The organism is Ruegeria sp. N7, assembly GCF_056531345.1.
In genome coordinates this window covers 1-56502 of sequence record NZ_JBQFLR010000021.1, presented here as the reverse complement: position 1 = coordinate 56502, position 56502 = coordinate 1, and the positions used below count along the sequence as shown (strand labels likewise).

At 58.5% G+C, this 56502-nt stretch carries 53 protein-coding genes, 1 other RNA gene and 1 riboswitch (1 of these 55 only partly in view); of the genes, 19 read left to right on the top strand and 35 right to left on the bottom strand.

Going from position 1 to position 56502, the window contains the following annotated elements; all coding sequences use genetic code 11:
- The 5 genes from ACR0ES_RS18050 to rplJ form a co-directional block, all read right to left on the bottom strand.
- Positions 1-376: the start of a hypothetical protein gene (locus tag ACR0ES_RS18050; RefSeq protein ID WP_480508591.1), read on the bottom strand. Its footprint begins 404 nt before the window's first position; only the first 376 of its 780 coding nucleotides appear in the window; the start codon lies at positions 374-376; its stop codon lies off the left edge, out of view.
- A 211-nt stretch (positions 377-587) separates the two neighbouring features.
- On the bottom strand, positions 588-4829 hold the full coding sequence (gene rpoC, locus ACR0ES_RS18045) for a DNA-directed RNA polymerase subunit beta' (RefSeq protein ID WP_480488900.1): 4242 nt from the start codon (positions 4827-4829) through the stop codon (positions 588-590).
- Between the two features lie 106 nt (positions 4830-4935).
- The gene (gene rpoB, locus ACR0ES_RS18040; RefSeq protein WP_480871449.1) at positions 4936-9072 is read right to left on the bottom strand and encodes a DNA-directed RNA polymerase subunit beta; all 4137 of its coding nucleotides are present in this window, start codon (positions 9070-9072) and stop codon (positions 4936-4938) included.
- A gap of 250 nt (positions 9073-9322) precedes the next feature.
- Positions 9323-9700 carry a 50S ribosomal protein L7/L12 gene (gene rplL / locus ACR0ES_RS18035; protein WP_209507787.1) on the bottom strand — a complete coding sequence of 126 codons (378 nt, stop codon included), beginning with the start codon at positions 9698-9700 and terminating at the stop codon, positions 9323-9325.
- A 79-nt stretch (positions 9701-9779) separates the two neighbouring features.
- Complete coding sequence (rplJ, locus tag ACR0ES_RS18030; protein ID WP_209507785.1) at positions 9780-10298, bottom strand: 50S ribosomal protein L10; 519 nt, start codon at positions 10296-10298, stop codon at positions 9780-9782.
- A gap of 447 nt (positions 10299-10745) precedes the next feature.
- On the opposite strand from rplJ, the gene ACR0ES_RS18025 reads away from it, so the two are divergent.
- Positions 10746-11516 carry a class II glutamine amidotransferase gene (locus tag ACR0ES_RS18025; protein WP_480774322.1) on the top strand — a complete coding sequence of 257 codons (771 nt, stop codon included), beginning with the start codon at positions 10746-10748 and terminating at the stop codon, positions 11514-11516.
- Positions 11517-11573: 57 nt separating this feature from the next.
- Here ACR0ES_RS18025 and rplA read toward each other — a convergent pair whose 3' ends face one another.
- On the bottom strand, positions 11574-12272 hold the full coding sequence (rplA, locus tag ACR0ES_RS18020; protein WP_209507781.1) for a 50S ribosomal protein L1: 699 nt from the start codon (positions 12270-12272) through the stop codon (positions 11574-11576).
- A 1-nt stretch (position 12273) separates the two neighbouring features.
- Positions 12274-12723, bottom strand: a complete 450-nt coding sequence (gene rplK / locus ACR0ES_RS18015; protein WP_010440985.1) for a 50S ribosomal protein L11 — start codon at positions 12721-12723, stop codon at positions 12274-12276.
- Positions 12724-13170: 447 nt separating this feature from the next.
- Between rplK and ACR0ES_RS18010 the strand changes: the two genes are divergently transcribed.
- A complete protein-coding gene (locus ACR0ES_RS18010) occupies positions 13171-14382 on the top strand; it encodes a peptidoglycan-binding domain-containing protein (protein WP_480871448.1) in 1212 nt (403 codons plus the stop codon).
- A 281-nt stretch (positions 14383-14663) separates the two neighbouring features.
- Here the strand turns inward: ACR0ES_RS18010 and ACR0ES_RS18005 are convergent, their stop codons facing one another.
- From ACR0ES_RS18005 to ACR0ES_RS17970, 8 genes are all read right to left on the bottom strand, one after another.
- Positions 14664-15773 (bottom strand): sugar-transfer associated ATP-grasp domain-containing protein, encoded by a 1110-nt coding sequence (locus ACR0ES_RS18005; protein WP_480871447.1) that lies wholly within the window; start codon positions 15771-15773, stop codon positions 14664-14666.
- A 155-nt stretch (positions 15774-15928) separates the two neighbouring features.
- Complete coding sequence (gene nusG / locus ACR0ES_RS18000) at positions 15929-16462, bottom strand: transcription termination/antitermination protein NusG (RefSeq protein ID WP_209507773.1); 534 nt, start codon at positions 16460-16462, stop codon at positions 15929-15931.
- A gap of 195 nt (positions 16463-16657) precedes the next feature.
- On the bottom strand, positions 16658-16855 hold the full coding sequence (secE, locus tag ACR0ES_RS17995) for a preprotein translocase subunit SecE (protein WP_170427365.1): 198 nt from the start codon (positions 16853-16855) through the stop codon (positions 16658-16660).
- A gap of 99 nt (positions 16856-16954) precedes the next feature.
- The gene (ccoS, locus tag ACR0ES_RS17990) at positions 16955-17113 is read right to left on the bottom strand and encodes a cbb3-type cytochrome oxidase assembly protein CcoS (RefSeq protein WP_480547333.1); all 159 of its coding nucleotides are present in this window, start codon (positions 17111-17113) and stop codon (positions 16955-16957) included.
- A 5-nt stretch (positions 17114-17118) separates the two neighbouring features.
- Positions 17119-19296 carry a heavy metal translocating P-type ATPase gene (locus ACR0ES_RS17985; protein WP_480871446.1) on the bottom strand — a complete coding sequence of 726 codons (2178 nt, stop codon included), beginning with the start codon at positions 19294-19296 and terminating at the stop codon, positions 17119-17121.
- Between the two features lie 3 nt (positions 19297-19299).
- Positions 19300-19758: a FixH family protein gene (locus ACR0ES_RS17980; protein ID WP_209507766.1), complete on the bottom strand. Its 459-nt coding sequence runs from the start codon at positions 19756-19758 to the stop codon at positions 19300-19302.
- Between the two features lie 2 nt (positions 19759-19760).
- The gene (ccoG, locus tag ACR0ES_RS17975) at positions 19761-21188 is read right to left on the bottom strand and encodes a cytochrome c oxidase accessory protein CcoG (RefSeq protein ID WP_480871445.1); all 1428 of its coding nucleotides are present in this window, start codon (positions 21186-21188) and stop codon (positions 19761-19763) included.
- A gap of 102 nt (positions 21189-21290) precedes the next feature.
- On the bottom strand, positions 21291-22166 hold the full coding sequence (locus tag ACR0ES_RS17970; RefSeq protein WP_480547339.1) for a LysR family transcriptional regulator: 876 nt from the start codon (positions 22164-22166) through the stop codon (positions 21291-21293).
- A 100-nt stretch (positions 22167-22266) separates the two neighbouring features.
- Between ACR0ES_RS17970 and ACR0ES_RS17965 the strand changes: the two genes are divergently transcribed.
- Complete coding sequence (locus tag ACR0ES_RS17965; RefSeq protein ID WP_480488890.1) at positions 22267-22425, top strand: hypothetical protein; 159 nt, start codon at positions 22267-22269, stop codon at positions 22423-22425.
- A 152-nt stretch (positions 22426-22577) separates the two neighbouring features.
- On the opposite strand, the gene ccoP is transcribed toward ACR0ES_RS17965, so the two are convergent.
- From ccoP to ccoN, 4 genes are read right to left on the bottom strand one after another with little or no spacing between them, the layout of a single operon-like run.
- Positions 22578-23441 (bottom strand): cytochrome-c oxidase, cbb3-type subunit III, encoded by an 864-nt coding sequence (gene ccoP / locus ACR0ES_RS17960; RefSeq protein ID WP_480484689.1) that lies wholly within the window; start codon positions 23439-23441, stop codon positions 22578-22580.
- Positions 23438-23623, bottom strand: a complete 186-nt coding sequence (locus ACR0ES_RS17955; protein ID WP_267363526.1) for a cbb3-type cytochrome c oxidase subunit 3 — start codon at positions 23621-23623, stop codon at positions 23438-23440. Before ACR0ES_RS17955 ends, ccoP begins: the two co-directional genes overlap by 4 nt.
- 12 nt (positions 23624-23635) lie before the next feature.
- Positions 23636-24364 carry a cytochrome-c oxidase, cbb3-type subunit II gene (gene ccoO, locus ACR0ES_RS17950; RefSeq protein ID WP_480484688.1) on the bottom strand — a complete coding sequence of 243 codons (729 nt, stop codon included), beginning with the start codon at positions 24362-24364 and terminating at the stop codon, positions 23636-23638.
- Positions 24365-24380: 16 nt separating this feature from the next.
- Positions 24381-25988, bottom strand: coding sequence for a cytochrome-c oxidase, cbb3-type subunit I (ccoN, locus tag ACR0ES_RS17945; RefSeq protein WP_480484687.1), 1608 nt, complete (start codon positions 25986-25988; stop codon positions 24381-24383).
- Positions 25989-26189: 201 nt separating this feature from the next.
- On the opposite strand from ccoN, the gene ACR0ES_RS17940 reads away from it, so the two are divergent.
- Positions 26190-27029, top strand: coding sequence for a universal stress protein (locus ACR0ES_RS17940; protein WP_480538845.1), 840 nt, complete (start codon positions 26190-26192; stop codon positions 27027-27029).
- Positions 27030-27069: 40 nt separating this feature from the next.
- On the opposite strand, the gene ACR0ES_RS17935 is transcribed toward ACR0ES_RS17940, so the two are convergent.
- Both ACR0ES_RS17935 and fnrL read right to left on the bottom strand, forming a co-directional pair.
- The gene (locus ACR0ES_RS17935) at positions 27070-27324 is read right to left on the bottom strand and encodes a GlsB/YeaQ/YmgE family stress response membrane protein (protein ID WP_209507747.1); all 255 of its coding nucleotides are present in this window, start codon (positions 27322-27324) and stop codon (positions 27070-27072) included.
- Positions 27325-27397: 73 nt separating this feature from the next.
- A complete protein-coding gene (fnrL, locus tag ACR0ES_RS17930) occupies positions 27398-28141 on the bottom strand; it encodes a transcriptional regulator FnrL (RefSeq protein WP_267363531.1) in 744 nt (247 codons plus the stop codon).
- Between the two features lie 61 nt (positions 28142-28202).
- On the opposite strand from fnrL, the gene hemN reads away from it, so the two are divergent.
- Both hemN and ACR0ES_RS17920 read left to right on the top strand, forming a co-directional pair.
- Positions 28203-29558, top strand: a complete 1356-nt coding sequence (gene hemN / locus ACR0ES_RS17925; protein ID WP_209598280.1) for an oxygen-independent coproporphyrinogen III oxidase — start codon at positions 28203-28205, stop codon at positions 29556-29558.
- A gap of 213 nt (positions 29559-29771) precedes the next feature.
- Positions 29772-31700, top strand: a complete 1929-nt coding sequence (locus ACR0ES_RS17920) for an elongation factor G (protein ID WP_480774316.1) — start codon at positions 29772-29774, stop codon at positions 31698-31700.
- 24 nt (positions 31701-31724) lie between these two features.
- On the opposite strand, the gene ACR0ES_RS17915 is transcribed toward ACR0ES_RS17920, so the two are convergent.
- From ACR0ES_RS17915 to ACR0ES_RS17895, 5 genes are all read right to left on the bottom strand, one after another.
- Positions 31725-33302: an ABC transporter ATP-binding protein gene (locus ACR0ES_RS17915; RefSeq protein ID WP_480774315.1), complete on the bottom strand. Its 1578-nt coding sequence runs from the start codon at positions 33300-33302 to the stop codon at positions 31725-31727.
- Positions 33299-34405: an ABC transporter permease gene (locus ACR0ES_RS17910; RefSeq protein ID WP_480488877.1), complete on the bottom strand. Its 1107-nt coding sequence runs from the start codon at positions 34403-34405 to the stop codon at positions 33299-33301. The genes ACR0ES_RS17915 and ACR0ES_RS17910 overlap by 4 nt, the downstream gene beginning before the upstream one ends.
- Entirely contained in the window at positions 34406-35500 is a 1095-nt protein-coding gene (locus ACR0ES_RS17905; protein ID WP_209507735.1) for a microcin C ABC transporter permease YejB, read from the bottom strand. It lies immediately after the preceding gene.
- Position 35501: 1 nt separating this feature from the next.
- Complete coding sequence (locus ACR0ES_RS17900) at positions 35502-37406, bottom strand: extracellular solute-binding protein (protein WP_480774314.1); 1905 nt, start codon at positions 37404-37406, stop codon at positions 35502-35504.
- Positions 37407-37576: 170 nt separating this feature from the next.
- Positions 37577-38089, bottom strand: a complete 513-nt coding sequence (locus tag ACR0ES_RS17895; protein WP_480538875.1) for a c-type cytochrome — start codon at positions 38087-38089, stop codon at positions 37577-37579.
- A 120-nt stretch (positions 38090-38209) separates the two neighbouring features.
- On the opposite strand from ACR0ES_RS17895, the gene ACR0ES_RS17890 reads away from it, so the two are divergent.
- On the top strand, positions 38210-39043 hold the full coding sequence (locus ACR0ES_RS17890) for a prephenate dehydratase (protein ID WP_209507731.1): 834 nt from the start codon (positions 38210-38212) through the stop codon (positions 39041-39043).
- A gap of 117 nt (positions 39044-39160) precedes the next feature.
- Here the strand turns inward: ACR0ES_RS17890 and ACR0ES_RS17885 are convergent, their stop codons facing one another.
- The 3 genes from ACR0ES_RS17885 to nudC are packed head-to-tail and all read right to left on the bottom strand — an operon-like array spanning position 39161 to position 41155.
- A complete protein-coding gene (locus tag ACR0ES_RS17885) occupies positions 39161-39676 on the bottom strand; it encodes an N-acetyltransferase family protein (RefSeq protein ID WP_480547351.1) in 516 nt (171 codons plus the stop codon).
- On the bottom strand, positions 39666-40133 hold the full coding sequence (locus ACR0ES_RS17880) for an SRPBCC family protein (protein WP_480871444.1): 468 nt from the start codon (positions 40131-40133) through the stop codon (positions 39666-39668). Before ACR0ES_RS17880 ends, ACR0ES_RS17885 begins: the two co-directional genes overlap by 11 nt.
- Positions 40134-40171: 38 nt before the next feature.
- Positions 40172-41155 (bottom strand): NAD(+) diphosphatase, encoded by a 984-nt coding sequence (nudC, locus tag ACR0ES_RS17875; RefSeq protein WP_209598285.1) that lies wholly within the window; start codon positions 41153-41155, stop codon positions 40172-40174.
- A 183-nt stretch (positions 41156-41338) separates the two neighbouring features.
- On the opposite strand from nudC, the gene ACR0ES_RS17870 reads away from it, so the two are divergent.
- The 3 genes from ACR0ES_RS17870 (at position 41339) to rsgA (ending at position 44532) form a co-directional block, all read left to right on the top strand.
- The gene (locus ACR0ES_RS17870) at positions 41339-43207 is read left to right on the top strand and encodes a bifunctional 2',3'-cyclic-nucleotide 2'-phosphodiesterase/3'-nucleotidase (protein WP_480871443.1); all 1869 of its coding nucleotides are present in this window, start codon (positions 41339-41341) and stop codon (positions 43205-43207) included.
- Between the two features lie 39 nt (positions 43208-43246).
- Positions 43247-43345: signal recognition particle sRNA small type (ffs, locus tag ACR0ES_RS17865), an RNA gene on the top strand.
- 158 nt (positions 43346-43503) lie between these two features.
- Positions 43504-44532, top strand: a complete 1029-nt coding sequence (gene rsgA, locus ACR0ES_RS17860) for a ribosome small subunit-dependent GTPase A (protein ID WP_480871442.1) — start codon at positions 43504-43506, stop codon at positions 44530-44532.
- Positions 44533-44568: 36 nt separating this feature from the next.
- Here rsgA and ACR0ES_RS17855 read toward each other — a convergent pair whose 3' ends face one another.
- Entirely contained in the window at positions 44569-45426 is an 858-nt protein-coding gene (locus ACR0ES_RS17855) for an alpha/beta hydrolase family protein (RefSeq protein WP_480871441.1), read from the bottom strand.
- 133 nt (positions 45427-45559) lie between these two features.
- Positions 45560-45778, top strand: a riboswitch (cobalamin riboswitch).
- 90 nt (positions 45779-45868) lie between these two features.
- On the opposite strand from ACR0ES_RS17855, the gene ACR0ES_RS17850 reads away from it, so the two are divergent.
- A complete protein-coding gene (locus ACR0ES_RS17850; RefSeq protein WP_480484675.1) occupies positions 45869-46276 on the top strand; it encodes a hypothetical protein in 408 nt (135 codons plus the stop codon).
- Here the strand turns inward: ACR0ES_RS17850 and ACR0ES_RS17845 are convergent.
- A complete protein-coding gene (locus ACR0ES_RS17845) occupies positions 46268-46780 on the bottom strand; it encodes a protein-tyrosine phosphatase family protein (protein WP_480488864.1) in 513 nt (170 codons plus the stop codon). The two genes, ACR0ES_RS17850 and ACR0ES_RS17845, sit on opposite strands and share 9 nt — an antisense overlap.
- A 172-nt stretch (positions 46781-46952) precedes the next feature.
- On the opposite strand from ACR0ES_RS17845, the gene ACR0ES_RS17840 reads away from it, so the two are divergent.
- The 3 genes from ACR0ES_RS17840 (at position 46953) to recR (ending at position 49915) form a co-directional block, all read left to right on the top strand.
- The gene (locus ACR0ES_RS17840; RefSeq protein WP_480871440.1) at positions 46953-48716 is read left to right on the top strand and encodes a DNA polymerase III subunit gamma/tau; all 1764 of its coding nucleotides are present in this window, start codon (positions 46953-46955) and stop codon (positions 48714-48716) included.
- Positions 48717-48906: 190 nt separating this feature from the next.
- The gene (locus ACR0ES_RS17835; protein ID WP_209507712.1) at positions 48907-49260 is read left to right on the top strand and encodes a YbaB/EbfC family nucleoid-associated protein; all 354 of its coding nucleotides are present in this window, start codon (positions 48907-48909) and stop codon (positions 49258-49260) included.
- Positions 49261-49321: 61 nt separating this feature from the next.
- Positions 49322-49915, top strand: coding sequence for a recombination mediator RecR (recR, locus tag ACR0ES_RS17830; RefSeq protein ID WP_480538862.1), 594 nt, complete (start codon positions 49322-49324; stop codon positions 49913-49915).
- Positions 49916-49936: 21 nt separating this feature from the next.
- Here recR and ACR0ES_RS17825 read toward each other — a convergent pair whose 3' ends face one another.
- Positions 49937-50605, bottom strand: a complete 669-nt coding sequence (locus ACR0ES_RS17825) for a hypothetical protein (protein ID WP_480833357.1) — start codon at positions 50603-50605, stop codon at positions 49937-49939.
- A gap of 195 nt (positions 50606-50800) precedes the next feature.
- On the opposite strand from ACR0ES_RS17825, the gene ACR0ES_RS17820 reads away from it, so the two are divergent.
- On the top strand, positions 50801-51289 hold the full coding sequence (locus ACR0ES_RS17820) for a hypothetical protein (protein ID WP_480538867.1): 489 nt from the start codon (positions 50801-50803) through the stop codon (positions 51287-51289).
- Here ACR0ES_RS17820 and ACR0ES_RS17815 read toward each other — a convergent pair.
- Complete coding sequence (locus tag ACR0ES_RS17815) at positions 51286-51915, bottom strand: ribonuclease T2 family protein (protein WP_480488860.1); 630 nt, start codon at positions 51913-51915, stop codon at positions 51286-51288. The two genes, ACR0ES_RS17820 and ACR0ES_RS17815, sit on opposite strands and share 4 nt — an antisense overlap.
- Before the next feature lie 130 nt (positions 51916-52045).
- On the opposite strand from ACR0ES_RS17815, the gene ACR0ES_RS17810 reads away from it, so the two are divergent.
- The gene (locus ACR0ES_RS17810) at positions 52046-52807 is read left to right on the top strand and encodes a DUF1013 domain-containing protein (protein WP_480871439.1); all 762 of its coding nucleotides are present in this window, start codon (positions 52046-52048) and stop codon (positions 52805-52807) included.
- 51 nt (positions 52808-52858) lie between these two features.
- A complete protein-coding gene (locus tag ACR0ES_RS17805) occupies positions 52859-53248 on the top strand; it encodes a hypothetical protein (RefSeq protein WP_267363610.1) in 390 nt (129 codons plus the stop codon).
- 54 nt (positions 53249-53302) lie between these two features.
- Here the strand turns inward: ACR0ES_RS17805 and ACR0ES_RS17800 are convergent, their stop codons facing one another.
- Together ACR0ES_RS17800 and ACR0ES_RS17795 are read right to left on the bottom strand one after the other, a co-directional pair.
- Positions 53303-54334 (bottom strand): permease, encoded by a 1032-nt coding sequence (locus ACR0ES_RS17800; RefSeq protein ID WP_480871438.1) that lies wholly within the window; start codon positions 54332-54334, stop codon positions 53303-53305.
- On the bottom strand, positions 54327-54635 hold the full coding sequence (locus ACR0ES_RS17795) for an ArsR/SmtB family transcription factor (protein WP_209507696.1): 309 nt from the start codon (positions 54633-54635) through the stop codon (positions 54327-54329). Before ACR0ES_RS17795 ends, ACR0ES_RS17800 begins: the two co-directional genes overlap by 8 nt.
- A 133-nt stretch (positions 54636-54768) precedes the next feature.
- Here ACR0ES_RS17795 and pdxR point away from each other — a divergent pair, with 133 nt between their 5' ends.
- Both pdxR and ACR0ES_RS17785 read left to right on the top strand, forming a co-directional pair.
- Positions 54769-56229: a MocR-like pyridoxine biosynthesis transcription factor PdxR gene (pdxR, locus tag ACR0ES_RS17790; protein ID WP_480871437.1), complete on the top strand. Its 1461-nt coding sequence runs from the start codon at positions 54769-54771 to the stop codon at positions 56227-56229.
- A 125-nt stretch (positions 56230-56354) separates the two neighbouring features.
- The coding region (locus tag ACR0ES_RS17785; protein ID WP_480774324.1) for a thiamine pyrophosphate-binding protein at positions 56355-56502 on the top strand (148 nt) is incomplete at its 3' end.

Below are 56502 nucleotides of genomic sequence, written 5' to 3'. Positions count from 1 at the left end.
CGAGGAACAGATGCCCGTCGCTTCCCCGAACGGCCAACCCGCATTCTTTGATGGGAAACTCGTCAGGTGTGATGCCACCGCATCCGGCCGGAACCCGCTGTGCCGCAAAGGTACGCAGGACACGGCCATTTCGGTCAAGCTCCTGTAGCTGGGTACCGGGAAGATTGCGCAGGAAGATCCGCCGTCGCGGCTCATCATATGCCAGCCCGACGATCGAGCCGGATATCGGGATCAGGCGCGTCGTGCCGTTCGGGATCACGATCTCACGCGATGGCTGGCCCGGTGGCATCCCCACATAGGCATAGTCCGTGCAGGCGGCCATCAGGCCCAGACCGAAAACCGAAAATACGCGCGACAACTTTGTGACAGCTCTCATCATCCACCCCCGTCACCTGTGTGAACTCATGGCGGATGGTAGCACAGTTTAGGCTAAACCAGAAAAACCCTACTGTTATTGCAGGTCTCATACGGCGAGCGCGATATTCCAGTGGTCTGGAACCGCCTTAAGCGTGGTGCGCGTTTCAGCCCTGCAAAAACGAAAGGCCCCGCGAAATCGCGGGGCCTTCCTAAACTTGTCAATCGGGCGATTACTCGCGGCTTTCGGGTGTTTCCACCAGAACGTCCAGCTCATCCCCGACCAGATCATCATCCATGATCGGCGCAGCCAGGGCAGCGGCCGCTTCGGCCTCTTCCCGGCGGGCTTCGATCACCACATTGTCGCGCGACTGCGCGATGTGGCGGACGGCCTGCGTGGCCCCACCGGTACCGGCGGGGATCAGGCGACCAACGATGACGTTCTCTTTCAGGCCGACCAGCTTGTCCTTTTTGCCCTGCACGGACGCTTCGGTCAGTACGCGGGTGGTTTCCTGGAACGACGCCGCCGAGATGAACGAACGCGTCTGCAACGAGGCCTTGGTGATCCCCAGAAGGATCGGCTCGCCCTGTGCCGGACGACCACCGCGGGCGATGGTCTTTTCGTTGGCTGCGTCGAACTCCTGCTTGTCGACATGTTCGCCTTTCAGCAGGGTGGTGTCGCCTGAATCCAGGATCTCCCACTTCTGCAGCATCTGGCGCACGATGACTTCGATGTGCTTGTCGTTGATCTTCACGCCTTGCAGACGATACACATCCTGCACTTCGTCGATCATGTAGTTCGCCAGCGCCTCGACACCCATGATGGACAGGATGTCATGCGGGGCCGGGTTGCCGTCCATGATGTAGTCGCCCTTCTGTACGAAGTCGCCTTCGACAACAGGGATGTGCTTGCCCTTGGGTACCATGTACTCGATGGGTTCCAGCGACTCGTCAGCCGGTTCGATGCTGATGCGGCGCTTGTTCTTGTAGTCGCGGCCAAAGCGCACGTAACCATCGGCTTCTGCGATGATCGCGTGATCTTTCGGACGGCGGGCTTCGAACAGTTCGGCCACACGCGGCAGACCACCGGTGATGTCTTTGGTCTTGGCACCTTCACGCGGAATACGCGCAACAACGTCACCGGCTTCGATCTTCTGGCCATCTTCGACCGACAGGATCGCATCCACCGACATCGGATAGTGAACCGGGTTGCCCGCATCGTTGCGGACCGGTTCGCCATCGTCACCGACCAGAATGATCTCGGGCTTGAGGTCGCTGCCACGGGGGGCGGCGCGCCAGTCGATCACGATCTTCTGGGTCATGCCGGTTGCTTCGTCGGTCTCGTCACGGACGGCAAGGCCCGAAACCAGATCGACGTATTTGGTGGTACCGGCTTTCTCGGCGATGATCGGCAGGGTGTAGGGATCCCATTCGAACAGCTTGTCGCCGCGGGCCACCTTGGTGCCTTCCTTGACGAACAGCTTGGAGCCGTAGCCCAGCTTGTGGCTGGCGCGCTCTTCGCCGTGATCGTCCTTGATCACCAGCTTCATGTTGCGGCCCATGACAAGGCTTTCGCCTGCGGCATTGACCAGGATCTGCGGGTTCTCGAAGGATACGACGCCAGCCTGGCTGGCTTCCTGGAACGACTGCTGACCACCTTGCGCAACACCACCGATGTGGAAGGTCCGCATCGTCAGCTGTGTACCGGGTTCACCGATGGACTGGGCGGCGATGATGCCGACAGCCTCACCCGTGTTCACCATGGTACCGCGAGCAAGGTCACGACCGTAGCAGGTGGCACAGACGCCTTCCTCAGACTCGCAGGTCAGAGGTGAGCGGATGCGGGTCGACTGAACGCCCGCTTCGTCGATGGTGTCTGCCATACGTTCGTCGATCAGCTGACCAGCCGCAACAAGCACCTCATCCGTACCCGGACGCAGGATATCGTCAGCCGCCACACGGCCCAGGATACGCTCGGCCAGCGAGGCGACAACCTCACCATCGTTGACCGCAGCTTCGGCAGTGATTGCGCGCTCGGTGCCACAATCGATCTCACGAACGATGCAGTCCTGCGCCACGTCCACCAGACGACGGGTCAGGTAACCCGAGTTCGCCGTCTTCAGAGCGGTATCCGACAGACCCTTACGGGCACCGTGGGTCGAGTTGAAGTATTCAAGAACGGTCAGACCTTCCTTGAAGTTCGAGATGATCGGCGTCTCGATGATGTCACCGTTCGGCTTGGCCATCAGGCCGCGCATACCGCCCAGCTGTTTCATCTGAGTGACCGAGCCCCGCGCACCGGAGTGGGCCATCATGTAGACCGAGTTCGGTTCCATGTCAGACCCGTCTTCGGCCTTGGCGACGTTCGAGATGGTGCTCATCATCGCCTCGGTGACGCGGTCGTTACACTTCGACCAGGCATCGACAACCTTGTTGTACTTTTCACCCTGAGTGATCAGGCCGTCCATGTACTGCTGTTCGAAGTCTTTCACCTGATCGCGGGTGTCATCAACGATGCCCCACTTGTCGTCTGGAATGACCATGTCGTCCTTGCCGAACGAGATGCCCGCCCTGAACGCTTCTTTGAAGCCCATCGACATGATCTGGTCACAGAAGATAACCGACTCTTTCTGGCCGCAGTAGCGGTAGACGGTGTCGATCACCTGCTGCACTTCTTTCTTCCGCAGCAGGCGGTTGACCAGATCGAACGGTGCCTTGTTGTTCATCGGCAGCAGGGCACCCAGACGCAGACGGCCCGGAGTGGTTTCATAGCGCTTCTGAACTTCGTTGCCTTCTTCGTCGATCTGCGTGATCCGCGCGGTGATTTTGGTGTGCAAATGCACCTCACCCGCATCCAGCGCGTGCTGAACTTCGTCGATCGAACCAAAGACCTTGCCTTCGCCCGGCATGCCCGCACGTTCCAGCGACACATAGTACAGACCCAGGATCATGTCCTGCGACGGAACGATGATCGGCGCGCCGTTTGCAGGCGACAGAACGTTGTTCGTCGACATCATCAGAACACGGGCTTCCAGCTGTGCCTCAAGGCTCAGCGGGACGTGAACGGCCATCTGGTCGCCGTCGAAGTCGGCGTTGAAGGCCGAACAGACCAGCGGGTGCAGCTGGATCGCTTTGCCTTCGATCAGGACCGGTTCGAACGCCTGAATGCCAAGACGGTGCAGCGTCGGCGCACGGTTCAGCATGACAGGGTGTTCACGGATCACCTCGTCGAGGATATCCCAAACTTCGGGACGCTCTTTCTCGACCAGTTTCTTCGCCTGTTTCACGGTCGAAGACAGACCTTTGGCTTCAAGGCGCGAGTAGATGAACGGCTTGAACAGCTCCAGCGCCATCTTCTTGGGCAGACCACACTGGTGCAGCTTAAGCTCCGGACCGGTCACGATGACCGAACGGCCCGAGAAGTCGACGCGTTTCCCCAGAAGGTTCTGACGGAAGCGACCCTGCTTGCCTTTCAGCATGTCCGACAGCGATTTCAGCGGACGCTTGTTGGCGCCGGTGATCACCCGGCCACGACGGCCGTTGTCAAACAGAGCATCCACGGATTCCTGCAACATCCGCTTTTCGTTGCGGACGATGATGTCAGGCGCGCGCAATTCGATCAGACGCTTCAGACGGTTGTTCCGGTTGATCACGCGGCGATAGAGATCGTTCAGATCCGACGTCGCGAAACGGCCACCATCCAGCGGAACCAGCGGACGCAGTTCCGGCGGGATGACCGGGATCACGGTCATGACCATCCATTCAGGCCGGTTGCCCGACTCGAGGAAGGATTCAACAACCTTCAGACGCTTGATGATCTTCTTGGGCTTCAACTCGCCTGTGGCTTCGGCCAGATCAGCGCGCAGCTGTTCGGCTTCGGCTTCCAGATCGATCTGGGCCAGCATCTCACGGATGGCTTCGGCACCGATATTGGCGGTGAACGCGTCCATGCCAAAGGCATCCTGCGCATCCATATACTCTTCTTCGGTCAGCATCTGGCCGTAGGTCAGGTCGGTCAGACCGGGCTCGATGACGACATAGTTTTCAAAGTACAGAACGCGTTCCAGATCGCGCAGCGTCATGTCCAGCATCAGACCGATGCGGGACGGCAGCGATTTCAGGAACCAGATATGTGCAACGGGCGCGGCCAGTTCGATGTGGCCCATACGCTCGCGGCGGACTTTCTGCAGGGTGACTTCCACACCGCATTTCTCGCAGACAACGCCGCGATACTTCATCCGCTTATATTTGCCGCACAGACATTCGTAATCTTTGATCGGGCCAAAGATACGCGCGCAGAACAGACCGTCACGTTCGGGCTTGAACGTCCGGTAGTTGATGGTTTCGGGTTTCTTGATCTCGCCATAGGACCAAGACAGAATCCGTTCGGGCGACGCCAGCGAGACTTTGATTTCGTCAAAGACCTTCGGGGGCGTCAGCGGGTTGAACGGGTTGTTGGTGATTTCCTGGTTCATCTCTTTACCTCAGAGTTAGAGGGTGCGGGGGTCACGCAGTGCCGGGCTGAAGCCCGGCCTACGCCGGATCAGATGGTAGGCCGGGCTTCAGCCCGGCATCCCTTCGTCACTCATCGACCTCCGCATCCAGGAGTTCCATATTCAGGCCGAGGCCGCGGACTTCTTTCACCAGAACGTTGAACGATTCCGGTACGCCCGCTTCAAAGTTATCCTCGCCCTTGACGATCGACTCATAGACCTTGGTCCGGCCGGCGACGTCATCCGATTTCACGGTGAGCATCTCCTGCAGAGTGTAGGCGGCGCCGTAAGCTTCCAGAGCCCAGACTTCCATCTCACCAAAGCGCTGACCACCGAACTGCGCCTTACCACCCAGCGGCTGCTGGGTAACCAGGCTGTAGGGCCCGGTCGAACGCGCGTGGATCTTGTCGTCCACCAGGTGGTGCAGTTTCAGCAGGTACTTGATGCCCACGGTCACCGGACGTGCAAATTGCTCACCCGTACGACCGTCGAACAGAACCGACTGACCGCTTTCCGAGAAGCCCGCACGCACCAGTGCGTCGTTGACGTCAGCCTCTTTGGCACCGTCAAAGACCGGGGTTGCGATCGGAACACCGCGGGTCACGTTGCCCGCTGCCTCAATCAGCGTTTCCTCGTCCATGCCAGTGATGCCTTCTTCGTAGACATCTTCGCCATAGGCCAGCTTCATCGCCTCGCGCACCGGGGTCAGGTCGCCGGAACGGCGGTATTCATCCAGAGCTTCATCGATGTTCAGACCCAGACCGCGCGCGGCCCAACCCATGTGGGTTTCAAGGATCTGACCGACGTTCATACGCGAAGGCACACCCAGCGGGTTCAGACAGAAGTCGACCGGGGTCCCATCGGCCAGGAACGGCATGTCTTCCATCGGAACAACCTTGGAGATCACACCTTTGTTCCCGTGACGACCGGCCATCTTGTCGCCCGGCTGCAGCTTGCGCTTCACGGCGATGAAGACTTTGACCATCTTCATCACACCCGGCGGCAGGTCGTCGCCACGGCGGACTTTCTCGACCTTGTCTTCAAAACGGGCATCCAGAGCGCGCTTTTGCACTTCGTATTGCTCGTTCAGGGCCTCGACGATCTGTGCGTCCTGCTCGCCTTCCAGCGCCAGCTGCCACCACTGACCACGGGTCAGGGTTTCCAGCAGTTCCTCGGTGATCACCGAGCCTGCCTTGACGCCTTTCGGGCCTTTGACTGCGGTTTTACCAAGGATCAGGCCTTGCAGACGCGCATAGATGTTGCGGTCAAGGATCGCCAGCTCGTCGTCCCGGTCACGGGCCAGACGTTCGACTTCCTCACGCTCGATCTGCAGCGCACGCTCGTCTTTCTCGACGCCGTGACGGTTGAAGACGCGGACCTCGACGACCGTACCGTAGTCGCCCGGCTTCACGCGCAGCGAGGTGTCGCGCACGTCAGATGCTTTTTCACCAAAGATGGCGCGCAGCAGCTTTTCTTCCGGGGTCATCGGGCTTTCGCCCTTCGGAGTGATCTTGCCGACCAGAATATCGCCCGGCTCCACATCCGCGCCGATGTAAACGATGCCCGCCTCGTCGAGGTTGCGCAGCGCTTCTTCACCGACGTTGGGGATGTCGCGGGTGATCTCTTCCGGGCCCAGCTTGGTGTCACGGGCGGCGACTTCGAATTCCTCGATATGGACCGAGGTAAAGACGTCATCACGCGCGATACGTTCCGAGATCAGGATCGAGTCTTCGTAGTTGTAACCGTTCCACGGCATGAACGCGACGACCACGTTCTTACCCAAGGCCAGTTCACCCATATCGGTCGACGGACCGTCGGCAATGACCTCGCCCTTCTGGACGGTGTCACCCACCTTGATCAGCGGACGCTGGTTGATGCAGGTGTTCTGGTTCGAACGCTGGAACTTACGCAGACGATAGATGTCAACGCCAGCGTCACCCAGTTCCAGATCCTCGGTGGCGCGGATAACGATACGCTGGGCATCGACCTGGTCGATGATGCCGGCGCGTTTCGCCTGAATCGCAGCACCCGAGTCGATCGCGACCTTCTCCTCGATCCCGGTACCGACCAGCGGTGCCTCGGCCCGCAGCAGCGGAACCGCCTGACGTTGCATGTTCGAGCCCATCAGAGCGCGGTTGGCGTCGTCATTTTCAAGGAACGGAATCAGCGAAGCCGCGACCGAAACCAGCTGTTTCGGCGACACGTCGATCAGGTCCACATTCTCGCGCGGGGCAAGGGTGTAGTCGCCTGCCTGACGGGTCGAAACCAGATCGTTGATGAACTTGCCGTTCTTGTCCAGCGTCGCGTTCGCCTGCGCCACGGTGTGACGCATTTCCTCGGTCGCGGACATGTAGTGAACCTCATCGGTCACCTCGGCGTCCTTGACGACGCGGTAAGGTGTTTCGATGAAGCCATACTTGTTCACGCGGGCAAAGGTGGCCAGCGAGTTGATCAGACCGATGTTCGGGCCTTCCGGCGTTTCAATCGGGCACATCCGGCCGTAGTGGGTCGGGTGCACGTCGCGTACTTCAAAGCCCGCACGCTCACGCGTCAGACCACCGGGGCCAAGCGCCGAGAGACGGCGTTTGTGGGTGACTTCCGACAGCGGGTTGGTCTGGTCCATGAACTGCGACAGCTGCGACGAGCCAAAGAATTCACGCACAGCAGCAGCAGCCGGTTTCGCGTTGATCAGGTCCTGCGGCATGACGGTGTCGATCTCGACCGACGACATACGCTCTTTGATCGCGCGCTCCATACGCAGCAGACCGACGCGGTACTGGTTTTCCATCAGTTCGCCGACCGAACGCACACGACGGTTGCCGAGGTGGTCGATATCGTCCACGTCGCCTTTGCCGTCGCGCAGTTCGACCAGAGCCTTGACGCAGGCCACGATGTCTTCGCGGCGCAGGGTACGCAGGGTATCCGGCGCGTCCAGAGCCAGGCGCATGTTCATCTTCACGCGGCCAACGGCGGACAGGTCATACCGCTCGCTGTCGAAGAACAAGGTGTCGAACAGGGCCGACGCCGCTTCGACGGTGGGTGGTTCACCCGGACGCATGACGCGGTAGATATCCATGAGCGCGCTTTCGCGGTTCATGTTCTTGTCCTGCGCCATGGTGTTGCGCATGTAGGGACCGACATTGACGTTATCGATGTCGAGAACCGGAATATCGGTGATGCCCGCGTCGATCAGTTCCTTCGCGGTACCGCCGATCAGGTCGCCATCCTTGTCATATTCCAGCGTCAGTTCGTCACCGGCTTCGACATAGATCGCGCCGTTTTCTTCGTTGATGATGTCCTTGGCGACAAACTTGCCAACGATGTGATCGAACGGAACCAGCAGTTCTGTGACGGTGCCCTCGTCGATCAGCTTCTTGACCGCGCGCGGGGTGACTTTTTTGCCTGCCTCGGCAATCACCTCACCTGATTTCGCGTCGATCAGGTCATAGGTCGGACGGGTGCCGCGAACACGCTCGGGGAAGAACGGCGTGACCCAGCCCTTCTTCTTGTCCAGCTTGTAGGACACGGTTTTGTAATACGCGTCCATGATCGCTTCCTGATCCAGACCCAGCGCATAAAGCAGGGTTGTCACAGGCAGTTTGCGGCGGCGGTCGATACGGGCGAACACGATATCCTTGGCATCAAACTCGAAGTCCAGCCAGCTGCCGCGATACGGGATGATGCGGCAGGCAAACAGCAGCTTGCCCGAGGAATGGGTTTTACCCTTGTCGTGGTCAAAGAACACACCGGGCGAGCGGTGCATCTGGGAGACGATCACACGCTCGGTGCCGTTGACGACAAAGGTGCCGTTCGGGGTCATCAGGGGCATGTCGCCCATGAAGACATCCTGTTCCTTGATGTCTTTTACCGATTTCGCGCCGGTGTCCTCATCAACATCGAACACGATCAGGCGCAGGGTAACCTTCAGCGGTGCGCTGTAGGTCATGTCGCGCTGCATGCACTCTTCGACGTCGTATTTGGGTTTCTCCAGATCGTATTTCACGAACTCCAAAACAGAGGTTTCGTTGAAATCCTTGATCGGGAAAACCGATTGGAACACGCCTTTGATGCCTTCGCCGTCTGTGGGCTGTTCTGCATCGCCGGAGCGCAGGAAAAGATCATAAGAAGATTTCTGTACCTCAATGAGGTTCGGCATCTCCAGTACTTCGCGGATTTTGCCGTAATATTTACGAAGACGTTTCTGGCCAAGGAACGTTTGAGCCATGTCAGATGTCACCTTTCGATGTTCTCAGCGGGCAAAGACACCGTCGGGCCCCGGCATCTTGCACAATCGAGACAACACGTCCGGATCAATTCGTGGCCACCGTCCCGAAGGCGGCCTCCCGATCCGAAAACCGTGTCTTAGAAAACGCCCCATTCCGTGAGGCCCTTTCTAAGACAGGTTCGGCTGGACCCGGATTTCTCCGGATCCAGCCAAAATTTTCGGCGCATCAGCGATGCGCCTGAGACCAGGCTTAGGCCAGCTCGACTTCGGCGCCAGCTGCTTCCAGCTTGGCTTTGACGTCTTCGGCTTCGTCTTTCGACACGCCTTCTTTGATCTTGCCGCCGGCTTCGACCAGTTCCTTGGCTTCTTTCAGGCCCAGACCGGTGATGCCGCGAACTTCTTTGATCACGTTGATTTTCGAAGCGCCGGCGTTCTTCAGAACGACGTCGAATTCGGTTTTTTCTTCCTCAGCTGCGCCACCGGCGTCGCCACCAGCTGCTGCGACCATTACGGCGCCGCCAGCTGCGGGCTCGATGCCGTATTCGTCTTTGAGGATGGTTTTCAGTTCTTGTGCTTCCAGCAGGGTCAGACCCACGATGCTTTCTGCGAGTGCTTTCAGATCAGCCATTTTATCAGCTCTTTCCGTTTACAATGTGTGTTCCAACGTCAGGGTAGGTACCCTACGCAGATCATTCAGTGCCAACCGCTTACGCAGCTTCCGCCTTCTCTTCGATGGTGGAAAGGATGCTTGCGATATTGCTTGCAGGTGCGCCAATCGCGCCGGCGATGTTCGAAGCAGGTGCGCCAATGCAGCCCACGATCGAAGCAATAAGCTCCTCGCGAGACGGCATTTTCGAAACGGCTTCAACGCCTTTGCGGTCCAGAGCGTTCTCGCCCATTGCACCGCCGAGGATTTCAAATTTCTTGTTATCCTTGGCGAAGTCCTCGGCCACCTTGGCTGCTGCCACGGGGTCCTCGGAATAGGTCAGAACGGTCATCCCTGTCAGCAGGTCGGCCATGCTTGCACACGGCTTACCCTCGAGGGCGATTTTGGCGAGCCTGTTCTTGGCAACACGCACGGAGCCACCCGCGTCACGGGCACGTGCGCGAAGGTCCTGCATCTCGGCAACTGTCAGACCGGCGTAGTGGGCAACCACTACGACGCCAGAGCTTTCGAAGATTTGGCCGAGTTCCTCGACCACTTTCTCTTTCTGGGCTCTATCCACAGTTCTCTCCAAGTTAGGGGTGAGTTCTCACCCCGGCTCATATTTGCCGCGGCTTGCGCCCCGGCGTTCAGGTCCGTTGTTACGGGATTGGCCAAAACTCGCCCGAGGGTGGGACCCTCAGAATTCTTTGGTCTTACCCGTCTCAGGCAGGGAATTAAGGGGCCATATGGCACCACCCACCGTCTTGGACGAAACAAAATAAAGCGCACGACGAATCGCACGCTTTATTCCGCAGGTCTACTTAGGACAGATGGCCGGGGTTTCCAAGAGGTAAATTGGGATTAATCAGACGCAACAAGGGATGACCAGAACCACAAGATTAAGTGCGGTGACGAGCAATTGATTTGGTCGAATTTCAGGGCTGAGCGCAAAATAGTTCGTGACATTGTTCCAAGTTCAAGACTATAACCCGACAATTTTTCTCAGAAACAAGAAGAATCAGAACAAATGTGCAGAATTGCCGCCTATTGCGGACCAAGTATCCCGCTTGAAAACATCGTCATCCGGCCCCAGCATTCCTTGCTGGAGCAAAGCCAGCACGCGGCCGAAGCTAAACTTGCCGTCAATGGCGATGGCTTTGGTATGGCCTGGTACGCAGACCAGGATCGCCCCGGCCTGTACAGGGATGTCCTGCCCGCGTGGTCGGATGGTAACCTGGTCGATCTTTGCAGGATGATAAAATCCTCGCTGTTTCTGGCCCATGTCCGCGCGTCGACGTTCGGCGAAGTGTCGCGCGCAAACTGCCACCCTTTCACGTTTGGCAAATGGTCCTTCATGCATAATGGCCAGATTGGCGAGTTCGGGCGTTTGCGAAGACGGCTTGAATCCTCACTGCCGGACGAACTTTATGCGGCGCGGCGCGGGTCGACGGATTCAGAGCTTCTGTTTCTGCTCCTGCTGGCAAACGGGCTGGATGATGCGCCGCAGGACGCTGTTGTCGCAACTCTGCGTCAGATCGATGCGCTTGACGGTCATCGGACGCAACCGGATCGCATGGCCGTCGCCTTTTCAGATGGGCAGAGCCTGTATGCGTTTCGATATTCCAGCGACCAGCGCAGCCCGTCCCTGTATTTCGGGGAAGGGCTGGACCACGGCGGCAGGGTCATCGCGTCCGAGCCGCTGGACAAGGGCACAGGAAATTGGACGCCCATTGAAGACCGGAGCTTCTTCACTCTGACTGGCGATACAGCCAGCCACACCGCGTTGCCGTTCAGTTAAACGAAAACGGGCGGTCCGTTTGGACCGCCCGCAACATTGCTTTGACGAAGATCAGACTTATTCGCCCGAAGCTTCTGCCACATCAACGGTCACGCCGGGGCCCATGGTCGAGCTCAGCGCGATTTTCTTCATGTAGGTGCCTTTGGCACCCGACGGCTTGGCCCGGGCAACAGCCGAGACGAAGGCGCGAATGTTTTCGACCAGCTTGGCTTCGTCAAACGACGCTTTGCCAACGCCTGCGTGCACAACGCCGCCTTTTTCCGCCTTGAACTGAACTTCGCCGCCTTTGGCTGCTTCCACGGCTGCTTTCACGTCCATGGTCACGGTGCCAACCTTGGGGTTCGGCATCAGGTTGCGGGGGCCCAGAACCTTACCCAGACGACCGACGATCGGCATCATGTCCGGGGTTGCAATGCAGCGATCGAATTCGATGGTGCCGCCCTGAATGGTTTCCATCAGGTCTTCTGCGCCAACGATATCCGCGCCTGCTTCTTTCGCTTCATCAGCCTTCGCGCCACGTGCGAAGACAGCAACGCGCATGTCTTTGCCTGTGCCGTTCGGCAGTCCGACAACGCCGCGCACCATCTGGTCTGCGTGACGGGTGTCAACGCCCAGGTTCATCGCGATTTCGATGGTCTCGTCGAATTTCGACGTTGCATTGGCTTTGACCAGGGCAACAGCTTCGTCCACCGACAGGTTTTCCTTGCCAGCGACGGCTTCGCGCGCAGCGCGGGTACGTTTACCGAGTTTTGCCATCTTACTTCACCTCGATGCCCATGGAGCGGGCCGAGCCCAGGATGATCTGCATTGCGCCTTCGACGTCGTTGGCGTTCAGATCTTTCATTTTGGCTTCGGCGATTTCACGAACCTGCTTGGAGGTCACGGTTGCCACGGTCTCGCGACCTGGGTTTTCCGCGCCGCGGGGGCGGTTACGCTTACCGACCGGCTTAAGACCAGCAGCTTTTTTCAGGTAGTAAGACGCGGGCGGCGTCTTGATGTCCATGGTGAAGGACTTGTCCTGATAGTAGGTGATCACGGTCGGGCACGGCGCGCCGGGCTCCATATCTGCGGTCTTGGCGTTGAACGCCTTGCAGAATTCCATGATGTTGATGCCGCGCTGACCCAGCGCCGGACCAACTGGCGGCGACGGGTTCGCCTGACCTGCAGGAACCTGCAGTTTCATTGTACCAGCAAGCTTCTTGGCCATTTGGTTTTCCTTTCAACTAGGGTGAAACGCGTCTCACCCGGATTTTGTTGCGTGGTCCGGCCCGGGATCGCGACCCCGGTAACCTCCCACGAGAGAATCTCGCCCGAAGACGATAGAGGCGGCGTTTACAGGGGATTATGGGGGTTGGCAAGTGGCCTGCCTTTCAATTCGGGATCACCGAATCGAGTTCCACGTCGATGAACACCGGCGTTGATGCGCCAGGGCGCGAAATTGCTCATCTTTCCGGTCAAACCCAGGAGAAACCAGCCGGCCTGTAACACAAGGTTTCGCGCCATATTAAGGGTTTAATTTGCTTGAAAAAACCGGAGCGAACCCGGCACCCGGCCGACAGACTGCTATGGCTTCGTTCCTTGCGCCGCATAAATAACCGCGCCATGCTGTGGCTGTGCTATAATCGGGGAAAACATATTTGTTCGGAGGTTCGTCATGATTATTCGTTTATTAACTATGCTGGTCGCTGCACTGTCTTTTGCAGCAGCCGTTCCCCAGACAGCGCGGGCCGATGCGGGCGACTTCATCGGTGGTGCTGTTGTAGGTGGGGTCGTCGGATATGCAATCGGCAAGGACCAGCAGAAGAAAAAGTCGCGGTCAACAACCCGGACCTACAGGTCGACCATTCCATCGACCTCGCAAGGGGCACAAACGCAAACGGCGCTCAACTATTTCGGTTATAACGCCGGGCGTGTCGATGGGCAGGTCGGGCATGGAACCCGGTCGGCGATCGAACGCTATCAGGTGTCCATGGGCTATCCTGTGAATGGCTATGACTTCCAGCCCTATCAGTATGACTTTCTGATGCAGGCCTATTACTGGGCGACAAGCGGTGGGCAGGCGGCAACCCAGCTTTCGGGTCAACCGCTCTTGATGGCCTATCGCCAACAGGTGCAAACCGGCTCTGCCTTGGCGGCGGCACCTCAGACCCAGGCACCGGCCATCCCGGTTATCACGCCTCAACAGGCCGAACCCGCAACAAGCGCCACTGAAACCACGACAGCCAGCCTGCCGAGCCTGTTTTCCGGCGGAACCGGAGGCCCGTCGCTGGCCAACCGGTGCAGCGGGGTCATGCTGCAAACGTCGACCAATGGCGGCTATACGACCCTGTCTAACATGTCCGATCCTGACTTTGCGCTTAGCGAACAATTCTGCCTTGCCCGCAGCTATGCGATGGCACAGGGCGAAGAGCTGATGCAGGGCATTCAGGGTCTTACACCCGATCAGGTCGCAGACCAGTGCGCCGCATTTGGCGACATGTTGGCACCGCAAGTTGACGCGCTGTCTATCAACTCGAAATCAGAGGCTGAAACCCAGGTGCGCAAGCTTGCCTTGGATTCGGGTCTTAGCCCTGCTGATCTTGCCGCAACCAGCAAGGTCTGCCTTGCGATGGGATATCGTCAGGACAACATGGATACCGCAGTTGGGTCTGCGCTGATGCTGGTTGCCATGGGTGAACCCGCATACGGAGAACTGGTCGGTCACCATCTGCGCGAAGGCTTTGGTGTTCAGGCGCGCCGCGATCTTGCGATGCAATGGTATGATGCAAGCCTTTCGGCGCTGGATGCCGGGTCGCAGGCGGTCTTCCTGCCGTCCCAGACCGACCGCCCGCAGCTTTTGCGCGCAGCCATGGTTCAGTCGCAGTAAGCCCAAACGCGAAACGGCGTCGAGACTCCGCGTCTTAAACTAAACCGCCGCGGTGCCAAATGCACCGCGGTGTTACGCTTCCATAATCAAAAAAGAACCCGGCTTACAAAAGGCACTGCGTTCTGGTCGTCAAAAGCTTGCTGGGCGTTCTTTGGGGCGAAACATTACTGGCTGTACGCCCCTCTGGCTTATCACAATGATCTGACACAAGAATACGAGCCCTGAAAACACGTGCGAGTGGAACTTATCCGACAACGTTGAAGGCCGCATTCGCCAATATTCTAGAATTTCACATTGTGTTTGCTAAAGAACTCTTTCATTTTTTCGTCGAGAAACCCTTTACCAGTCGCAATTTGCACAAGTTCAAAAGCGCAGCCATTGTTCACTTCAACCACAACCGGGCCATTCTCTGTAAGAGCGATATCCGTTGATCCAAAGTGATTTTCTGCGTGCAACAAAGCGATTTCTTGGTTCAGCTTTTTCAGTTCAGCCCAGAATGGCAGTTTTTCACCAATAAGAGTGCGGTCGCATTCCGGCAGAGAGCTAAGTTCAACTCGGCGACCGTCTTCAACTGAGGCTATGGCCTTAACCTCGCCGGTTTCCGGGTTCAGGTTGCAAAGAAGGTTGCCGGGCCGCCAGAAGTTGTCCGCAACATTCCCCGCAAGGGGCAGCTTTAGCATTGTAAACGGAACGGAAAGCTGATTGTCGTCGATAACATTCAAACTGCGCACGGTCGCGATAGCGTCGGTAATACCGTCAAAAAAACCATGTGGTTTCAGACAGTCCTGAAAGATGTAGGGGATTTCACCAAGTGTCGAATTGGCGAAGTCCTCGTAGGATTGAGGTTCCAGCCCGTCGAGAATGACATGCGTATCAGTATGCCCCGAAATGCGCATGGCACCTGCGCTCCACATCCCGACGATAGGTTTCGCGAAAACTGAATATGACCCGTGGGTCGAAAAGAAAGACTTCAAGTCTTCGGCGTTTGTCAGTTTTGGCGTTCCCCCGAACTGGCGAGCGCTGCGATCAAAGACAGCCAGTGTTTTCGGAACGGGCAGCCTGTTGTGTTCGAGGAAACACGCAGACAACCATTTATCTTCGGTGAGGGCCTGCCATTGACTGTTGTTGCAAGCATTTACAAGCGGCCAGTGGATATGAGATGAAACGAACTCCTCACGCTCAATATCTGACCAACGCTCCCGATCATAAAGCTCGTAAAGAAAGTACTCGTAAAACCTCAGCTTTCCGCGTTTCTTGCGAAGCTTGAAAAAATCAAAGGCCAGCGAAAATGGACTTCTCCCGGTCCGTCGAGCAACTTCGACTAGAAGACTAGAAACATTGGGTGTTTCTTTGCTTTTGACGGCCAACACATCTTGCGCAAAAGCTGTCATTTTTAGTAATCCCTCAATTGTCGCCGATCTGGAAATAATCAACAAATTGTGTCGATACTTTGGCGCAGGTAAATCGTTGTGCTTTCCGCGGCACCGATGCGAAAACGCCGCGATGCTTTGACATCGCGGCGTTTCGAATTTCTCTGGCAGAACGCTTAGCTTTGCTTGGTGACCTGCGTGAAGTCCAGCTCGACCGGGGTTTCGCGGCCAAAGATCGAGACCGATACTTTCAGCTTCTGCGCCTCGTCGTCCACGCCTTCGACCATGCCGTCGAAATCCTCGAACGGTCCGTCGTTGACCTTGACCTTCTCGCCGATCTCGAAGGTGATCATCAACTTGGGCGCTTCTTCGCCTTCCTGAACGCGGTTGAGGATCTGGTTCACCTCGGCGTCGCGCATCGGCATCGGGCGGCCCTGCGGACCCAGAAAACCGGTGACGCGGTTGATCGAGTTGATCAGGTGATAGCCCTGATCCGACATTTCCATATGCACCAGCACGTAACCCGGCATAAAGCGGCGTTCGGTGGTGACCTTCTTGCCCCGGCGCACTTCGATCACCTCTTCGGTGGGCACCAGAACTTCGTCGATATCGTTCTCAAGGCCCTGTTCAGCCACCGACGTGCGGATCTGCTCTGCGATCTTCTTTTCGAAATTCGAAAGAACGCTGACCGAGTACCACCGTTTCGCCATGAACCTGTCGTCCTTGTTTGTCTTCGGGGCATCACATATTGCGGACACACCCGTCATTTAAATCCTGTCACGTCATCCGGAATAAAAAGCGGCGCGTGACCCGAATCGCCACACGCCCATTCCGAATATGCGTCACCTACTCTGACATCGCGCGAGGTGCAAGGGGCAGTCGTATTTGCCCCCGCCTGAACCGGCTTAGCCGAAAGCGCCCAGAATCAGCTGAAGGCCGCCCCGGATACCCAGATCGACCAAAGCAAAAAACACAGCTGTCAGCGCCGCCATGATGAAGACCATGACCGTGGTCAACAGCACTTCGCGCCGGGTCGGCCAGACAACCTTGGAAACTTCGGCACGGACTTGCTGAATGAACTGGATCGGGTTGGTGGTGGCCATTTGGCGTGTTCTCTCTGCTTGCGGATGGGCCGGACATAGCCGGGCATTGCGGCAATTTCAAGGGCGCTTGGATGAACTCAGCGCTTATCGGGCGATTGGTCAGGGTTTGGGTTTGTCGTCCCACTCGTCATTCAGGATGCGGCGCGCGTCGCCATCGGGGTCTTCGTACTGATTGGAACGAACGGTATAGATAAAGGCGACCAGACCAACGCCCCCCAGAAACAGGGAAATCGGGATCAGATAGGCAAGCACTTCCATCAGGGTTACCTCAGCCGCAATGCGTTCAGCGATACGGTAATCGACGAGGTCGACATCGCCAAGGCCGCGATCAGCGGTGTCGCCAGTCCGATCACGGCCAGCGGAACGGCAATCACGTTGTAAACGGTTGCGATCTGGAAGTTCTCGCGGATGCGACGGGTGGCCTTGATGGCCGTATCGCAGGCATCCGCAATGGGCAGAAGGTCATTGCCCAGAAGCACGATGTCCGAGGCAACCCGCGCCGCATCCAGCGCCGAGGCCGGAGAGATCGACACATGTGCCGCCGCCAAAGCAGCCGTATCGTTCAGGCCATCCCCCACCATCAGAACTTTGCGGCCCTGATCCCTGAGGTCCTGAATGCGCTGTGCCTTGTCCTGCGGCAAAGCCTCGGCGACCCAATCCGTTATTCCCAGCTTCTCGGCCAATGATTGCACGGCACCCATCGAATCCCCTGAGATCAGCAGCACGTGCTTGCCTGACGCGCGCAACGCTTCCACTGCCTCGTCCGCGCCCGGACGCAGCGCGTCCGAGAAACGGAATGCTAGGGGCGCGTCGTCGCCAATTGCAAGCCAGGCAGACGTTTCCGCGCCCTGCTGTGCGCCAACCCATGCGGCCCGGCCCAAACGAACGGGTTGGCCGCGGTATTCCCCTTGGGTGCCGTATCCCGGCACTTCGGTTATGTCCCGGACGTTTGCAGGTTTGATCCCGGCCTGTCGCGCGGCTTTGGCCAATGATACCGACAAGGGATGCGCAGAGGCCTCGGCCAGGGCCAGCGCAACCTCGACCTGTGCGCGGGTGTGATCGCCAAGATTGACCAGTTCCGGCGCACCCGAGGTCAGCGTGCCCGTCTTGTCGAAAACCACGGTGTCGGTCTCGGACAACCGTTCGAGCGCGGTTGCGTGCTTGATCAGCATACCCTTGCGGAACAACCGGCCCGAGGCAGCGGTGGTCACTGCTGGAACAGCCAGACCCAAGGCGCAGGGACAGGTGATGATCAGAACCGCCGCGGCAATGTTCAGAGCGGTGCGCAAATCGCCCGAATAGATGTACCACCCCACAAAGCTGAGCGCCGAAAGGATGTGGACACCGGGCGCATAAAGCTTGGCGGCCTTGTCGGCCAGCGAGGTATAGCGGGACCGCCCCGATTCAGCGATGGCCACCAGATCCGCCATCCGGTGCAGCGACGTATCCTGACCCACTGCTGTGGCGCGCAGGGTCAGCGGTCCTGTCAGGTTGACCTCGCCCGCGCTGACCAACTGGCCGGCTTCGGCAAACACCGGCAGGGTTTCCCCCGTCAACAGCGAACGGTCCAGTTCGGACTGACCAGACACGATCTGACCGTCCACCGGCATTCGGCCACCGGGGCGCACAAGGATCAGATCACCGACCTTCAGATCGGCCACCGCAACTTCGGCCTCCACCCCGTCCACGATACGGATCGCGCGCGGCACTTCCAGAGCGGTGAGCTCTTCTGCGGCGGATCGGGCTGCGGCGCGGGTGCGGTAATCAAGATACCGGCCCGCCAGCAGGAAGAAAGTCAGGGTCAGCGCGGCATCGAAATAGGCGTGCTCTCCGCTCAGTGCGGTCTCCCACAGGGAGGTGACCAGCGCCAGCAGGATCGCCAGCGTGATCGGCACATCCATGTTCAGCCGCCGCACCCGCAGGGCGCTCCAGGCGTTGGCAAAGAACGGTTGCGCCGAGAAGGCAATGGCAGGCAGCGCGATTGCAGCGGAAATCCAGTGGAACATGTCGCGCGTCGCGTCTGTTGCACCGGACCAGACCGACACCGACAACAGCATCACGTTCATGGATGCGAACCCGGCGACGGCCAGTCGCATCAGCAGGTCACGCCCCGCCTTGTCCGCCTGTGTTGCCGACAAAGCGCCGGGGTCAAGCTCGTGCGCTTCGAAACCTGCCCGTTCAAGCACCGGGATCAGATCGGCCGCGCGGGTTTCCGGCGCGGCTTTGATCATCGCCCGTTTCAGAGTCAGGTTGACCCGCGCGTCTTCGACACCGGGATGGGCGTTCAGTTCACGTTCGACCGTCGCGATACAGGCCGAGCAGTGGATGCCCGGCAGCGACAAGGCAATCTGCACATCTTCCGGAATCGGGCGCGCGGGTTCTGCTGGTGCTGCCAGACACCCCGGACAGGCCGCCGTACCGGATGAAAGCTGCGCCGTCATCGGCTACCCTTTCACGTACAGCGGAACGCGCTGCGAAAACTCGGCGCCACTGCCATCACGCGCGACCAACCGGATATTCCAGTTGCCCTTGCCCAGCGTGGCAGGTGTGGCATAGGCCGCGCCGTCAAAGGTGAAATCCGGTGCAAAATCGTCCCGCACATGGGTTGCGCGGCCAACCACCGCCTGCAATTCGCTGACCTGAACCGGTGCACCGGTCGCGTCCGTAATATGCAGGATCAGAAGGCCACCTTTGGTTTCTGCCCGAACCGTCCAGCCCAATGCCTGCTGCTCTTTCAGGCGATCGTTGAACTCCTGGCTGGCAACGTAGGAATTCTTGACCTCCAGCCCGGGAAACGTTTTCACCGCATTATAAGCCAGCACAAGGTTCACCGCGATGATCACGCCAAAGGCACCGACAAACACCGCCAGAGCGTGCTTTCCGGTGAATTTACGTTCGGCCATGATCAGTTCCCCCGTCCGTTGAACGTGGTGTCTTTGTAAGCGCGTTCGCCGCTGCTGAGGTCTTCGACCCAGATCCGCACTGGTGTCGCTTCTGCTGCCGCCGGACCGCTGTCACGGGATGCCACGATGTATACACGGGTCAATTGTGCCGTATCCGCCGTGACATTCACAGTATCGATCTTGGTTCCCTCGATTTCCAGTCGCATCGACGGATCGCCCGCCAGAGACAATTTGAACAGGCGGTCCTCGCCGTGCTTGTTGCGCAGTCTGACATCATAGGTGTTCCGAATGGTGCCGTCTGACAGGGTGACAAAGGTCGGGTTGCGCACGGGCGCTACGGTCAGATCGATGTCAGAGCGAATGAACAGGGCGAACAACAGCGCAAACCCCACCAGTGACCACAACGAGGTGTACAGGATCGTGCGGGGCCGGAAGATATGCTTCCAGATATTCTTGGGCGGCTGGCCTGCGCGTTCGCGCGGCTCGTCGCTGAGCGCCATATAGTCGATCAGCCCGCGTGGTTTGCCGATCTTGGCCATCATGTCATCACACGCGTCGATACACAGGGCACAGGTGATACATTCAAGCTGCTGACCATCCCGGATATCGATTCCGACAGGGCAGACATTCACGCAGGCCATGCAGTCGATGCAATCCCCCAACTCTGAATCGGCTGTCCGCTTGCCTTTGCCGCGCGGCTCACCACGCCATTCGCGGTATCCTACGACCAGCGTGTCTTCATCCATCATCGCGGCCTGAATGCGCGGCCAAGGACACGCGTAGATACAAATCTGTTCGCGGGCGAACCCGCCGAAAAAGAAGGTCGTACCAGTCAGAACCAGCATCGTCGTGTAAGCGATGGGATGTGCGTTACCCGTCACAAGATCGCGGAGCAGCGTCGGCGCATCCGCAAAATAAAACACCCAGGCGCCGCCGGTGGCCAGACCGATCAGGAACCAGGTTACCCATTTCGTCACCCGGAGCCGCGCCTTGCGGAAATCCAGCTTTTCCTGACGATGCAGGCGCAGACGGGCGTTCCTGTCGCCTTCGATCCAGCGCTCGACCAGAATGAAAAGGTCAGTCCAGACCGTTTGCGGGCAGGCATAACCGCACCAGACCCGCCCAAGTGCAGATGTGAACAGAAACAGACCCAGCCCCGCCATGATCAGCAGGCCCGCCACGAAATAGAACTCGTGCGGCCAGATTTCGATCCAGAAGAAATAGAAGCGCCGGTTTGCCAGATCCAGCAGCACGGCCTGATCCGGCAGGCTGGGGCCGCGATCCCATCTGATCCAGGGCGTTACATAGTAAATGCCCAGTGTCACGATAAGGATGATCCATTTCAGGTTCCGAAATGGCCCGGAAACGCGTCTCGGAAAGATCGGTTCTCGTGCGGCGTATAGGCTGGGGGTGGGGTTGGAATCGCTCACAGGCTGGCTCCGGTACTGGCTCTTCTGAGTGTGTGTTCTTCCAGATCACGCGCATAGCAACTTTGACATGGGTCAAAACGCGCATCGTACAGACACCTTTTATCACATTTCCCGAGCCTGACGCCTCAACCACGTCACAAATGTCTTTACTGCGGGTCTAAGTGCCGAATTTGGCGTCACAATATGGTAACCGCGCGTATCCGGCTCTGCATAAAGCTCAACGATGCGACCGGCCTTAATGTCAGGCTCGACGAAATGTCGCACTGTGACAGTGACCCCCTGCCCGGCCCTCAGTCCGTCCAGTACCAGGTTTCCCGGCAGCTCGGTTCGACCCGCACCGCGTTCAGGACCGGCACCGTGTTCGGCCAGCCAGGTCGTCGCCTCGGTGGTGCCGATTTCCTCAAGCCAGGGGAGCTGGGCCAGTTCGGTCGGGGTCCATGATGTCTTTTCCCCCAGCAGTTTCGGGGCGGCGACGATGACCACGGGCGACTGCAACAGCATTTCAGATTGCACACCGGTCCAACCGCCGGGGCCGTACCGAATGGCAATATCGATCCCACCCGGTCGCAGTTCGACAATTTCCGCGGTGGGATCAAGGATCAGGTTCACCTCGGGGTGGGTATCGCGAAAGGCCGGTAGGCGCGGCATCAGCCATGAGGCTGCAAAAGAGGATGTCAGCGACACGTGGACCGGGCGATCCTGACCAGACCGCGCCAAATCCCCCACTGCCGCCTCGATCGCGCCAAACCCCAGTTGCAGGGCTCGGGCCAGGTGTTCACCATCGGCGGTCAGGGTCAGGGCTTTGCCGGTTCGATCCAGCAAGGCAGCACCCAGATGTTTCTCAAGTACGCGCAACTGTTGGCTAATCGCCGCATGGCTTACGTTTAGCGCAGCCCCAGCTTCAACCACATTGCGCTTCTCAGAAAATGCCGCAAACGCCCTCAGCGCGGCCAACGGGGGAAGCGACAACCAATTCATATGTAACCCTGACTTACACCATGGAATGGTATTTGAGTCGCATTCAGCACCTCAAAGGTCAATCTTTATTGCAGAGATACCCATGCAGAGGAGACCAACCATGCTGACTGTTTTTGCCAGATCTTTCATGACCGCAACCCGGATCAATGCACCGCATATTCGCGATGCGCCAAAGCCGGGTCGCCACAAACGCCGTTGGCTGCCGGAAGGTCATTGGTGGATTAAAAACCCGCGCGAGGTGGATCCGAGCAACTTTTGACGCAGGGAACAGTAAACCTGAATCTGGACCACAGGTTTAAGTGGCCTTATTGTTGGAAAAAAGCACCGGCTGTTCAGGAAACGCGCGAACAGATGGAACAGCCGGTGCCCCAGCCTTCGGGCGGCGAACCGCCCGAAGGTGTTCTTTATATTTTACTGACCGCCGCCCAACTGGTGGACATAGGCAGATACGGCGCGAATCTGCGCCTCGGTCAGGCGGGTATCCCAGTTCGGCATGACGCCAAAGCGGCTGTAAGTTACGGTTTCCGTCAGCGTTTCTTCGCTGCCACCGTAAAGCCAGATCGCGTCAGTCAGGTTCGGCGCACCCTGGAAGATATCACCTGTGCCATCCTCGCCGTGGCAGGCCGCGCAGTTGTCTTCGAAGACAACTTTGCCTGCCTGCGCTGCCGCATCGTCGGTCTGGGCATTGCTCAGCGACATGACGTACTGGACCACCTGCGTGATTTCGTCGTGTTCGAGGATTTCGCCAAATGCCGGCATCTCGGAATAGCGCGCATCGTCGCTTTCTTCGTTCCGGACACCGTAGCTGACGGTGTAGACGATGTCGTCCAGCGTTCCGCCCCACAGCCAGGCATCATCCAGCAGGTTCGGGAAACCCGGCGCACCCTGCGCACCCGAACCATGGCATTGTGCGCACCAGGTCCGGAACACCGCACCGCCCGAGTTCACGGCATATTGCTGAAGCTCTGCATCCTTAGAGATGTCTTCCAGCGAAGTTTCCACCAGCTTGGCGTTCCAGGGCGCGTTTGCCTCTTCGAAGGCAACCATGTCCTGCTGTACGTTTTCACGGGTTGACCATCCCAGCACACCGGCTGTCGCGCCATGGACCAGGGGCCAGGCCGGAAACATGATCGTATAGATCACGCCCCAGAAGATGGTGGCGTAGAAGGTCCATAGCCACCAGCGCGGCATGGGGTTGTCGAATTCCTCGATTCCGTCCCAGCTGTGCCCGGTTGTATTAGGATCGCCCGGCTGTTTATCAGGTGTCTTGCTCATTGCCGCGCCTCCTTGGGTGTGGCGGGTTTGTCTTGGTGCCGGAAGGGGATGTTGGCGGTGTCCTTGTATTCCTTGCTGGCACCGGGGCGGAAAACCCAGATCACGATGCCAACGAAGAAGACAAACAACACAAGCAGCATCCAGCTATCCGCGAACTGTCGAAGAAGTGTGTATTCTTCCATCACACCCTCCTGTTAACGGCTTGCATCCGGGGTAAAGGTCGAGAAATCGACCAGCGTACCCAGCATTTGCAGATAGGCGATCAGCGCATCGGCTTCGGTCAGTTCAGGCTGACCATCGAAGTTGCGCACGTTAACCTTGTCACCGTACCGCTCGAGCAGACCGTCGTAGTCACTGTCAGGATCGGCCTGCGCGCTGAAATCGGCAACCGCGTTTTCCAGCATCTCGTCGGTATAGGGGGTGCCGACAACCGCATTGGTCGCCATGATGTCACCGATATACTTGCCGTCGATCTTGCGATGTTCGAGGAAGCCGTATTTCGGCATCACCGATTCAGGCACCACAGACTGCGGGTTGCGCAGGTGGTCCATCTGCCACTGATCCGAATAGCGGCCACCGACACGCGCCAGATCAGGCCCGGTACGCTTTGATCCCCACTGGAACGGGTGGTCATACATCGATTCAGCCGCCAGCGAGTAGTGGCCATAGCGCTCGACCTCGTCCCGCATCGGGCGGATCATCTGGCTGTGACAGACATAGCAGCCTTCGCGGATGTAGATCTCACGCCCTGCCATTTCGAGAGGGGTGTAAGGGCGCATGCCCTCCACCTTCTCGATGGTGTTCTCAAGATAGAACAGCGGGGTGATCTGCACTAGGCCACCGATGGTCACGACCAGAAAGCTGAAGATCAGCAGGAGGGTCGCGTTGGTCTCGAGGATCTTATGTTTGTCGAGAATTGCCATTGCTCCGGCCCTCCCTCTATTCAGCCGGGACCGCGACGGTCAGGCTGGCCTCTTTGGCCGGCGCTTTCCGCACAGTCATCCACAGGTTGTAGCACATGATCACGGCGCCAGCGACGAACATCACGCCACCCAGAGCACGCACCACATACATCGGGAACTTGGCGGCCACGGTGTCAGCGAACGAGTTCACCAGGAAGCCGTTTGCATCCACTTCACGCCACATCAGGCCTTCCATGATACCGGTGACCCACATCGACGCGGCATAAAGCACGATGCCGATCGTGGCGAGCCAGAAGTGCCAGCTGACCATTTGCAGCGAGTACAGACGCTCGCGCTTCCACAGGACAGGCACCAGGAAGTACAGCGCACCAAAAGTGATCATGCCGTTCCAGCCCAGCGCGCCAGAATGCACGTGACCAATGGTCCAGTCGGTGTAGTGGCTGAGACTGTTCACAGCACGGATCGACATCATCGGACCTTCAAAGGTGGACATGCCGTAGAAGCCGACCGAGATGACCATCATGCGGATGATCGGATCGGTGCGCAGCTTGTCCCAGGCCCCCGACAGGGTCATCAGACCGTTGATCATACCACCCCAGGACGGCATCCACAGGATCACCGAGAACACCATGCCCAGCGTCGACGCCCAGTCAGGCAGCGCGGTATAGTGCAGGTGGTGTGGACCGGCCCAGATATACAGGAAGATCAGCGCCCAGAAGTGGATGATCGACAGCTTGTAGGAAAACACCGGACGTTCGGCCTGTTTCGGGATGAAATAGTACATCATGCCCAGGAAACCCGCGGTCAGGAAGAAGCCCACAGCGTTGTGGCCATACCACCACTGGATCATGGCATCCTGCACGCCTGACCAGACGATGACCGATTTCGAACCCCAGATGCTGACCGGGATGGTCATGTTGTTGACCAGATGCAGCATGGCGACGGTGACGATAAAGGCCAGATAGAACCAGTTGGCCACATAGATGTGGGGTTCTTTCCGCTTGATGATCGTACCCAGGTAGACAGCCAGATAGGCGACCCAAACAATGGTCAGCCACAGATCGACATACCATTCTGGTTCGGCATATTCCTTGGACTGCGTTCCGCCCAGCACATAACCGGTTGCGGCCAGCACGATGAACAGCTGATAGCCCCAGAACACGAACCACGCGAGGTTTCCGCCCCAAAGCCGCGCCGCGCTGGTACGCTGAACCACGTAGAACGAGGTTGCGATCAATGCGTTACCGCCAAAGGCAAAAATGACTGCCGAGGTGTGCAACGGACGCAAACGACCAAAGTTCAGATAACCCTGCGCCCATTCGAAGTTCAGTACCGGAAACGCCAGCTGAAACGCGATAAAGGTCCCGGCGAGGAACCCGATCACGCCCCAGAAGGCAGTTGCGATCACGCCATAGCGGATCACGCCATCCATGTATTCGCCCGAGCGGTCGATCTGATTACCTGGCTCGTCAGTGTTTCGAAGCGTCCAGATGAACAGGCCACCGGCGATGAGCATCACCAGCAGCGCATGTACCTGATACGCCAAATCGCGTGCATAATTGGTTCCGATCGCTGCAAACAGCGCGATCAGACCAAGCACGATCAGCTTGATGTAATTCGACATATTGCGTCCCTTTGCCATGCCCCGCGCGCTTTTGATTCTTATGACGCGCGAAACCCATTTGACTGGCTGCCGTTCTGAAGCACGGCCACCTTCATTGCTTTGATCTGTATCAAGACAGTCCAGCGTTTTCTATGACACGCATGGTAGTAGAAAAGGGCTAACAGGTCACATGAGACCAATTGCCCGAAACATGAGGTCAAAATGGCGTACAAATCTCTTCTCACAGTCATGACCGAAACGCAGACCGCACAGGCTGCTTTGGCGCAGATTGTGGCCCTGGCTGAGGCTCAGGATGCCCATGCCGAAGTCCTGTGTCTGGGCGTCGATCGCAGTCAGACAGGTTACTATTATGCGGGTGCCAATGCTTTGATCGTTCAGGAAACGCTGAACCGGGCCAATGCCGAGGCAAAGGATTTGCTGGCCTTTGCCAATGACTATCTCGGCAAATCCGGTGTGCGTTGGTCCGCCGAACACGGCGTTGCACAAATTGCCGATATCGGGCGCCACGTCGCGCACCGGGCCCGGTTTTCCGACCTTGTGATCCTGCCGCATCCGTATGGTGATGGTCGGGGGGCCGAGGCCGAACCCATTATCGAAGCGGCCATGTTCGAAGGACATTGCCCGGTTCTTGTAGTTCCCGACAGCGGCGCGCCATTGAAAGCGCCGGGCAACATCATGATCGCCTGGAACGAAAGCGTCGAGGCCATGTGCGCCATCCGGCGGGCCCTGCCCTTCCTCAAACAGGCCGAGATCGTCCGTATTGTGGTCATCGACCCGCCACAGCATGGGCCGGACCGGTCAGACCCGGGTGGGATGCTGTCCCAGATGCTGGCCCGTCATGGTGTCAAATGCGAGATCGACGTGCTCAGCAAGACCATGACCCGAGTCTCGGATATCCTTAATCGCCACGCGACGGATACCGAATCGGACATGATCGTGATGGGCGCTTATGGCCATTCCCGCTTTCGCGAAGCCATTCTGGGAGGGGCGACCCGGAACATGCTGGAACAATCCTCGGTTCCGGTGTTCCTGGCGCACTGATCCAATCAAGTTAAAAAGCCGCCTCGACAGGCGGCTTTTTTCACCCCCGGCGGATGAGGCCGATCAGGAACAACAGGATCACGGCCCCAATTGTCGCGAAAAGGATCGACGACAGCAGGCCCCCTCCAACGGAAAAACCAAGCGCCGGAAAGATCATGCCTGACAGGAACGCACCTACGATGCCGACGATGATGTTGCCGATCAGGCCGAACCCACGGCCTTCCATGATCTTTCCCGAAAGCCATCCGGCGATTGCGCCAATGAACAGCATTGCCAACAGACTGCTGAACCCCATGCCACACTCCTATGTTAGTACGTGCACCGACCGGATAGTCGCGGTAAGCGAATTCTGCCGAACGAAAGACTGGTCAGACCAGAAACCCGCCATCGGAATCGTCGCCTGCTTCTTCCATGAGCCGCCCAAGATCGGGGATGGTCACGTGACGTTTGCCTTCCAGTAAGATCAAACCGTCCTTTTTCAGAGCTGAAATCTGGCGGCTGACCGTCTCAAGCGTAAGTCCCAGATAATCCGCCATGGCTTCTCGGGTCAGGGGCAGATCGAACACGATCGGTCCCGACAGGCCCTTTTGACCAATCGACGCATCCCGCCGGGCAATGATCGAAATCAGGCTGGCAATCTTTTCGCGCGCTGTCTTGCGACCCAGAACCAGCATCCATTCGCGGGCGGCGTCAAGCTCGTCCAATGTCATCTGCAGCAGGCGATGCGCGATGTGAGGCGTTTCGTCCATCAGCTCTTCGAATGGTTTCTTGCGGAAACAGCACATCACGACATCCGTTGTCGCCTGCACATCGTAAGGCGCAACGTCGCGCCCCGGGCGACCGACGAAATCGCTGGGCAGAAGCAGACCGACCATCTGGGTGCGCCCGTCTTCCATGGTTTGCGTCAGCGATGCGATTCCCGATACGACCGAGCCGACGAAGTTCATCTGGTCGCCCGACCAGATGATGGTCTGACCCGCTTCGAAACTGCGGTAATATTTAATGCCGTCAAGCGCTTCCAGCTCGTCCGCGTCACAGCGGGCGCAGACCGCGCGATGTCGTATCGGGCAGTCTTCGCAATTTGAGTGATCGAACTGTGCTTTTATTGTCATCTGCGTTTCCACTTGATCTCCGTCAAAGCACCTAAGTCGCCTGCCCCCTAAGGGTATCGTCATGATAGTGAAACCACAATTGGCAAAGCTTGGACTTTTTGACGCGAAAGTACCGCGTTACACAAGCTATCCCACAGCGCCCCATTTCAACAATGACGTGGGGGCGGACATGTTTGGCGACTGGATTTCGGGAATCAAACCCGGCAGCGCCATATCCCTTTATATCCACGTCCCGTTCTGCCGCAGGCTGTGCTGGTTTTGCGCCTGCAGAACGCAAGGCACACAAACCGACAATCCGGTGATTGCCTATGTGGATGTTCTGAAAGCCGAGCTGGACCTGCTGGCGGCGCGTCTGCCCGCGGGTGTGGTCCTGTCGCGCCTGCACTGGGGCGGCGGTACGCCAACGTTGCTGAATGCCCAGCTGATGCGCGATCTGGCTCAGCACATTCTGGGGATCGTCCCCATGGGGCCGGATGCCGAATTCTCGGTTGAAATCGATCCGAACGAGATTGACGAGGCACGTCTGGATGCGCTGGCAGAGGCAGGCATGAACCGCGCCTCGATCGGGGTGCAGGATTTCGACGATGAAATCCAGAAAACCATTGGCCGCATTCAAAGCTACGATACCACGCGCGATGCAATCGACATGATCCGCGCACGTGGCATTGCCAGCCTGAATGCGGACATCCTTTACGGGCTGCCACACCAGACAAAGGCCCGGATGACGGAAAGCGTGCAGAAGCTTCTGTCGCTCAGCCCGGACCGCGTGGCGCTTTATGGGTATGCCCATGTGCCGTGGATGGCCAAACGGCAGCAGCTGATCCCGTCGGACGCACTGCCAACGCCCGAACAACGGCTGGAACTGTTCGACACCGCCCGCCGCCTGTTCCTGTGGGACAACTACGCCGAGATCGGCATCGACCATTTTGCCACGCAGGATGACGGGCTGACCCATGCCCTGCGCGCGGGTCGTCTGAAGCGGAACTTCCAGGGTTATACCGACGACCTGGCCGATGTTCTGATCGGTGTCGGGGCCAGCTCGATCTCGCGCTTTCCACAAGGCTATGCGCAGAATGCCCCGGCTACGTCTGCTCATACCAAGGCCATTCGCAACGGGCAGTTTTCGACATCCCGCGGGCACCTGTTCAAAGGTCAGGATATTCTGCGCGCCCGTCTGATCGAAGCGCTGATGTGCGATTTCCGGATCGATTCGGCTGAAATCCTGCGCGATCACGATATCTCGGTCGCAGCGCTGAACGACATGTATCGCGCTGCCAACGCCTCATTCGACGGGCTGCTGCAAATCAGCGACGAGGGGCTGTTTATCCCCCCCGAGGCGCGCGCGCTGACCCGGATGGTTGCCCGCAGCTTTGACGCATACGACCTCAGCAAAGCCGGGCACAGCTCGGCGATCTGACCTCTCTTTTTGCGGGCAACATTCAGCCCGGAAAGCACAAAACACATCGGGGGCTTGACGCACGCCTGCGGTTTTTCCCACACTCAAGCTGTGGGGTGATGTTTCGCCCTGCGGCCTGAGGCGGGCAAATTACAGACAGTCCTAGCTGACGCGACTGCGTCGGATGGCCCTTTTCGTGCAGCCATTCTGCAACCTGAAAGAGGGACAACACTCATGCGCGTATTCACCGTCCTCGGGCCCAGCCAGTCGGGCAAATCTACCCTGGTCGAGGCCATCAGCCGCCTCGACGGGCGCCCGACCACATTCGATGTTTCCGGAACCGTGCACTTGCACGGTTTTTCTTACCTGGACGAGCCCTGGTGCGCGATCGACGTGGATGGGGGTGGCGATTCCCTCGCTTATGTCGGCCCTGCCATGGCAATCTCGGATGCTGCCGTTATCGTGGTACCACCCGATCCAAATGCCGCCGTGCTGTGTGCGCCCTATCTTCGGCTGGTGGAAGAGGCGGGCATTCCCTGTTTTCTTTTCATCAACCGCATGGATAACCCCAATGGCCGCATCCGCGACATCATCGCGGCGCTGCAAACCTATTGCACGCACCACATCGCCCTGCGTCAGGTTCCGATCCGCGAGGGCGACACGATCATCGGCGCGGTCGATCTGATCTCGGAACGGGCGTGGAAGTATCAGGAGGGCCAGCCGTCGGCCCTGATTGAGCTGCCCAAATCTGTCGAGGATCGCGAGCAGGAAGCCCGGACCGAGTTGCTTGAGACGCTTTCCGATTTCGATGATCACCTGCTGGAACAGTTGATCGAAGACAAACAGCCCCCAAGCGATGAGGTTTATGAGCTGGCCGCGCAAGTTCTACAGAATCATCAGTTGATCCCCGCTTGTCTGGGCGCCGCAAGCCACGGCAACGGGCTGACGCGCCTGATGAAAGCGCTGCGTCATGAGGCCCCCGAGTTTGATATTGCTGCCGGACGGGACGAGGCCGCCGAAAGCGCCCGTGCCATTGCTGGCTTTGCGGATGTCAAAAAGCATATCGGAAAGATCATCGTTCTGCGCGGCCTTGGGGACGGGGTAAAAGCGCATGAGGCGTTGGGCGGTGAAACGGTCGGCAACCTGACAACTCTGGACGCCAAGACCCAGATCGCCACGCTGGAGGCTGGGCAGATCGGACTGGCGGTCAAATCCGATCACCTCAACCCCGGATACATTTATGACAGTTCTTCTGCGACGGAACTGCCGGAATGGGCGTCGTCTCATCCGGTTGCGCATCGTCAGGTCGTCTCGCCCGCGCATGAGCGGGACGATGTGCGCCTGTCAAACGCCCTGAGCCGTCTGGCCGAAATCGATCCGGGCCTGCACCTGCAACAGGATGAGATGAGCGGTCATTCGATTCTGGGCTCGCAGGGTCCGCAGCACATGCGCCGCGTGACCGCCAAACTGGCCGAGGATTTCGGGATCGAGATCGAGGCGGAACAGGTGGAAACCGCCTATCGTGAAACCATCCGCGCAACGGTTGAGCATCGCCATCGCCATCGCAAACAGTCCGGCGGTGCGGGGCAATTTGCAGATGTGGTGATTTCGGTCGCGCCTTTGCCGCGCGGATCGGGGTTCCAGTTCGATGAAGTGGTCAAGGGCGGTGCCGTTCCCAAGAACTACATCCCGTCGGTGGAACACGGGGCCAAGGACGCATTGGAACAAGGCCCCGAGGGCTTTCCCGTGGTTGATGTCAAAGTGACCCTGAGCGATGGCAAACACCACAATGTGGACAGTTCGGATTATGCCTTCCGGACCGCAGGCAAGAACGCCGTGCGCGAGGCATTGCCGCAAGCCAAACCTGTGGTCCTGCAACCGATCCTGAGCGCCGAGATACACTTACCCTCGGCCTTTGTGGGCGATCTCGTACCAACGATCAGCACCCTTCAGGGGCAGGTTCTGGGATTTGAGGGCAACCCGAATGCGACGGGCTGGGAGATATTCAACGCCCAGTTGCCCGCCGTTGCCGAGGACGAACTGCACCGCACCCTTGCCAGTGCCACGCGCGGGACCGGGTGGGTCAAGCTGAGCTTTGATCACTACGAGGAACTGCGCGGGCCTGTGCCCCAGTCATCTGCACGGGAAAAAGCCAGCGCCTGACGCGCGACACCGGGCGGGCTGTTCTCAGCCCGCCGCTGCGATCAATTCGCGGGTATAGTCGGTCTGGGCATTTTCGAACAAATCCTCGGCCGCGCCCATTTCGACCACATCGCCGTTGCGCATGACGACCACGTTGTGCGACATGGCCCGGACCACTTTCAGGTCATGGCTGATGAACAGATAGGCCAGCCCGTATTTCTGTTGCAGATTGCGCAGCAGATCGACGATCTGAACCTGAACGGTCATATCCAGCGCGCTGGTCGGCTCGTCCAAGACCAGCAGTTTGGGCCGCAGAACCATCGCGCGGGCAATGGCGATGCGCTGACGCTGACCGCCGGAAAACTCGTGCGGGTATCGATCCATCGTCGCCGGATCAAGCCCCACTTCGGTCATCACCTCGGCCACAAGTTCACGCGGTGCGCGGTCCGGGTCGACGTTGTGAATGGCCAGACCTTCTGCAATGATCTGCTGGCAGGTCATTCGTGGGCTGAGGCTGCCAAACGGGTCCTGAAACACAATCTGCATGTCCTTGCGCAACCGCCGCAGTTCCCGCGTGGACCATTTGCGCACGTCCTGATCGCGAAAGGTGATGCCACCCTCGGACGCGATCAGCCGCATCATGGCCAGTGCCAGTGTGGTCTTGCCCGACCCGCTTTCACCAACAATCCCCAACGTCTCACCCGCGCGCACACTGAGGGTCGCGTCGTTCACTGCTTTCACATATCCAACCGTACGCTTCAGAAACCCGCGCTGGATCGGGAACCAGACCTTAAGGTGGTCGGTGCGTGCGACCTCTTCCGCATCTGTGGCAACGGGTTCAGGCTGACCCGACGGTTCTGCCGCCAGTAGTTTGCGGGTATAGGGGTGCTGCGGGTTTTCGAATATCTCGGCCGTCACGCCGGTCTCGACAATCTCGCCGTCTTTCATCACACAGACCCGGTCGGCGATGCGGCGCACGATGCCCAGATCATGAGTGATAAACAGCATCCCCATGTTTTCCGATTTCTGCAATTCAGCCAGCAGCTCGAGGATCTGCGCCTGAATGGTCACATCCAGTGCCGTTGTCGGCTCATCCGCGATCAGGATGTCCGGTTTGTTGGCAAGGGCCATGGCGATCATCACCCGCTGCCGCTGACCGCCTGACAACTGATGCGGATAGCTGTCCAGCCGGTCTTGAGGATCGCGGATACCGACCTTGGTCAGCAATTCGACAATCCTGTCCCGTGCCACATCGCCAGCCACACCCTGATGCAGGGCCAGCGATTCAGCCATCTGTTTCTGGATCGTGTGCAAAGGGTTCAGCGACGTCATCGGCTCTTGAAAGATAAAGCTGATGTCGTTGCCCCGCACATCCATCAGACGCTGTTCCGAGGCGCCAATCATCTCTTGCCCGTCATAGGTGACCGAGCCTTCGACCAAGGCGCTGTCGCCCAGCAGGGAAACGGTCGATAACGCCGTCACGGATTTTCCTGATCCGGATTCACCCACCAGCGCGACGGTTTCACCGCGGTCCACGGTGAAGGACACGCCTTTGACCGCCGCGTTGATCTGCCCATCCTGACGGAACGAGACCTTGAGGTTTTTCACATCCAGCAAGCTCATGAGAAGGTCTTTCTGGGATCAAACGCATCGCGCACGCCTTCGAATATGAAGACCAGCAGCGACAGCATGATGGCAAAGGTGAAGAAGGCGGTGAAGGCCAGCCATGGGGCCTGCAGGTTCTGCTTGGCCTGCAAGGTCAGCTCTCCCAGCGAGGGGGCCGAGGATGGCAGGCCAAAGCCCAGATAATCCAGCGAAGCCAGCCCGCCGATGGTTCCGGTGACGATGAACGGCATGAAGGTCAGCGTGGCCACCATCGCATTGGGCAGCATATGGCGGAACATGATCGTCATGTTGCCCACGCCCAGCGCCCGCGCGGCGCGCACATATTCAAGGTTCCGCGCCCGCAAGAACTCGGCGCGCACCACGCCAACCAGCCCGGTCCAGCTGAACAGGATCATCAGCGCGACCAGCAACCAGAAACTTCGCCCCAGCACCGCAAACATGATGATGATGACATAAAGCGACGGGGTTGCGGACCAGATCTCGATGATCCGCTGAAAGATCAGGTCCAGCCACCCACCAAAGAACCCTTGTATGGCGCCCGCGAAAATCCCGATAAGGCTTGCCGCGCCCGTCACAAGCAGCGTGAACAGGATCGAAAGGCGAAAGCCGTAAATCACGCGGGCCAGCACGTCGCGCTTGGTATCATCGGTACCCAGCAGGTTCTGGCCGTTGGGCGGCAGGGGCGCCGCGCCGGGCCGATCCACCGAGGTATTGAAGGAATAGGGGATCAACGGCCAGAGCGACCAGCCGCGTTCAAAACCCTCGGCCTGGAATGTACCGGCGTCGATCTGTTCGATGATGCCTTCGGGATCGTCGAAACAGTCTTCCAATCCACCGCTGTCGATAAGGCACTGAACCTCGGGGTCGCGATAGATCGCTTCGGTCTGGAAATCACCGCCAAATTCGGTTTCGGCATAGAAGTTGAAAACCGGCGTAAAGTACTCTCCCCGATACTTTACAAGGATGGGTTTGTCGTTGGCGATGAACTCGGCAAACAACGACAGGCCGAACAATACCGCGAAGATGATCAGCGACCAGAAGGCCCGTCTGTTGCGGCGGAAATTGCTCCAGCGGCGCTGGTTTAGCGGGGAAAAAGCCATTTACCCCTCCCGCTTTTCAAAATCGATGCGCGGGTCGACCAGCACATACATCAGGTCGCTGATGATGCCAACGACCAGCCCCATCAGACCGAAGATGAACAGCGTGCCGAAGATCACCGGGTAATCGCGGGCCACGGCGGCCTCGAACCCCAATCGGCCCAAACCATCCAGCGAGAAGATCGTCTCGATGATGATCGACCCGCCAAAAAACACCCCGATGAACACGGCCGGGAACCCTGCAATCACGATCAGCATCGCGTTGCGGAAGACATGACCATAGAGAACCTTGCGCTCGCTCAGCCCTTTGGCACGGGCGGTCATGACATACTGTTTCTTGATCTCATCCAGAAACGAGTTCTTGGTCAGCAGGGTCAGCGTCGCAAAGGCAGATATCGTCAGCGCAATCGTCGGCAGTGCTATGTGCCAGAAATAATCCGTGATCTTGCCAAAGAAACTCAGGCTATCCCAATTGTCCGACGTCAGGCCGCGCAGCGGGAAGATTTGCCAGTATGACCCGCCAGCAAAAAGCACCAGCAGCAGGATCGCAAACAGAAAGCCCGGAATAGCATAGGCCACAATAATCGCCCCGCTTGTCCAGGTATCGAATTGCGATCCATCCTTGACCGCCTTTCGAATACCCAGCGGGATCGAGACCAGATAGGCAATCAGGGTCGACCACAGCCCCAGCGAGATCGAGACCGGCATCTTTTCTAGCACCAGGTCGATCACACTGATCGAGCGGAAATAACTCTCGCCGAAATCAAACGTCAGATAGTTGCCCATCATGATCAGGAACCGTTCAAGCGGGGGCTTGTCGAAGCCGAATTCTTTTTCCAGCTCAGCAATAAACTCGGGCGGAAGGCCGCGTGCGCCGACATATTTGTCGTCGAAGACACCGCCCGCCGGTTCGGAACCCGCTCCGGCGTCGCCCCCACCGGCGAACCCGGCGAACACGTCACCCTGACCTTCGATTTGCGCGATGATCTGTTCGACCGGCCCGCCAGGTACGAACTGGACCAGCGTGAAGTTGACGATCATGATACCCAGAAGGGTCGGAATGATCAGCAATAAGCGTCTTAGTATATAGGCGCCCATGTTATCGCAGCGCGCCTTTCGCTTTCAACGCAGCCTGTTTTTCCGGATTGATCCACCACAGATCAAGATAACCCAGCGAATAGGGCGGCAGGTTTTCCGGGTATTCGTACATATCGTAATATGCTGTCCAGTATTCTGCGATGTATCCCACGGGGATTACGAAAAACTCGTACCGCAAGGCGCGATCCAAAGCCATCAACGCCGTGTCCTGATCGGCCTGATTGTCAGTCTCAAAGGACGCTTCGATGATTGCGTCGACCAAGGGACTGGCCAGACCTGCCGGATTGAACAGGCTAAAGGCCGCTTCTTCCGATCCGTACATCTGGCTCAGACCGCCCCCGGTAGACAAGAACGATCCGTAGCGCGTGGAATAGACCATGTCATAATCCCGCTCGCGGCTGCGCAACGTGTATTGCGCCGGATCCACTTTCTCGGTCGAGGCATCCACCCCGATGGATTGCAGGTTCTGGACATAGGTTTCGATCATCGTTGCAGTCGAGGTCGGCAGGTTTGAAGGATATGGAATATTCACCTTCAAAGTCTGCCCTTCGGCATTGCGACGAATATTGCCTTCGCCGACGGACCAGCCTGCCTCATCCAGCATGTTGGCAGCTTTGCGCAGGTTTTTTCGGTCATTCAGGCGTGCAGGGTTTGATTCGTGCGCCACAACAGCGGGTTCCGTCAGGACATCTTCGGGAACAACGTCGCCAAGCGCCTGCAGGAACGCCAGCTCCGCCCCTTCGGGCAGGCCTTGCGCCTCGATCGGGGTTCCTTGCGTGAAAGAATCCCGCGGCGTGTTCAGGCCGAACAACAATGACTCGTTCGTCCATTCGAAATTGAAGGCCAGGGCCAGGGCCTTGCGAACATTCTTGTCGGCAAATTGCGGCTTTCCAAGGTTGAAGACAAAGCCCGAAGGTGTCGGCGGGCTGCCATCCGCGATCTCATCCCGAATAACTGTGCCTTCATCCAACTTTGGGAAATCATACCCGGTCGCCCAAAGCTTGGGATCACTTTCGATCCGGAATGTGTATTCACCCGCCTTGAAACCCTCGAAAGCCGCCGTTTGATCGGCGAAATACTCAACCCGGATTGTATCAAAGTTGTTGCGCCCGACATTGAAAGGCAGGTCCTTGCCCCAATAATCGTCCCGGCGTTTGTAAACGATGCGGCGATTGATGTCGTAGCTGTCGAGCTTGTAGGGGCCAGAGCCCACCGCCACTTCCAGCCGCGGTTCATCCAATCGCCGTGTCTCATCCGCCTCGAACCATGCTTTTGAGAAAACAGGAGTTGAGCCGACGGTTTCGATCAGGCTGCGGCGCGTGACTTCGGGATTGAAGGTAAATTTTACGGTATGGTCATCCAACGCCTCGGCTCCTGTCACCATACGGCCAACGGCCTGCGCATAAGACGGCAGGCCCTGTTCGATGAACAAACGGTGGCTGTAGACAACATCTTCCGCCGTGACCGGCGTGCCATCCCAAAAAGTTGCTTCGGGGCGCAAATGGAAAATGACGTAATTGCGCCCTTCGTCATATTCCAGACTTTCCGCAACTACACCGTAATACTGCCCGACACTGTCTTCGGCACTTTCAAACAGGCGATCATATTGCAATGTGGTCAGCGCACCGGCGCGCCCCTTTCGCGAATAGGGGTTGAGGGAATCGAACGTTCCAGAGGCTGCCAGCGAAAGCTCGCCACCCTTGGGGGCGTCGGGATTCACATAATTCAGATGCGAATAATCCGCCGGGTAATCCAGATTTCCGAAATACGAATACCCGTGACTGCGGGTGACGCCTTCATCCAGCGCCTGTGCTGCATGCGGAGCAATCAGAGCGGCGCAGAGCCCCAAAATGCCAACCCATGGCCTTACCTCAAGATCACGTGCAGCAGGCATCAGGGATATCATATTGCTCATCCTCTCGGTCATTGTCACCGTCAATGTCGTAACCGCTAGCTAAAGTGCCAGCACGTGCAGATTCAAGTTTAGAATGCGTGAGCACTTTGTGAAGGTTTCTTCAGACAAAAAAGCCGCTGCGTTGCGGCAGCGGCTTTGAATGGTTCTGATCGGTCAGGCAATCAGTTGCCGATTGTCTGCAGATAGGCAATCACGTCGGCGCGATCCTGCGGCTTTTTCAGGCCGGCAAAGCTCATCGATGTGCCCGAGATATAGCCGCCGGGCTTGGTCAGGAAGGCATCCAGCGCTTCGGGTGTCCAGTTGCCGCCATGCGCCTGCATACCGGCCGAGTAACCGGTGAAGCCGTTGGCCGAGGCGACGGGGCGATTAACCACACCGTACAGGTAAGGGCCGGTGCCGTTTGCGCCGTCTTCCAGCTTGTGGCACGCGGTGCATTTGCGGAACACTTTTGCGCCGCTCTCGACGTCTGCGGCGGCCAGCAGGTCCTCAAAGACCACTTCTTCACCGTCGGCGCTTTCGCCTGAGCTTTCGGTTTCGATAATGTAGGCGGCCTCAGCCGAGCCATGGCCACCGGAAGAATAGAGGACATCCGCCCCCCACTTGGCCAGAAGCAGCACCAGGAATGTGCCGAACAGGCCTGCGGCGGCCTTGGTTACTGTCATCGTGTCGAACATTGATCGCGAGTCCATTTCAGCTGTCTGGGCAGCTGTCTAAGGCTTCCCCTTGCGAGAGGCAAGGTATAGACACCGCGACGAAACGACCAAATCGCGAACTTGTTGCATGGAATCGACCAAATGACCAATCGCATTGCTTTTCAGGGGGAACCCGGCGCCTACAGTCACGAGGCCTGCCGCAACGCTCGGCCAGATATGGAAGCCCTGCCCTGCCGCACTTTCGAGGATGTGATCGAATCGGTCCGCTCAGGCGATGCGGATCTGGCAATGCTTCCGGTCGAGAACACGACCTATGGGCGGGTGGCCGATATTCACCGGCTGTTACCCCACAGCGGGCTGCATATCATCGATGAGGCCTTTGTCCGGGTTCATATCAACCTTCTTGCCGTGCCGGGTGCAAAACTGGAAGACATAACCGAGGCGCATTCGCATCTGGTGCTGCTGCCGCAATGTGCGGGTTTCCTTAAGGAACACGGCATCCGCGGCCGCGTCAGCCCCGATAACGCCCGCGCCGCCCGCGAAGTGGCCGAGGAAGGCAATCCGCATTCAGCCGCGCTGGCCAGTGAGCTGGCCGGTGAGATCTATAACCTGAACGTTCTGGCCCGCCATATCGAGGATAATGACGACAATACGACCCGCTTTCTTGTCATGTCGCGCGAAACGGATTTGTCCCGCCGGGGCGATCATGGGATGATCACCAGCTTTGTGTTTCAGGTCCGCAACATCCCTGCTGCGCTTTACAAAGCGATGGGCGGGTTTGCCACCAATGGGATCAACATGACCAAGCTGGAAAGCTATATGGTCGACGGCTCCTTTACCGCGACGCAGTTTTACGCGGATATCGTCGGGCATCCCGAAGACCGCAACGTGCAGCTGGCCATGGACGAGCTTGAGCATTTCACGACCAATGTCGAGGTTCTGGGCGTCTATCCGGCAGCACATCCGCGTGGATAATCACGGTTCACGACGGCATTCCTTTGGGCTTGTTTGGATGTTGCCCGTTTTTCGAAGCTGTTTGCAATGCCGGTGGCTCCCAATGTCCCGCGCCGCTGCGCCTGGAATCGTCGCTCTCTAGCGGTTAATCCGGTAGACCTTTGACACAGACCCATCTTGCGTGCGGTAGGTCCGGAAACCCATGGCTTCGTAGTAGGCCAGACCTTCGGTATTGCCTGCGCCAATTGTTGCATCGATAGCAGGGAGACTATGCGCGCGGGCCGCGTCCAGAGTGTGCGCGAAAAGTGCGCGCCCGATCCCAAGCCGGGCGGCTGATGGTCGGATATGGGTTCCAATCACGCCCCACCCGACTGACACGTCGTAGGGGTGGTTTTCGACCGCATATTTCAGGGATTGGAACCCAAGCACGTGACCATTCGGGTCCGTGGCGATTGTACACCGTATTTGATCCGGGTGGCGAACATAGTGCCTTAGGGCAAAATCGACATCGTGGGCTTTGCGCCGCTTGCCAACCAAGACCAGATCGTGAAGAACGCCAGCGACCCCTTCGGCATCGCTTTCGGATGCGGGTTTGAAACTCAGGTGGTCCGGGCCCATCGCACCTGCCGTGCGATCATGTGTCTTACCCGCCATGCAGGTGCCTTTGCTCCAACTCGCGTGCGAATTCGCTGAGACGCACCTGGAACTGTTTGCGAAATCTGGATTGTCCCAGTTTCATGGATTGCAACAGCAACCGTGCCGGCAGGGACCTGGCGGCGAGTGACATTTCAACGCTCAGGCGCGTCCGGCGCGGGGACAGGGCCAGAAAATCCACGGTCGTGAACCCGGTAATGCCCTTGCTGGCAGCGTCAAATCGCATTTGCGCAGGCCTGTCGAAATCCGTCATCACCACCGACATCTGACGCGGCTTTCCGCGCAGTTTGAACTCCGTATTCCATTCGGTTCCGGCAGTCACCGCTGTGCCACCGCCCAAACGGCGCACATCAATGCCACGGCGCATTGCCATACGCTCGAATCGTTCGAAATCCGACACCATGTCGAATACCGATTGGATGGGGGCCTCGATATCTTCTCGCGCTGAAAACTGCATAATGACCTTTGCTGTTTTATTGCTGAGCCAATGTTTCCTCAGTCCAGAGTATCTGCAAGCCAGTTCTGAAGCAGAAAATGAGCGATAGCCCCCTTGCGAGCCGGCAACAACCGGGGATGATCACCGGCAAAGGCCTGCATCATTTCGGATTTGCTGACCCACATCGCCTCTTCTATTTCGACCGGGTCGATCACGATGTCGCGTGACAACGCCTCACCCGCACATCCAAACATCAATGAGGCCGGAAATGGCCAGGGCTGACTGGACAGGTACGAAACCGCACCCACCGGCACGCCCGCCTCTTCCATCACTTCGCGGCGCACTGCTGCCTCAAGTGTTTCGCCGGGCTCAACAAATCCCGCCAACAAGGAAAACATCCCATCAGGCCAACCCGGAGACCGGCCCATCAGCACGCTGTCTCCATGCGTGATCAACATGATCACAACCGGATCGGTGCGCGGAAAGTGCTGCCCGCCACAGGACGGGCAACTGCGCTGCCATCCCCCCTGCGACACCTCGCTGGCGGCACCGCATCGGGCGCAATAGCGATGTGTTTCATGCCACCCGATTATTGCCTTAGACGTGGCCGCCAGTTCCGCGTCGCGTGCCGACAGCCGTGTCATGATCCGGCGCAGCTCGGCAAACACGTGGCCTTGCGGTAACTCCGGGTGCTGTTGTTCGGACTTGTCCACGAACGCGCCCAGACCTGTTAGATCCAGCCCCTCGGCTGTCCATGCGGAAATATCAACGGCAAACACGGGGGAACTGTCAGCGCTCAGACCCAAAAACACCGGGGATTCAATGACGCCGCCGGGACCATTGCTAATCAGCGGGTGCGTCATCGGGATCATCGCAAGCTGGTCCAGCCCCTCACCCTGTACCAGCAGCTTTCCGCGCCATAGCAAGACACACTGCGCGGCAGGGTTGTGCATCGCCTCGGCCAGCTTGTTCGCATCTCCGCGATACTGCGCCGCCCGATCAAGGCCCGACCCCCCGAAGGTTACCTGCTCTGCGTTTTTCATTGGATTTCCTTTTGGTCTTGCGCACAGGGCTGCCACGTCTCGGCCTGTGTTGCAATGGCTATTCAGGGGCAGAAAATCCGCCAGCCTGCCGCCGAAAAGCCGCATGGTGGCCTCGGAAAAATCATCTAGAGTGAATTTTGATGGATTTAATCAATACCCACATTCAATAGCAGAATACTCAAAGTGAAGATCCCCTTCTCGACGCAGGTACAGCCCATTGGTGACAGTGGGAAAATTCGCATTCTGGCCACAACCGACCTGCATATGAACCTGACCGGTTTTGACTATTACACTGACACGCCAGACCAGACGATTGGATTGACACGCACCGCCAGCCTGATCCGCGCAGCCCGGCAAGAGGCCAAGGACGCGCTGGTGCTGATGTTTGACAACGGGGATTCGTTGCAGGGAACCCCAATGGGCGATTGGGCAGCAAAAAGTGGCACTGCCCATCCGATGATGAAGGCGTTCAAAGCCTTGGATTATGACGCGATCGGGCTGGGCAACCATGATTTCGGGTTCGGGCTGGCGACATTGGACAACATCCTGACGCAAGCCCCCTGCCCGGTTATTTGCAGCAACCTGTATCGCACGCGCGGACCTCAGCCCTGGCAGCGGCATATCGTTCTGAACCGCACTGTGTCTTTGAACGGTAAAGACATTCCTGTTCGCATCGGCATCTTCTCGGTTCTTCCGCCGCAAACGGCCTGTTGGGAGGCGCATAATCTGGATGACGATATCGTCGTCGAGGATATCCTGGTTGCGGCAAAGTCCCTGACGCAGACATTGCGCGACGAGGGGTGTGATATCATCGTGGCGCTTGCTCATTCCGGCCTTGGGGGCACCGCACCGGTGGCGGGGATGGAAAACGCCGTGATACCCTTGGCCGCGATCAAAGGCATCGATGCCATTGTAGCCGGGCACACTCACCTGACACTTCCAGGAGAGGGCCATGCCAATACCCCGATGGTCGATCACCTGACGGGGCTGGTACATGGAACGCCCGTTGTCATGCCGGGATCAGCGGGCTCTTACCTGGGGGTTATCGATTTGGCCGTGACCGCCGGGCCGGACGGCAAAGTGCAAATCCGGGATAGCCGCGTCGAACTGCGTCCGGTTATCAGCAACGGCACAGCCGTCGGGGAAGACAGTGAAATTGCGGTCCTGTGTGAGGTGGCGCATCGTATGACCCGTCAATCCGTTGCCGCACCGGTGGCACATATCCCGGATACATTGCACAGCTATTTCAGTTGCTGTGCGCCGGATCGCGGGCTGACCCTTGTAGCTGCGGCGCAAGCAGCCGCACTGCGCCCGCTTTTGCAGGGAACCGACCTGGCGGATCTGCCGATTTTGTCGGTTGTTTCGCCTGCCAAATCCGGCGGGCCCGCAGGACCCCGCCATTACACCGAGGTACCCGCCGGAGAAATATGTTTGCGTCATGTCACGGATTTGCATGTGTTTCCAAACGAGCTGCGTGCAATCCGGATCAGCGGTGCGCACCTGCTGGACTGGTTGGAGATGTCAGCCAGCGTATTCAACCAGTTAATGCCCGGTTCCGAACCGGAACTGATCAACGCTGAACGGGCCGGGTACAATTTCGACATCGTCTTTGGACTGTCTTATCAGATCGACCCCACACAGCCGCCGCGATACGATGCGCAGGGGAAAATGATCCATCCCGACCACAGGCGGATCAGTGATCTGACATATGCAGGCCATCCCGTTCGACCGGAGCAGATATTCGTTATGGCGCTGAACAATTACCGCGCCAGCGGAGGCGGGCATTTTCCGCATGCGACAACGACAGAGCTGATCAGCCTGCCACCGTTGAGCATCAAGGACCTTGTGCGGGATTACCTGTCACAGCACCTTCCGCCCGATCCGATCGCCAAGCAGCCCTACCCGTTCTCGCTGATGCCGCAGCGGGGCGTGGCGACAATTCTTCGAACAGGTCCGGGCGCCCTGAAATATCTGGATGAGTTACGCAGGTTCGATCCCGTGCTGCTGGGCTCGGATGGCAGGGGATTTGAACGCATTCGCCTGACGCTCTGACGGGTTGTCTTTTCCCGATGCCTTCCCTATATCCGGACTCGAGAGGTTGGCGCGGGCGAGCGCCTCGCCAACCTGGTCAGGTCCGGAAGGAAGCAGCCACAACGAGCCCCGCTTGGGTCGATGTCCAACCTCTCACTTCGTGAACCACAGCCGCAGGAGGGCTTTATGATTGTAGTGAAAACCCTTCGGGCAGACTGGTTCTGATTCACCGGAATCACCGGACTGCCTGAACACACGACCTGCGGATGCGCGATTGCCATCCGTTGGCATTGCTGTTTCTGAAAACAGGCAGATAAATGTCTTATACGCTTTCGGACCTGGGATGGTCCTCTCACTTTGCCGCGCAACACGCGGCTTTTCCTTCTGACACGCCCTTTCGTATCGCATCGGTACATCGGGACCGTCTGATCGGGCTGAGCCCGGATGGTGAATTCCCTTTGCTGACACCGGATAATCCGACCGGTTCATATGCCGTCGGAGATTGGGTCCTTGCAGACGCCGAAAACCGCGTGCGCCACCTTCTGGACCGGCGCAGCCTGCTGCAACGCAGAGCTGCCGGTACAGGCGCCGCAACCCAACTGATTGCGGCCAATGTCGATGTTTTGTTCATCGTCAGCTCGTGCAATGCGGACTTCAACCTGCCCCGACTGGAACGTTATCTGGTTCTTGCGCACCAGGCCGGATGTTATCCGGTTGTTGTCCTGACGAAAGCTGACCAGTCGGATGATCCCGGAAGTTTCTCGGGACAAGTGGAATCTCTGGACCCGTTTTTGACGGTTTTGACGATCAACGCTCGGGATCCGACAGATGTCGAAAAGGTTCTGGCATGGTGTCCCAAAGGCCAGACCGGCGCGCTGGTCGGGTCGTCGGGCGTGGGTAAAACGACGCTCAGCAACACCATGACAGATCAAAACCTCGCCACGTCTGGAATTCGCGAAGACGACGCACGGGGCAGGCACACGACAACCGTGCGTGCGTTGCACCCGATGAGAAACGGTGGATGGTTGATCGACACGCCCGGAATGCGCGCATTGCGCCTGCTGGACGCTCAGGACGGGATCGACGACGTATTCTCGGACATCACAGAGCTTGGCCAAAGCTGTCGCTTTTCGGATTGTCAGCACGAGACCGAGCCCGGCTGTGCCGTGCAGAACGCAATCGACGAAGGCGTGCTTGATCCGGCGCGGCTGGACCGTTGGCGCAAGCTGCGGCGTGAAGATCAGCGAAACTCGGAAACCGTTGCGCAATCGCGGGCGCGGGACAAGGCTTTTGGCAAGATGGTGCGCGGTGTCATGCAGGACAAGAAACTTCGCAAACGGCCATAGCTGCAAGGTGTTATGGAAAACCTGCGTCGCGTCTGATCAGGCGATCAGGCGCGGCCAGACCGCTGCATTGCGCCGGGCAAATGCTCCGATATGGCCTATTTCCGGCAGTCCGAATTCAGCAGGCTTCAGAAGGTGGCGTCTGGCCTCGGGGCCATACAAATCAGCAAGGCGCCAAACCGCCTCGGGCGGAGCCATCTGGTCATCTTCGAACGTGAACAGATCCACTGGTGTTCCAGAACTGCCCCAATGCGCATCAGGCAAATTCTGCCCGATCTCGGGAACGTAGCTAAGAGGGGCTGTACACCATTTGCGCCATTGCCAGTAGACCGAGGCGGGCAGGTCCGAACCAAACCCGATTGCTTTGCCGGGTAGATAGCCAAGTGCCCGCACCATCAGCGGTGCATGGCCATACCAGAACAGCCCTGCCAACCCCCGATAGGGCCATGGGTGATCTTTCAAAGTCACCAGTCCCGAACACACACCGATCATTCGGTCGATCTGGTCGATATCCGGCTGCACCGGCCCCAGCATCGCACCGACGGAATGGCCGATGGTCCACTGCTGCGCCTTTGGAAACCGCCTGCGCATTTCGGCCCGTGCCGCTGGCATGTCGATCAACGCCCAATCCGCCATTGTTGCAGTTGCGTCTTTCAGGCGGCCAACCAAAGAAAGCCCGTAGTCCCGATAGTCATAGGTCAGGCAAGCTATCCCCCGGTCGGCAGCCAGCCATCGCGCGAAGTGTTGATAATAGTCACGCGGCACACCCGTGGCACTGTTCAGCACGATAACCGTGTCCGGCTCACCCACTGGCCGGTACAGCCGCGCCGACAAGGTCACAGACCCGGACGGAAAGCGGAAATCTTCGATCAACACTGTCTGTTCCGTATCCAACATGATCCCCGGCTTTCGCTGAAAAAATCGGTTTGCCTGCCTTCGATGCCGACGACACTAAGCCGGAAGGTAAACCGCATCCAGCATGACCAAACGTCCGGCCTAAAGATCGGCTTGACTCGGAACGCGATCAGGCGCTAGCGGTTGTGTGATGGTTTCCGGCCCCCACAAGAGGTCGGGATGAAAAGGGAACACGGTGCGGTTTGTCTGGTCACACAGATATCAACCAAGTCCGCGACTGCCCCCGCAACTGTAAGCGGTAAGTAATGCCGAAATACCACTGGCCCACGGGCTGGGAAGGTCGGCAGAGCAATGACCCGCAAGTCAGGAGACCTGCCATCGGAACTGAAACCGAAACTCGGGCGGGGTGTCCGGGCAGGTCCTGACAGCGAGATGCTGTCCCACCTGCCCCAATATCCAGCCCACCACGCGCGGAGGGCGCAGGATGATCTGGAAGACAAAGTCACACGAATACAGCGCAACTGTGTGCCAGCGGACGGGCAATACCTGCCCGGCTTTGGCGCGACTGGCCCGCTCGATTTCCGAAGCCATGGCGCAGGCGGTTTCGGCCACCAGCGAAGATTTCGAATTTGAAGGCAACAGCGCGCTGTCACATTGCGCGGAAGGGTGCATGGCAACGATCCGAGCGCGATCCGACAGCGTTCGCGTTTTCTGCGGGGCGCACCCTGATACGGCAATTCGGGACCTTGATGCCTATGCCGATTTGATCTTCGGACCTACATTCAGCACGCTGCCCTCGGGCATTGTCGCGAACCCGCCTTGCGCCATGATCGAGGTTTCAACGATCCGGCCCCGGAAAACCGGCTACGCACCCCAGCAGCTGTCAGCTTGATCCCACTTCCACCTGTGCCGGGGTGATCCGGGACGCCCAGGCCAGCTGCGCATCGGTTTCGACAGCGCAGGGGCGCACGGCCCGCAGGCGGTCCAGTGCGTCGCTGGCGCGTTCACCGCATTCAACCATCAGTCGCAGAACAATCATCCCGGATCTGCCGCACCCCCCACGGCAATGCACAAGAACCCGGCCACCGCCCGACAGCGCATGTCGGGCCGTGGCGCTGACCTCTGGCCAGGCCTTCTGAACCGCCTGCGTCGGTGCTCCAAAATCTTCGATCGGCAGGTGAACCCACCGGCTGGCACGGCTTTGGATGTCGCTGCCAAAGTGCTGCGCGCCATCCTGAAGCATTTCAACATCCGTCGTCATTGAAATCACAAGGCCCGGTTTCCAAGCCGCAATCATATCCAGATCGCCGACGTAATCCCCGCCACGCCCGGGCATTGAAGTAAGGGCAAGCGTTCCGCCTCCGACCTGCAGAGCAAAAATGACCAGCTGCGACATGAAGTGCGTCCTCCCCCAAGGTACTCTTTAAGAAATGAGTCATTAAATCCGCTGGACCAGTTTAGTTGGAAACCAGCCCGTTTCTGAAACAAAAAATCATCGCGCCCCACAGTGGACGCGGACTGCCGCCGCCACTACGCTGTGCCGAAGCACCGAATCCGAGCGAGAAGACATGACAGACACGCCCAGCCCCGCCTATCAGGTTCTCGCCCGCAAATACCGCCCGGAAACCTTTGCCGACCTGGTGGGTCAAGATGCTATGGTGCGCACCCTAAAAAACGCCTTCGAGGCCGACCGGATTGCGCAGGCCTTTATCATGACCGGCATTCGCGGAACGGGAAAAACCACCACGGCGCGGATCATCGCCAAAGGCATGAACTGCATCGGGCCGGATGGAACCGGAGGGCCGACAACCGAGCCTTGCGGTCAGTGCGAGCATTGCGTCGCAATCATGGAAGGTCGCCATGTCGATGTGATGGAAATGGATGCGGCCAGCCGTACCGGCGTCAACGATATCCGCGAGATCATCGACAGTGTCCGCTATCGCGCCGCCAGTGCACGCTACAAGATCTACATCATCGACGAGGTTCACATGCTCTCGACCAGCGCATTCAACGCGCTGCTCAAGACGCTCGAGGAACCGCCCGCACATGTGAAATTCATCTTCGCGACCACCGAGATTCGCAAAGTGCCGGTCACGGTTCTGTCGCGGTGTCAGCGCTTTGACCTGCGCCGGATCGAGCCCGAAGACATGATCAGCCTGCTGCGCAAGATCGCCGGGGCGGAGAGCGCGCAGATCGCCGACGATGCGCTGGCGTTGATCACCCGCGCCGCAGAAGGATCGGCCCGCGACGCGACCTCACTGCTGGATCAGGCAATCTCGCACGGAGCCGGTGAGACGACGGCGGATCAGGTCCGTGCGATGCTGGGTCTGGCCGATCGTGGACGGGTTCTGGACCTGATGGACATGATCCTGCGTGGTGACGCGGCAGGGGCGCTCGCTGAACTGAGTGGTCAATATGCGGAAGGTGCAGATCCTCTGGCCGTGCTGCGCGATCTGGCCGAAATCACGCATTGGGTGTCTGTCGTAAAGATCACACCTGACGCGGCCGAAGACCCGACAGTTTCCCCCGACGAACGCACACGGGGCCAGCACATGGCCGAGGCCTTGCCGATGCGGGTTCTGACCCGGATGTGGCAAATGCTGCTGAAGGCGCTGGAGGAAGTCTCTGCCGCGCCCAACGCGATGATGGCCGCCGAAATGGCTGTTATCCGACTGACGCATGTCGCCGATTTGCCCAGCCCCGAAGAGCTGATCAAACGGCTGCAAGACGCCCCACCTTCGCCACCCGGCGGGCCGGGCGGGGGCATGTCACCGTCCCGGCAGGCCCCGGTGGCAACGCAATCCAACGCGACCCCGCCGCCTGCCTATACATCGCCCCCGCGCGGCGCGGGTGGTGCACCGGTTGCCGCGCTGGCGCAGGATGCACAGACGGCCCTGGCCCGCTATCCAACCTTCGGGCATGTGGTGGAACTGATCCGCACAAACCGCGATGTGAAACTGCTTGTCGAGGTGGAAAGCGGCGTGCGCCTTGTGTCGTACCAGCCTGGCCGGATCGAATTCACCCAGACACCTCAGGCACCGTCGGATCTGGCGTCGCGATTGGGCTCTGCCCTGCAACGCTGGACCGGCAATCGGTGGGCCGTCTCCATTGTCTCGGACGGGGATGCCGCGACCATCGCGGAAGTGCGGGACCGGGCCGAACTGGCCCTGAAAGCCGAGGCCGAAGAACACCCGCTGGTTCAGGCCGTGCTGACGCAATTCCCCAAGGCAAAGATCATTCGGATCGAAACACCTGAACAGCGCGCCGCCAAGGTTGAGACCGAGGCCCTTCCCGAAGTCGAAGAGGAATGGGACCCGTTCGAAGAGGACTAGCCCCTGAGCCCGCGGGTCCAAGTTTCAAGAAACCGGCATACTCACCCCCTTTCACGATGCACCTGAAGGAGGGAATGCGGGCACATAAATGATCGGTCGGCGCCGCTCTGATCTGGACAGGCGGGAGACCTCTTGTGCCACCTGCCTGCGGTCCGTATTTAGAACCAAACAGAAACACAGGAGACGACTGATGCTGAAAGGACTCGGCGGGCTTGGCGGACTGGGCGACATGGCCAAGATGATGAAATCCGCACAAGACCTGCAAACCAAGATGACCGAAATGCAGGAAGAGCTGAACAACATGATGGTTGTCGGCGAATCCGGTGCAGGGCTGGTCAAGGCAACGGCCACAGCCAAGGGTGAACTCAAGGGGCTGGACATCGACCCGTCGATCTTCAACGGCGACGACAAGGAAGTGGTCGAAGACCTGATCCTGGCCGCCATCAAGGACGCTCAGGCCAAAGCCGCCGAACGTTCACAGGAAGAGATGGGCAAGCTGACCGAAAGCATGGGCTTGCCCAAAGACATCAAGCTACCGTTCTGAGCTTCATCTTTTCCCAAATACTCCCGCCGGAGGCTCCCTCCGGCGCAAAGCAGGACAGGCCATGGGCACGAACAGCGAAATCGACAATCTGATCGACCTGATGGCCAAACTGCCGGGGTTGGGCCCGCGCTCGGCCCGCCGCGCGGTGCTGCACCTGATCCGCAAACGCGCTCTGCTGCTGACACCCCTGTCAGACGCCATGCAGCAAGTGGCCGTCACCGCCCGCGAATGCCTGAATTGCGGCAATGTGGGCACCACGGATATCTGTGACATATGCAATAGCGAGGCCCGAGCGACCGGCGAACTCTGCGTGGTCGAGGACGTCGCCGACCTTTGGGCGATGGAACGGTCAGGGGTCTTCAAAGGCCGCTATCACGTGCTGGGTGGCACACTGTCTGCACTGGACGGTATCGGCCCGGACGAGCTGCGCATTCCTCGCCTCAGGGATCGGGTCCTGGCCGAAGGGATCACCGAAGTGATCCTTGCCCTGAACGCCACCGTCGACGGCCAGACCACCGCCCATTACATCGCCGATCAGCTGGAAGGCCAGGTGCGCCTGACCTCACTGGCGCAAGGCGTGCCCATCGGCGGAGAGTTGGATTATCTGGATGACGGAACGATCACGGCGGCGCTCAGGGCGCGAAAGGAATTGTAGCCGGTTGTAGACACTAGCACATCAATAAAGCCCGTCAGTTTCGTCAATCAGCACCGGCGGCCCCCAATAGTCCGCTTCAAACCGGACGCGCGCTCCACTGTAGTTTTCGAAATGAATCGTTAGACCGAGAGCATCACTCCTAAATAGTCCTTTCAGGTACCCGGTGAAGCTTTCGATGCTTCCGACCCATCCTTCCTCCTTTGTCAGCCTGAACTCGACCCACTTTTTCAGTTCTGTGCTGCGCTCGGCGTCCAGCTTGTATTCAGGCTGGCTCGTAGTTTCGCACTGAAAAACCCCATATTCGGAATATGGGCTGGCGGCATCTATGGGAGGCCAGTCGAAGATGTGAATCCGCGCCAAGAAATCGCCTAAGACTACATAGATCCCATGTTTGTCGCCAACTTTGTCTTCTGTCATGCCGCCATTCCACGCGCTCTCATCTTTGGTCAGAAAATACCCGAGACAAACGTCCGCGCCCCAAACCAACAGGTCTGAGCTTTCAAAAGGTTGCCACTCATGATCCAAGATTGGTGGATCAAAAAGTGATGGGCCTTTCTTACACCCATGCGTTTCGCAGTAGGATTCGGCGTCAAATTGGAACTTGCCGCTGACTTCAGCGAACCCCGCCCTGTCCAGAATGACCGAAGAGGTTAAGAAACAAGCTACAAATAGACTTTTGAATGCTGACATCCAGTATTGTCTCGTCAAAGTATCGAGAGGCATTGATCGGAACAAATGGCTTTGGATTTCATTTTAGCAAATGTAAATCTGAGCGGGTAGGATCAAAAGAAAATTAGTAATTTCTAAGGCAGATGACCCCTTTGTTTGGTCCAGCACGTCAAATAGGGTTGCGGCAAACAAGTTACTCAATACTGGAGACCAATTGTGACCCGACTTCTCGCCTTCACCCTCGCCGCCTTCACCGCAACCGCTGGCCTGTCGCAGGACCTTGTGGACAAGGGCTTTGTTGAAGGCTGGAACATCATGATGGACCCCGCGCTTGGGAACGGGTGTCTGATCCAGACGGTGTATCAGGATCTCTCGGTAGTGCGGCTGGGCTATGACGCATTGGATAATCGCGGGTATTTCGCCGTTTACAACAAGGCCTGGGGCGACATTAAGCAAGGTGAGAGCTATCCCATCCGGTTCGAACTGGACGGCAAGAGCTTTGATGCCACCGCTATCGGGTTCAATGAACGCAAAGTGCCCGGTGCGACGGTGTTTTTTACCGACCGGAATTTCGTCACCGCGATTGCCCAGAACAAGACGATGACGGTTTACAATCCCGCAGGCGAGGTGGTGATGGCGATTGATCTGAAAGGCACCGCCAAGGCGCTGGACTATGCGCGGGACTGCCAGAACAAGAAGCTCTAGCGAATCGGATCGAACAGCGCGTCCTTGGCGGTGCAGTCGCGAATTACATCGCGGCCGCATGGCACCGGATCAAGGTCGCGCGACAGGCATAGGCGGACCTCTTCGATATAGCCCTGTTTGCAGGTGACCGTGATCATATCGCGCTCCAGTTCCGGATTGGCTTTCAAAAACGCATCCTCGACCACCGAAGCCGGCAGTTTGACGGATGCGTCCAGCTTGCGGAAGACCTGCGGGCGTTCGACAGCGTCATAGGCACGCCGGGACAGGGCGAAATAGTCGGGCGCAGAAAGCCCCGAACAGGTGCCGTGTTTCTTCCACTGATGCCATGCAAGGCCCGCACTACCCTGAATATCTTCCATTTCCCGCGTCATGCGGCGTGTTGGCGGCGCCTCGGGCGAGCGGCAGAAGGATGGCCAGCCCTGATGAAATTGCGGCCAGAGCCCGTGCAGGATCCATCCGTGGTCGTGCCGGTCGTCACATTGGTCTGACCCGCGCGCGTCCCCTTCACGGGCGCACCAGTTGGGCGACCAGCTAAGCGACAGGACGTAATAGTCGAACTCACCTGCTTTTTCACCTTCGGCCAGCGCTGTCATCGCGCTGAAGACCCACAATACGACCCAGCGCATTCGCCTCTTCCCTTCTTGCTGCGTGGCGACTATATACGGGCCAAGTTCCCCGACAACGGAAACCTGCCCCAAGACCAAGGGGCCGCCGAATTCCGGCGACGGGAAAGATGTATGTATAGGAGACGGGCTGATGGCAAAACCGCTTATGGCCAAGGCAACCGCCGTATGGCTGGTGGACAACACCACGATCAGCTTCAAGCAGATCGCGGATTTCGTAGGGATGCACGAACTGGAAGTGCAGGGCATCGCCGATGGCGATGTGGCCGCAGGCGTAAAGGGCTTTGACCCGATCGCAAACAACCAGCTGACTCAGGATGAGATCGACGCCGCGCAGAAAAACCCGCTGCACAAGCTGAAGCTCAAGTTCAATCCGGCGGCATCCGGCGAAGAAAAGCGCCGTGGCCCGCGGTATACCCCGCTGTCCAAGCGTCAGGACCGTCCGAACTCGATCCTGTGGCTGGTCAAGTTCCACCCCGAACTCAGCGACGGCCAGATCGCCAAGCTGGTTGGCACCACCAAGCCGACCATCCAGTCGATCCGCGAGCGCACGCACTGGAACATCTCAAACATGCAGCCGATCGACCCGGTTGCTTTGGGCCTGTGCAAACAGTCCGAACTGGATGCGATCGTGCAGAAGGCCGCTGCCAAGAAAGCAGCCGAAGGCGGCGTGATGAGCGATGACGAGCGTCGCAAGCTGGTTTCGACCGAGCAATCGCTGGAAATGGACGCTGCGCCGAAAATCCCGACCGCGATCGAAGGTCTGGAAACCTTCTCGCTGTCCGATGATCGGTCGAACGAAAAAGACGACGAGCCTATCATCGACGCCGACAGTTTCTTCAACCTGCCCAAAGGCGGGGCGGATGATGAAGACGAGGATGATCCTCGTCTGTAACAGACAATCAGCCCCAGTCGGAACGGCTGGGGCTTTTTTGACGGACTTGTCATGCTGAGCATTCTTTCTGCGATTTTCGGCCCGCACCGCGCCGTAACGATCTACGCCTTTCTCAGGACATGGGGGCTGGGTCTGGCGGGTGGTGTTGTCATGATCGCCATCGTCACCACCTTGTTTCTGCTGGGGGACGAAGGCGAACACGAACACGAGGCTTTCCTGATCGTACCGGTTCTGTCCGCAACCCCGGTGAACGGGGACCTGAAGAACGGCGTCGTAGCCTCGGTTCGCTTGCCCGATGGATCGGCCACGTCGATTACGTCGACTGAGTCGCAGATTTCACAAACCGTTGGAACGACGGCCTGCGTGGAAAAACGCATTTACGTCAAAAGCGGCGAAGCCCGGTATCGGTTCAAACTGCCCCGTCTCTGCGAATCCGGTTGATCGAGATATCCAACGAAAAAGCCGCCCGATGCTGACACCGGGCGGCTTTTTCGTTCATACCACCTGAAAGATGATGCCTGCGATTATTGCGCCCCCCACACCAAGGCTCAGGTAAGTCGCAAACACGCGCGGTTTGACCAATGACCAGACTGCGGCCATTGCCGGTATGGAACTGACGGCACCCGCAACCATGAACGACATCGCAGCCCCCGCGGTCATGCCCTGATCGATCAGACCCGCCAGCAGCGGTGGCGCGACGTAAGAGTTCAGATAGGCCGGCATCCCCACCAGCGCGGCGACAATGATCGGCAGCACGCCTTCTCCGCCAACGACGCCAGCGATCAGGTCCGCAGGTACATAGTTGACCAACAAAGCTTCGAGCACATAGGCCAGCGCCAGCCACTTCAGCAGGAACAGCCCGTTGTGCACGAATTCCGAACGGAACCGAACGCGACGCTCGGGCTCTTGCCAGAACTTCCAGACCGGCGTGTCATCCGCTTTCGGACCACATCCACAACACCCGGCAGGCTTGTATTCGCGCAAAGGCTGCGCAAACGCCCCCTGCCGCATCAGCAACCGAACCGCGAACCCGCCGAACAGGCCAAGCGCAACGGCTGCAACCGCTTTACCGATGGCAAAGGGCCACCCCAGCGCGGCTGCCGTAATCAAAAGCGTCGGTGGGTCGATCAATGGCGAGCTGAGCCAGAACGCCATCACGGCCGACAGCGGCGCTCCGAGTGCAAGCAAGCCCGCAATAAAGGGAATGACTTCGCAAGAACAAAACGGTGCGAGGCCGCCGAACAGGGCGGCCAGAAAGATCATCCGGGTTTCGCGCCCTTCAAAAGCGCGCGCCACCATCACCTCGGCCCCGGTTGCCTTGAGATATGACAACAGAAGCACAGCAAACAGGATGTATTGTCCTGTATGCGCCAAGGCCCTGACTGCAAAACTCGCAACCTCACGCAGGTTGCCGGGGTCGAGAACGGCCACCGCCACAAGAATGGCGACAATCAATGCCCAGGGTGTCTTGATCATCTCAAGTGCACCTTTGGCGGTCAGCCGGGGCGATTGCGTCAATTCAGCCATCGTTGGCCGCCTTTCCAACCGCGTCAGCGCAGCATTCGCTAAGAATGAACTGCGCCAGCGTCTTCAATTCGTCATAACAGGCCCGGTTGATCGTGGTGCGACCGATCTTTTCCTGCTCGACCACACCTCCGGCTGCAAGAAACCGCAGGTGGTGCGCCAAAGTCGACGGGGCAATCCCCGTCCGGTTCTGGATTTCGCCAACGGTCAGACCGGCCTCACCAGCCCGCACTAGCGTCTTGAGGACTTTCAGCCGGGCTTCCGAACCCATGGCGGAAAATCCGGCAGCAGCAGTTTCCCACATGAGTTGCCTCCATTAAACTAGATTTCTAGTTTTGTAGTTTCACAAAGGACCCTGGTCAACCCACCTTGGGAAAATTTTCCATGACACTGTAAGTCCAGATTGCCCCTGCCTTAAGTCCAACCTATAAGCAGGCATGGGGATATCGGTCGAAACATTCTTTCTTGAGCTCAACGGTCAGGGCACGTTGCAGGCCCAGATCCAGCAGATGATTGCCGAGGGCATTCTGTCCGGTCGCTTTCACGTGGGGGAAAAACTGCCATCCTCGCGAAAGCTGGCCGCACATCTGGGTGTCAGCCGCATCACGGTGACGCTTGCCTATACCGAGTTGCTGGCAAATGATTATCTGACGGCAAAGGGAAGGTCAGGATATTACGTCTCGCAAAACGCACCGGTTCCGCCCAAATACTCGCCCGTGCAGCGCGGCACGGAATCTGTCGACTGGGACAGGGCACTGGCACGCCGCTTTCTGGACAGCGACGTCCTGCCGAAACCCAGCAACTGGCGCGAATACCGCTATCCGTTCATCTACGGTCAGGCCGACCGGACCTTGTTTGACCACGCCAACTGGAGATTATGCGCGGTTCGCGCCTTGGGGCACAAAGACTTCGATTCGCTGACAGGGGATTACGTGGATCAGGATGATCCGTTGCTGATCGAATTCATCGCGCGCCACACACTGCCGCGCCGTGGTATCGTTGCCCGCCCCGAAGAGATCTTGATCACCCTGGGCGCGCAGAACGCGCTTTGGCTGGCCTCACGCATTTTGCTGACCCACAATCGCACGGCCGTAATCGAAGATCCCTGCTACTACGCGCTGCGAAGTCTTTTGAACCACTGGGATTGCGCTGTGACGCCCCTGAGCGTCGATCGCGACGGCTTGCCACCCGAAGCGATCCCCGACGAAGCGGATGTCATCTTTACCACCCCCAGCCATCAAAGCCCGACAACCGCGACGATGCCGATCGACCGCCGCAACAAGCTGCTGGATCGGGCACGCGATCTGGATGCAATGGTTGTCGAGGACGACTATGAATTCGAGATGGCCTTTCGCAGCGCACCTTCGCCCGCGCTCAAGTCCATGGATCGGGATGGGCGCGTGATTTACGTCGGCAGTTTTTCCAAGTCGCTGTTTCCGGGATTGCGGCTTGGATACATGGTCGGGTCCGAACCTTTCATCCGCGAAGCACGTGCGCTTCGCTCGTTGGTCCTGCGCCACCCGCCGGGTCATATTCAACGCACGGCAGCGTATTTTCTGTCATTGGGTCATTACGACGCGCAGATCCGACGTATGTCGAAAGCCCTGCAAGAGCGGCGCGATGCGATGGACAAAGCCATCGAGGATAGCGGGCTGACAGTGGCCGGGCGGGGTGTCATGGGCGGCTCATCAATGTGGATGTCGGCCCCCGAGCACGTCAACACAACGCAGCTTGCGCTAAAGCTGCAGAACCAGGGTGTTCATATCGAACCGGGTGCTCCGTTTTTCTCGGGGCCCGACAGGCCGCAGAATTTCTACCGCCTCGGGTACTCTTCAATTTCGACCAACCGCATAGGCCCCGGCGTCGAACTGATCGCGGATGCCATCCGGTCTGCCTGAGATCGCACTGGACATATTCCGCAGACGCGTCTGGCCCTAACGCAGGTCGCACCCTTACGCCAAAACCATATCAACCCCCGGGTCCCGGTGCCCGGTTTTCTCACTCTTGCTTGGAGAACACCCCTATGAAGATGACGACGGAAGAGGCCTTTGTTAAGGTTTTGCAGATGCATGGTATTGAGCATGCGTTTGGGATCATTGGCTCTGCGATGATGCCGATTTCGGATCTGTTTCCGAAGGCTGGGATCATGTTCTGGGACTGTGCGCATGAGG

Bases quoted from the DNA above. Each gene is read 5' to 3' on its own strand.
- ACR0ES_RS17890 (WP_209507731.1), top strand. From the start codon at position 38,210: ATGACCAATCGCATTGCTTTTCAGGGGGAACCCGGCGCCTACAGTCAC.
- ACR0ES_RS17795 (WP_209507696.1), bottom strand. From the start codon at position 54,635: ATGTGGGAAACTGCTGCTGCCGGATTTTCCGCCATGGGTTCGGAAGCC.
- ACR0ES_RS17885 (WP_480547351.1), bottom strand. From the start codon at position 39,676: ATGGCGGGTAAGACACATGATCGCACGGCAGGTGCGATGGGCCCGGAC.
- hemN (WP_209598280.1), top strand. From the start codon at position 28,203: ATGATAGTGAAACCACAATTGGCAAAGCTTGGACTTTTTGACGCGAAA.
- ACR0ES_RS18010 (WP_480871448.1), top strand. From the start codon at position 13,171: ATGATTATTCGTTTATTAACTATGCTGGTCGCTGCACTGTCTTTTGCA.
- rsgA (WP_480871442.1), top strand. From the start codon at position 43,504: ATGTCTTATACGCTTTCGGACCTGGGATGGTCCTCTCACTTTGCCGCG.
- ACR0ES_RS17835 (WP_209507712.1), top strand. From the start codon at position 48,907: ATGCTGAAAGGACTCGGCGGGCTTGGCGGACTGGGCGACATGGCCAAG.
- secE (WP_170427365.1), bottom strand. From the start codon at position 16,855: ATGGCCACCACCAACCCGATCCAGTTCATTCAGCAAGTCCGTGCCGAA.
- pdxR (WP_480871437.1), top strand. From the start codon at position 54,769: ATGGGGATATCGGTCGAAACATTCTTTCTTGAGCTCAACGGTCAGGGC.
- ccoS (WP_480547333.1), bottom strand. From the start codon at position 17,113: ATGGAAGTGCTTGCCTATCTGATCCCGATTTCCCTGTTTCTGGGGGGC.
- ACR0ES_RS17850 (WP_480484675.1), top strand. From the start codon at position 45,869: ATGATCTGGAAGACAAAGTCACACGAATACAGCGCAACTGTGTGCCAG.
- ACR0ES_RS17815 (WP_480488860.1), bottom strand. From the start codon at position 51,915: ATGCGCTGGGTCGTATTGTGGGTCTTCAGCGCGATGACAGCGCTGGCC.
- nudC (WP_209598285.1), bottom strand. From the start codon at position 41,155: ATGAAAAACGCAGAGCAGGTAACCTTCGGGGGGTCGGGCCTTGATCGG.
- ccoO (WP_480484688.1), bottom strand. From the start codon at position 24,364: ATGGCAATTCTCGACAAACATAAGATCCTCGAGACCAACGCGACCCTC.
- ACR0ES_RS17895 (WP_480538875.1), bottom strand. From the start codon at position 38,089: ATGTTCGACACGATGACAGTAACCAAGGCCGCCGCAGGCCTGTTCGGC.
- ACR0ES_RS17955 (WP_267363526.1), bottom strand. From the start codon at position 23,623: ATGGAAGAATACACACTTCTTCGACAGTTCGCGGATAGCTGGATGCTG.
- ACR0ES_RS17880 (WP_480871444.1), bottom strand. From the start codon at position 40,133: ATGCAGTTTTCAGCGCGAGAAGATATCGAGGCCCCCATCCAATCGGTA.
- rpoC (WP_480488900.1), bottom strand. From the start codon at position 4,829: ATGAACCAGGAAATCACCAACAACCCGTTCAACCCGCTGACGCCCCCG.
- ACR0ES_RS17800 (WP_480871438.1), bottom strand. From the start codon at position 54,334: ATGGCTGAATTGACGCAATCGCCCCGGCTGACCGCCAAAGGTGCACTT.
- rplL (WP_209507787.1), bottom strand. From the start codon at position 9,700: ATGGCTGATCTGAAAGCACTCGCAGAAAGCATCGTGGGTCTGACCCTG.
- ACR0ES_RS17825 (WP_480833357.1), bottom strand. From the start codon at position 50,605: ATGTCAGCATTCAAAAGTCTATTTGTAGCTTGTTTCTTAACCTCTTCG.
- ACR0ES_RS17920 (WP_480774316.1), top strand. From the start codon at position 29,772: ATGCGCGTATTCACCGTCCTCGGGCCCAGCCAGTCGGGCAAATCTACC.
- ACR0ES_RS17805 (WP_267363610.1), top strand. From the start codon at position 52,859: ATGCTGAGCATTCTTTCTGCGATTTTCGGCCCGCACCGCGCCGTAACG.
- ACR0ES_RS17980 (WP_209507766.1), bottom strand. From the start codon at position 19,758: ATGGCCGAACGTAAATTCACCGGAAAGCACGCTCTGGCGGTGTTTGTC.
- rplA (WP_209507781.1), bottom strand. From the start codon at position 12,272: ATGGCAAAACTCGGTAAACGTACCCGCGCTGCGCGCGAAGCCGTCGCT.
- ACR0ES_RS17965 (WP_480488890.1), top strand. From the start codon at position 22,267: ATGCTGACTGTTTTTGCCAGATCTTTCATGACCGCAACCCGGATCAAT.
- fnrL (WP_267363531.1), bottom strand. From the start codon at position 28,141: ATGACAATAAAAGCACAGTTCGATCACTCAAATTGCGAAGACTGCCCG.
- nusG (WP_209507773.1), bottom strand. From the start codon at position 16,462: ATGGCGAAACGGTGGTACTCGGTCAGCGTTCTTTCGAATTTCGAAAAG.
- ACR0ES_RS17845 (WP_480488864.1), bottom strand. From the start codon at position 46,780: ATGTCGCAGCTGGTCATTTTTGCTCTGCAGGTCGGAGGCGGAACGCTT.
- ACR0ES_RS18025 (WP_480774322.1), top strand. From the start codon at position 10,746: ATGTGCAGAATTGCCGCCTATTGCGGACCAAGTATCCCGCTTGAAAAC.
- recR (WP_480538862.1), top strand. From the start codon at position 49,322: ATGGGCACGAACAGCGAAATCGACAATCTGATCGACCTGATGGCCAAA.
- ACR0ES_RS17855 (WP_480871441.1), bottom strand. From the start codon at position 45,426: ATGTTGGATACGGAACAGACAGTGTTGATCGAAGATTTCCGCTTTCCG.
- rplK (WP_010440985.1), bottom strand. From the start codon at position 12,723: ATGGCCAAGAAGCTTGCTGGTACAATGAAACTGCAGGTTCCTGCAGGT.
- ACR0ES_RS17910 (WP_480488877.1), bottom strand. From the start codon at position 34,405: ATGGCTTTTTCCCCGCTAAACCAGCGCCGCTGGAGCAATTTCCGCCGC.
- ccoN (WP_480484687.1), bottom strand. From the start codon at position 25,988: ATGTCGAATTACATCAAGCTGATCGTGCTTGGTCTGATCGCGCTGTTT.
- ACR0ES_RS17970 (WP_480547339.1), bottom strand. From the start codon at position 22,166: ATGAATTGGTTGTCGCTTCCCCCGTTGGCCGCGCTGAGGGCGTTTGCG.
- ACR0ES_RS18005 (WP_480871447.1), bottom strand. From the start codon at position 15,773: ATGACAGCTTTTGCGCAAGATGTGTTGGCCGTCAAAAGCAAAGAAACA.
- ACR0ES_RS17940 (WP_480538845.1), top strand. From the start codon at position 26,190: ATGGCGTACAAATCTCTTCTCACAGTCATGACCGAAACGCAGACCGCA.
- ccoP (WP_480484689.1), bottom strand. From the start codon at position 23,441: ATGAGCAAGACACCTGATAAACAGCCGGGCGATCCTAATACAACCGGG.
- ACR0ES_RS17905 (WP_209507735.1), bottom strand. From the start codon at position 35,500: ATGGGCGCCTATATACTAAGACGCTTATTGCTGATCATTCCGACCCTT.
- ACR0ES_RS17915 (WP_480774315.1), bottom strand. From the start codon at position 33,302: ATGAGCTTGCTGGATGTGAAAAACCTCAAGGTCTCGTTCCGTCAGGAT.
- ACR0ES_RS17985 (WP_480871446.1), bottom strand. From the start codon at position 19,296: ATGACGGCGCAGCTTTCATCCGGTACGGCGGCCTGTCCGGGGTGTCTG.
- ACR0ES_RS17810 (WP_480871439.1), top strand. From the start codon at position 52,046: ATGGCAAAACCGCTTATGGCCAAGGCAACCGCCGTATGGCTGGTGGAC.
- ACR0ES_RS17840 (WP_480871440.1), top strand. From the start codon at position 46,953: ATGACAGACACGCCCAGCCCCGCCTATCAGGTTCTCGCCCGCAAATAC.
- ACR0ES_RS17900 (WP_480774314.1), bottom strand. From the start codon at position 37,406: ATGATATCCCTGATGCCTGCTGCACGTGATCTTGAGGTAAGGCCATGG.
- rpoB (WP_480871449.1), bottom strand. From the start codon at position 9,072: ATGGCTCAAACGTTCCTTGGCCAGAAACGTCTTCGTAAATATTACGGC.
- ACR0ES_RS17935 (WP_209507747.1), bottom strand. From the start codon at position 27,324: ATGGGGTTCAGCAGTCTGTTGGCAATGCTGTTCATTGGCGCAATCGCC.